This is a genomic window from Deltaproteobacteria bacterium IMCC39524, assembly GCA_029667085.1.
Taxonomy (GTDB): Bacteria; Desulfobacterota; Desulfuromonadia; order Desulfuromonadales; family BM103; genus M0040.
Window position 1 is genome coordinate 1,153,429 of the sequence record JARUHJ010000001.1, and the last position, 57,362, is coordinate 1,210,790.

Below are 57,362 nucleotides of genomic sequence, written 5' to 3' on the forward strand. Positions count from 1 at the left end.
CGACACCGTAAACCAGCTTCGTACGTGACGCACCAAGACCACAGCGTTGGCAATCATCCAGTTCCTTAAAAATTGCATCGAGAGCCTCTGAACCAGGAATCATTGCCTCAGCATTCTGCACATCAGGTCCTGCATGGACAGCAACCTTCTGTTCTACAAAGCCAAGATCTGTTAGATATTCGAACTGGCTCCGGGCCGCGGCCAGGGTTGCACGGATTTCATTTACGAGTTGATCGGGCATATTCGACGAGTAAATCCTTTTAGTGGGTATATTATTCGATCAAAGGACGGTACAATCATCCGATGAAATGGTTCATTCCTGCAATCCTGACATCTGCCGCTCTGCTGCTCTTTCCATCCGCTGCCCTGGCCTGGGGAATCGGCGTCCACCTCCAGACCGGCGCCTGGATTCTCGACAACCTTGCCCAACTACCGGACCCTCTAAGGACGCTTCTGGCAGCTTACCCCAACGACTACCTGTACGGCTGTATCAGTGCCGACATCACTCTCGGTAAAAAGTACACTCACTACCTGCGCCACTGCCACTCCTGGCGGATGGGTCGCAAGATCCTCAAACAAGCAAAAACAGAAAGCCATCAAGCCTGTGCTTACGGCTACCTCAGTCACCTCGCAGCCGACACCGTGGCCCATTCCTACTTCGTCCCCTTCAAGCTGATGCGTACCTACAACACGGTACTCCTCAAACACGCTTATTGGGAAATGCGCTTTGAAGCCCACGTCTCACCGGAGATCTGGCCGCTGGCTCGATCAATCGGGCGCAAAGACTTCTCTGACAATGACAAGCTGATGCGCGGGGTCCTCTCCAACACGATCTTTTCCTTCGGCACCAACAAAAGGCTTTTCAACTCTCTGCTGCTGCTCAACCGGTTGCAGCAATATCAAAAAGTTTTGCGATCACTGGCCAAAACCTCCAAGTGGGCAATCACGGAAGAGGATCAGAAAGAGTATCTGGGACTGACCAGTGAAGCAACGCTCAGCTTCTTGCAGGACATTGACAACAGCCCCTTTTGCAAAGCAGATCCGACCGGTGAGCGCGCCCTGAATACCGCCGGCATGATTCGTAAAAACCTGAACACGCTCTGGCTCGATGGCAAACTAGGTGAGAGCGAGGCAGAAGAGATGCTTGGCGTCATCAAGATCAGGCTCAAGGAAGGGATCTGTCAGCCTGACGACCTGCTGACACTGCTCTCTGAGTCCTGACTCTCATTTCCCCGACAACAGAGCCGAGGCCCTGTCGAGAAGCGTCTCGGCAACCAAAACCTTGGACATTTTAGGCAACTCTTCAACGGCACCATCGGCGCTCAAGAAACGGACGATGTTCGTATCACCATCGAAGCCGGCGCCTTCCTGGGTCACATCGTTGGCAACGATCATATCGAGATTCTTCCTGGTCAACTTCTCACGGGCATTCTTCAGCAACTCTTCTGTTTCTGCGGCAAAACCGATCAGAATACGCGAGCCCTTCTTTTCTCCGAGCTCAGCGAGAATATCCGGATTGCGTTGCAGCTCAACCATCATCGTTTCAGAGCTGCCTTTTTTGACTTTTTGCTCACAGCATGTCGTTGGTCGGAAATCAGCAACAGCAGCCGCCTTGATAATAATATCCGCATGCTCGGCCTCTGCCATAACCGCCTGATGCATTTCCATTGCGCTGACGACCTGAATGGTCTCGACACCATGAGGCTCAGGCAAATTCACAGGGCCGGAGACCAGCACGACCCGCGCCCCACGATGACTGGCCGCCGCGGCAATGGCGTAACCCATTTTCCCGGAAGAATAGTTACTTAAGAAACGAACCGGATCGATCTCTTCGCGCGTAGGCCCGGCTGTCACCAGGAGTGTCTTGCCGGCAAGGTCCTGCTTGCCGAACAACGCCTGTGCAGCAAGCAAGATCTCGTGAGGATCGGGAAGCTTACCCTGCCCTTGCCAACCACAAGCCAGATCGCCATAGGCCGGAGCAATAAAATGATAACCCTGAGCTTCCAGTGTCTCCTGGTTCTTTCTGTAGAGCGGGTTTTCCCACATGTTGCTGTTCATCGCCGGAGCAAAGAGCACTTTGGCCCTGGTGGCCATGAGTGTCGTTGTTAGGAGGTCATCAGCGATGCCATTGGCCACTTTACCGATGAGGTTGGCGGTGGCTGGAGCAACCAGTAGAAGATCAGCACGATCTGCCAGTGAGATATGACCGATTTCCTGCTCCTGGATAATATTGAAGAGTTCCGTGTGAACCGGGTTGCCGGACAAGGTCTGGAATGTCAGCGGGGCAACGAACTCCTGTGCGCTGCTCGTCATGATGACGTGAACCTCTGCTCCCGCCTTAACCAGCAGACGCAAGAGTTCGGCAGCCTTGTAGGCAGCGATTCCACCTGTGACACCGAGAACAACACATTTACCTTGCAGCATTTTCAACTCCAACCTTTATCATCTAAATCAAAATGATCGTCATTTAGCGCAAAGGGAAAACACCTTAGCCAAGGAAAGATTTTCTTTGCGGCATGCTTTTCACCTTTGCGTCTTTGCGTTACGCTTTTAAACTTTCAGATCACGCCCCATCACCAACAAAAGGATTCATCTGCTTCTCGCGACCGATCGTGGTGTCGGACCCATGGCCCGGGTGTACGATGGTTTCTGCGGGCAGCCTGAAGAGCTTTTCTCGCACCCCTTCAACCAGGGCATCAAAATCGCCTCCGGGAAGATCGGTCCGGCCAATAGAACCGGCAAAGAGGACATCACCAACGAAAAGGTGTCCGTCACTTAAAAGGCAGAGACTGCCAGGGGAATGCCCGGGCACATGAAAAACGGAGAAGGACTGCTCACCGACCGAGAAGACATCACCTTCATTCAGAAACTTGTCGGGATCCGGGGACGGGGACACAGTCAGACCGTAAGCCTGGGCATGATTCCTGGCGTTCTGTAATAAGGGGAGATCAGCTTCATGCATCATCAGAACGGCGCCGGTTGCGTCCTTCACCTGTTGATTGGCGCCGATATGATCAAAGTGTCCGTGAGTATTGACAATCTGTTTGACTTGATAGCCATTGCTTTCAGCAAGCTGCAGAATTTGAGGGCACTCTCCGCCCGGGTCAATCACCATGGCCTCACGGGTTTTCTGACACGCGACCACGAAACAGTTGACCTGTAATGGGCCAACACTCAGTTGATGCACAAGAAGTCCTTCAGCCATCTTTATTATCCTGTCCTTCGGCCCCTGTCAGGTCGAGTTTCTTAGCCTTGAGTTGATCGCCCAGGGTATTACTGAATTTTGCTCGGGGTTGACTGTAGCCAGACGTCTCTGTTGAATCAACAGCCTTGGTTGATTTTTCTACGGGCAAAGTTTCTCCGGGCTCAGCTACTGGCGTTGACAATGTTCCCTTGAAGAAGTAACGATCATACAAGCGGTGATACTGAGTCCATGAGGATTCACTGTCCGGCTCTCGGGCAATGTGAGTTTGCACTCCATTAATTTTGGAGTCCAGATCATCGATGAAGTTTAGGATCACAGCTTCCATGGTTTTCGGTCGTTTTGGAGAACCGTATTCATATTGACCGTGATGTGAGAGCAAAAGATGTTTCAGGTGAATTGCCAACTCCTGTGGAAAGTCGTGTAGAGAGCGCAACTTCTCCTCAACCAGCTCGACGCCGATCATGATGTGCCCCAGCAGTTTCCCTGCGTCCGTGTACTCGAAGGAGCGTTGGTAACGCAATTCAACCACCTTGCCAACATCATGCAGGAGAGCACCAACGACCAGCAGGTCACGGTTGATCTCAGGATAACGCTGGCTGATGTCATTCGCCAGGGCAGCAACCGCCAACGAATGTTCGAGCAGACCGCCCAGGTAGACATGATGCATTGCTTTGGCAGCCGGCGCACGCATATAACCAGCCATAAAGGCTTGATCAGCCAGAAACGCCCGCATCAGCCTTTTCAAGTCCGGGTCGGTCAGGGCTTCGACAAGCTCGCTCAACTCATCGACCATCTCGGCAACTGAACGCCGTGAGACAGGCAAAAAATCAGCGAGTTCGATGGAAGACTCTTCAACCCTGTCCAACTCCTGAACAACAAGCTGCATCTTACCCATATATACGCTGGCCTTGCCCGAGACCTGAACAAAATCGTCTTTTTCGAAACGTGCCGAAATTTCATCAACACGATCCCAGATACGGCCCTCGACTTCACCGGAACAATCCATCAGCTTGAGGGTCATATAGGGACGGCCATTCTTGGCCATACCGATGATCTTGTCCCGGACCAGGAAAGGTGACGAAACCAGGTCCCGCTCCTGAATATCTTTGACAAAAACTTTTTTCAAAAAATAACTCCCGCTTTTTTATCCGTAGTGCTTATCTGTTTTGGCTCTATAACCCAAACGAAGGATTAACGCAAAGGCACGAAGGTTAGAGAAAGCCCGCAAAGAAAACCACTTCAAAAAGCGAGAATATCATCCTTAGCGTCTTTCTTGGCTTTTCTTAGCGTCTTTGCGTTAATAAATGGTTTAACTGGTCCTGCTTTGATCTGGCTTAGCTTTGCAGCTCGAACCATTAAAGTATCGATTCAACCACCTGATCGGCAGCACGCAAACCATCCAACGCGGCACTCATGATTCCTCCTGCATAGCCTGCCCCTTCACCGGTAGGGTAAAGACCCGGATGGCTCACAGACTCGCCCCGGTCGTTACGGGGAATCCTGAGCGGTGCAGAGGTTCTGGTTTCCACACCGATCAGCACGGCTTCCGAGGTCATGAAGCCTTTCATCTTGCGATTAAAATGCGGCAACGCCTTACGAAGTCCAGAATACACGAAATCGGGCAGAACTTCACGCAGTTCTGACTCAACAACACCCGGACGACAACTTGAACTCAGGGCTCCCTGCCCCTGACCAACAAAGCTCATCATGTTCTGTGCAGGAGCCAGGAAGCCAGCGCCGCCTACGGTAAAGGCCTTACGCTCCCATTCCTGCTGGAAATGCATCCCCCCGAGCTTTTCTCCACCCCAGTCCTGTGGCCCCACGGTCACCACCAATGCGCTGTTGGAATATTCCCCCTTACGCGCCATCCGACTCATGCCATTCACCACCAGGCCATCGACCTCGGAGGCGGCGTTGATCACCTCACCGCCGGGACACATGCAGAAGGAGTAGACCCCCCGACCGCTTTCGTCGTCATTGTAACGCAGCGCATAATCTGCAGCCGGCAAGCGCTCAGCAAAGGCACCATACTGTATCTGGTTGATCAATTCAGCGGGATGTTCCACACGCACGCCAACGGCAAAGCCTTTGGCCTCAAGTTGAACAGCATTGCGATCCAGCATCAGGTAGGTATCACGCGCGCTATGCCCGGGGGCAAGAACCAGGGAATCACAAGCAAGGGTTTCTCCACCATTAAAAACGGCTCCGACGACCCGACCCTGATGAACGTCAAGATCGATGAGACATTTCTCGAAGAGGACAGTGACACCGAGGGTGATCAGGTGCTCTCGGAAATTGATGACAACCTTGCGCAAGCGATCGGTACCAACATGTGGGCGGGCTTCGATAAGAATATCTTCAGGAGCACCGCAATCGACCAAGGCCTGCAAGACCGACAGCCGTTGAGGATGGTTCAAGCGTGTGGTCAACTTGCCATCGGAAAAGGTCCCTGCCCCACCCTCGCCAAACTGAACATTACTGACGGCATCAAATTGAGCGGAAGCCCAAAAGCTCTCAACGTCTTTAATCCTCTGCTCTACAGGTCTGCCACGATCAATGAGCGTGACGGAAACTCCGCATTCAGCAAGCCTCTTGGCTGCAAACAGCCCCGCAGGTCCCATGCCAACTACCAGCGCATGATGCTTGGCCTTAACCCTGGGTTGGACAGTCTCGGTTCTCTCAGGCAATTGCTCCAGTCGATTGCTGGCGACCCTGTCGACCAGATCAGCTTCATTTGGGCAGGAGAATTCGATCGTATAGACTTTGAGGATGCGGCTCTTTTTACGGGCATCTATGGAGCGCCTGACGATTTTGAGGTGCCTCAGAATCTTGACATCAACCCCCAGGAAATCTGCAGCCACAAGGGGAAGCTTCTGCTCATCATCCGAGACATCAAGAGTCAGATCACGCAACAACAGCGCCATTATGATGTCCCCTTGTTCGTTAGAGAGATCATGCCAGGGGCAACCAGATCTGGAAGCTCGTACCTTGAGAGTTACTTTCAACGTTAATACGGCCGGCATAAGTTTTGACAATGCGCAAGACCACAGAAAGGCCAAAGCCGGTGCCGCGATCCTTGGTCGTAAAGAAAGGGTCGAAGATATTATGCAGGTGTTCTTCGGGGATGCCCCCGCCGGTATCAGAAACAGTGATCAACGCTTCTTTATCGTCACTTTCAAGGCGCACGGAGAGGGTTCCGCCCTCCTTCATTTCGAAGAGAGCATTAGCGAAAAGATTGGAAAATATCTGTCCGAGTTCATCGGCATCCGCGAGAATGGAAGGGGTCTTTTCCCCCAGCTCAGTTTGCAGGGCAACTCCCTGGACATTCATCTGTTCAAGAAATGGTTGCAAGCTTGCTGTGATGACACGATCGATATAAATGGTCCGCAACTGGAAGTGTGAGCGTTTACTGGTCGAAAGGAGTTTAACCAGGATCGCATCGATCCGCTCCACCTCGTTGAAGATCTTCTCCGCGTAGGATTTCATCTCAGGCTCTTCGTCCAGACCGGATGACATCACCTGGGCAAACAGACTGATTGAATTCAGAGGGTTGCGAATCTCGTGGGCCATCCCGGCAGAGAGATGTCCCAGAGCTGCCAGTTTCTCGGTCAGCAACACTTCGTGGTGGGCCATTTCAAGTTCTACCGTCTTCTGTTCGACGCGCTCCTCAAGGGTACGATTCCAACTCTCAATTTCATCCAGAAGCCGCTCCTGCTCCTGAATCAGTGCCTTGTTATGGATTTCAATTGAACGAACTCGCAGAACGTTCTCAATGCGCTCAACCAGTTTGGCGTTACTGAACGGCTTAAGGACATAGTCTGAGGCGCCAGACTTCATCAGCTCGACAGCGACTTCCTCGCTGCCCTTGCCGGTGAACATGATCACATAAGTCTCAGGGAAACGCTCACGAATCACCTTCAGAGCATCGAGACCATTCACTTTTGGCATCATGTAATCGAGCAGAACCAATGCTGGCTGCTCGCGCTCTATCATCTCGTAAGCATCAAGAGCGTTATCAACAACAGAGACATCGAAACCTCGACTGGTCAGAACCATAGACGTCAGTTCAAGGATCATCCGTTCGTCATCAACAACAAGAAGTTTTTCGCTCATACTTTGTGTTTCCCTTATCAGTTCACTTTGGAGCGGCTAGAATACCCGTAGCGGACCTCTTTGACAAGTTCATAGCCATTGCCACAACAAGAAAAGGCAGCGTTTCCGCTGCCTTTTTCAAATCAGTCAGACCTGTAAAGGTCATTCCTTTATACGTATAGTCATGACCGGAACCGGAGATTTCCTGACAACCTTCTCCGCAGTGCTGCCAAACAGGACATGATCGAGACCCGTACGACCGTGCGTTCCCAGCACGATCAGATCGGCACTGAACTCAACGGCCTTCTTGATGATTTCATCGTAAGGAATGCCGGGGAAGACAAAAGATTCGAAATGAGCGAAATCGCCCATATGGGTGCGGCAGAATTTCTCCATCAGCTTTTCAGCGCCCTGCTCAATCTCTTCTTCCAGCTTGTCAAACGAGATATGCGGGACATAAAAGCCACGCAGATCAACAGGTTCATTGATAATATGAACAACAATCAATTTACTGTCGAACTTACGTGCCAAGGATAGAGCCGATTGAAAAGCAAAGTCCGAACCTTCTGAGAAATCGGTGGCAAAAAGAATGGTTTTGAAATGCATGGTAACCTCCTCATGGTTTCAGGACACCCGTGCTATTGACCCACCATTGAAAATCTTTTTCATCACCGATCGCAACTCATCGAGTCGCACCGGCTTATGTAGATATTCGTAAGCGCCTAGGTTCATCGCTTCGAGATACGACTCCACACCTCCGTAAGCCGTGATCATTATAACACTGGTACTCGGGAACTTACGGCTGAGTTCCCGCAGAAACACCAGACCATCCATTTCCGGCATATTGATATCGCTGATAACAAGATTAACCTTCTGTTGCCCCAGATAATCAAGGGCCTCGTTGCCGTCCGCAGCACTGCCTACTTCAAACCCTTCCTGGGCCAACAGCTTGGACAAACCAATCCGGGTATTTTCTTCATCATCAACGATCAGTATACGTTTTATGACTTCGCCCAAAATGTCCTCTACTCTTGAATGATTTGTGAAAAGTCTAACATGAGGCATCACCCTGTCAAGCACAAGACAGCCGAAAAAAATAAAAGAATATTCTTTTATTTCAGTAGGTTACAAAAAAATAAAGGTGTTGTTACTATTTTATCTTGGGTCAGAAACAGTTTGCCAGGCATCGACAAAGTTGCGAATAAGAAGAGGGAAAAGAAACGAGTGTTCGGCACCACAGTCGAGGACGTCCTCATGAGATAAGGCAATGCTGGATAAGCCTGCGGCAAAATTACTGACAAAAGCGACGGCGGCGACCTGAATACCAAGATAGCGAGCCATAATGACTTCGGGGACCGTAGACATTGAGACCACATCAGCGCCCATGGTAGAGAGAAAACGGACCTCGGCAGCTGTTTCATAGGAGGGGCCGGACAGAGCCACTAACACACCACGATGGAGCTTCATCGTGCTGCAGTCACCCTCCAGAAGCTTCACGTAAACGTCTGACTGATAAGCATCGACCATATCGACAAAAGTTTTTCCTGAAATCCCGCGCAGGGGATTATCGCCAAGCAGGTTCAGGTGGTCCTCGACCAGCATGAAGTCACCGGGACGATAGTCCGGATTGATCCCTCCGGTGGCACAAGTCAGGAGAATGCGAGGGCAACCAAGAGACGACGCAAGCCTTACCGGGAAAGAGGCCTCAAAGGCACTCAACCCCTGATAACAATGAAAGCGGCCGGAGAAGAACAGAATGTTCCAGGATGAGTATCGAACAGCGATCAACTGGCCTGCGTGCCCGGCAATTTGTCCGCAGGGGAAGCAAGGCCAGTCTGAATAATCAAAAACACCGAGAGTTTCGCCCAGCGCGGCGGTTTCATTCCAGCCCGAGCCAAGTACGACAGCTAAATCGAAGTTATCGACCTTGGTCAATCGACGCACTTCAGCACCGAGGCGGGCACCCGGATCTCCGGGACTAAAGGGCCAAGAGGTCGCGGACACGTTTTTGCAATTCACGGGGTTTAAAGGATTTACTGATAAAATCTACGGCACCGATGAGTCGGACCTCGGAAGCGGTTTCTTCTCCACGCTCAACACCGCTCATTGCGAGAACTTTAACCGAATCGAGTTGTGCGTCCTTTTGCAACGATTGCAGAATCTCCTTGCCGTTCTTACCGGGGATGTTTAGATCGAGCAACACCAACTGAGGCTTGGAATCGGTGATTTTCTGCCAGGCTTCATGACCATCGGCTGCAACATCAAGTTCCACAGGAAGTTCAGAAAGAATATCCTTTATCATCTCGCGGAAAAAGCGCGCATCATCAACAATCAGGACAACAGGTCGCACCGGAGAGGGGGGCTCGTTTTGCAGGGGTGTTTCTTCAACAAGGGAGACTTCAAAAGTGTGCCCGCAATCAGGACATTTCACCTTGGCAACCTTTGCTTTGGAAGCCGTCGGGTCGATGCGGTAACGTGCCTGGCATGAAGGACAGGTGAGGATCATTGAGGCGTTACTCTCCCGGGGCAGTGCTCAGTGAAAAATCGTCCAGAGCTCCCAGTTTCAGTTCCTGGCGACCGAGCCAGAATTGAGCGGCGCCAGGGTGGGCCAGTTTAACCCGAATTGACTTCTCGACCTCCCAACTCTGCTCCAGGCCGGCGTTCAATTTATATTCACGCGGTTCGTGACCATCCAGGTAGATTATAAGCGAGCTTTCAGTCAAAGCAAGCATTCTGAGAACAGAACCTTCAGGAGGGACTGTCGGCAAGGAGACTGATTCAGGCGTTTCTTCTGTAACAGCCTTTGTAACCAGGACCCCTTCAACCTGTTGTGGCAGAGACGTTTGCTTGGGTTTGACAAGTTCATCAGCAGAGCTTTTGAGAGGGGCTCCGGAGTCAAGTAAGATCGGCATAAAATAGAACAGAGAACCAAGAGCAAGAACAACAACAAAGCCCAGAACAAAGGCACCCCAGCCACGACCAGATGGAGGTTGAGCTTCAGGCGTCTCTGCAGCTTTGTTATCAGGACTGGAATCTGGCAATTGCGCCTGATCGCCTTCCTGAGGAGCATTCAGACGGGCCAAAAGATCATCGCTGTCAAGACCAAGGTGGCGGGCATAAACCCTGACAAAACCTGTGACATAAGCTTGTCCCGGAAGGGCTTCGAACTGGCCCTGCTCCATACTTTCCAGGTAAACTTTTCGAATGCGGGTATGCTCTGCGACATCCTTGAGAGAATAACCAAGCTGTTCGCGTTTAGACTGCAGTTCCTTGCCCAGGTTTTGTGCAGGATTTGTCATCATTCGTCGATTATTTTCAGGTATTTGGTGGCTAATCGGGCGGAATCACTCTGTGGATCCAGGCGAATCACCTCTCGGAAAGAGGTTCTGGCCTTATCGGCATCCTTCAGCTTCATGTGAAGCAGACCCTGCCAGTAATAAGCATCCGTGTATCCTGGAGCCAGTTCCACTGTACGGGTGAACATATCGAGGGCTTCAGCAGGACGATCCTGGTTGTAATAGAGTTCGCCTAAACGATATGACGCCGGATAATAGCGAGAATTGAGCTCGAGCGCTTTGAGATAAGCACGTTGAGCAGCCGCATAATCCTGCTTCTCGTAGTTGGCCATGCCGATTCCGGTCCAAGCCACCTCAGGGCGGTCGAAGAGCAAATTGTCCGCAGCCTTACGAAAGGCTTTAATGGCATCGTCATAGCGCTTCATCGAAAGATAAAGTGAGGCCACGTTGTTATAATACTTGGGATCATTGTCGCTCAGTTCAATGGCTCTCAGAAAGTGCTTTTCCGCGAGTTCATGGGCCTGCTTCTGCCAGTAAGCCCAAGCCAGGCCATCCTGAATCTCAGGATCTTTGTTGTCGTATTTTTCTGCCTCGAGAAATTCTTTAAGGGCGCCGGTCGGATTCTGTTCATTCAGTGAAGAGACGCCGAGCATATAATGGTATTCCGACTTTTTACCGACCTCCTGCCTATCTTCTACCGGGACACAGGCGGCCAGAGAAGCGGCAAAAAAGAGTAACAGAAACCAAATCAGACGGGATTGCATAGCATAGACCTCTCAAATAACACCTCTAGAGTGAGGCAAGGATACGACCCACGGTTTCTCTTAACTTGAGCCGTCGGCGATTCATCTCTTCTGGCGACGGCGGAGTCTTGCGCGCACGCAGACTTGGCCGCTTGGCACGCATCGCCTCGACTGCTGCCAAAAGGTCATCCACATTCTCAGTGGACTCCGGTTCCTGAGCAACGTGCGGAGGAACATTGTCACTTTGGGCAGGAGTCTTCTTAACCTCCAAACCATTGCTGGCTTGGTTGGCCGAGGACGCCTTTTTTTCTGGAGAAGGTGCTGACTTGACCGTCTGGACCGGTTCGACAGGGCGCGGTGCGGCCTGCTTATGAGGAGTTGCCGCCGGAGCGACCTCCTCTTGCTGAGACAAACCGGACTTAAGGGGCAAGGAGGCCCAAAGCATTTCCTGATCAGCCTCATCAAGCAGGTGGAGATCCTGATCTGTCATCAGAAAACCCATCGACTCAACCAGGTTCAGTCCCTGATCCAATAGTTTATCGACATTTTGTTCTGGAACAAATTGCGGATCGCTGACGTAGAAGGCCAGCAAGTGACTTTTGTGTAGATGAAAGACAGCAACAGTACCAACACCGGCCTCAGCCTGATATTGACAGAGGTAGGCACTGGCTTGCTGTGCCGGAACACCCGGCAAAGCCAGCTGCACCTCACGCATGGACCGGAAGAGAGCGACAACTTTACTGGCGGGAAGGTTGATTGCATGAATCGATTTATCCCATGTAAACATCTAAACCTCCTGCCTTCGCCCTGAGTCCTCTAAATGAGCCCGGAGCACAAGAGTGCATTTGAAACGGTTAAGCCTTTAAGGATAGGCCTGTTCAGTTGTTCTAGCGTTACGCCGTCAGGCATGTTCCAATTTTTACAAGCCTTCGAAGGCGGTCAGGGTCTGAAAACGACGAAAACGATCCTCGACCTCTGACCAATTCAGCTTTCGCAATCGATTCAGGCTGAAATCTTCAACGGTAAAAGAAGCCATAACACTGCCAAACACCGTTGCCTTACGAATCGTTTCGTCGGAGAGGTTGTTGGTCGCAGCCAAATAGCCCATAAAACCGCCAGCAAAGGTATCACCTGCTCCGGTTGGGTCAAAGACTTCTTCAAGAGGATACGCCGGCGCAGAAAAAATCGAGTGTTCGGTGAAAACCAGAACACCATACTCACCACGTTTTACAACCAGGGTTTTCGGCCCCATCGCCAAAACCGCACGGGACGCCTTGACCAGGTTGGCTTCATCAGCCAACTGGCGAACCTCTGCTTCATTAATCACAAGGATATCAACGTGGCCGAGAGTGCGGACCAGCGCTTGACGTTTGCCTTCTATCCAGAAGTTCATCGTGTCACAGGCAATCAGCTTGGGCCGCTCAACCTGGTTCAGCACTTCAAGTTGTAATTCAGGATCAATATTGGCGAGAAAGACATATTCCGCCTTGCGATAAGATTCCGGCAACTGCGGGTGGAATGTTTCAAATACGTTAAGGTGGGTCTCCAGTGTTTGCGCCTCATTCAGGTCATAACCGTAACGTCCCTTCCAACGGAACGTCTCGCCCGGACGGGTCTGCAGTCCGGCAAGATCAACACCTCGAGAGCTGAGGAACTCTTTAGGCTCTTCCGGGAAGTCATCGCCAACAACCGCAACCAACTGAACACCGGTAAAGAAACTGGCGGAGGTCGAAAAATAAGTCGCTGAGCCACCGAGGACGTCATCACCACGGCCAAAAGGGGTTTCAACACTATCAAAAGCAACAGAACCGATAACTAGAATATCCATGAGAGCCTTTCATGATCATTTTGTCTGAAATAACAGTAATTTATCATTTAAGCAAATCTAACAACTTTTAGCAATGCTCGTCATCGCCTCTAATCAAGATATTTGCCGAGGAGCAAGTCAAGATTATTGCGGGTTTGTTCCGGGATCGTTGCAGGATCAGTCATAATAGCAAACTGCAGTGAGTCTCCGCAGGAACAGCCGGCATCAGAGGCGAGGGAAGAGACGGCTTCTTTAATGATATTACGCGCCATGGCAACGTTCTGCTTAATAATGGCCAGAACAGCCTCGACAGTCACGTCATCGTGACCTTCGTACCAGCAGTCGTAATCCGTTGCCAGGGCGACGGTGCCGTAGCAAATTTCAGCCTCACGTGCCAGCCGTGCCTCAGGGATATTGGTCATGCCGATGATATCGACACCCCAGGAACGATAAATTTTCGACTCGGCACGCGTAGAGAAGTTGGGCCCTTCGATACAGACGTAAGTCCCCCCCTTATGTACCGTCGCGCCGGCACGCTGCCCGGCTTCCACCAGCACGTCGCATAACTCAGGGCAGACCGGGTCGGCAAACTGAACGTGCCCGGTGACACCCTTGCCGAAAAAGGTTGATGCGCGTTTGCCCTGGGTCCGATCGAAGAATTGATCCGGGATCACGATGTGCCCGGGCACGATCTCTTCTTTCATACTGCCAACGGCGGAGACAGAGATAATCCTCTGCACACCGAGTTTTTTCATGCCATAAATATTTGCGCGATAAGGGACTTCCGAAGGCAGGAACCGATGTCCACGCCCGTGCCGTGGCAAGAAGACCATCTTCACATCACCGAGCATCCCGGTGATAAAGGCATCGCTCGGCTCACCAAAAGGAGTCTCGAGTCGAACCTCTTCGATATTTGTAAGCCCTTCGATTTCGTAAAGACCGCTGCCTCCGATTACGCCAATTGTCATCTGTTGCATGGTTCTATCCTCCAAAGTTAATTCAAGCTGTAAGCTGTAAGCTGTAAGCTGTAAGCTGTAAGCTGTAAGCTGCAAAAGTCTGAGCCTGCAAAGACCACCTTGTCAACAGTCTTGAGTTTTTTCTTACAGCTTAAAGCTTATCGCTTACGGCTGTCCTTCAAGCTTCCCTTTGAGCTGGCCACAGGCGGCCGAGATATCCTGTCCCTTGCCTGCCCTGCGAATGGCGACAATTTGTCGGTCCAGAAGATAGGTTTGGAAGCTGCGAATCGCCTGCTCGTCCGGCGCTTTAAATTCTGAGCCAGCATGCTCATTGAATGGGATCAGGTTCACTTTGCCTTTGATCCCATGAAGCAGCTTGACCAGTCGCCTGGCATCCGCCTGGCTGTCGTTGACTCCACGGATCAGGATATATTCAAAGGTGATCCGTTGATGGGGGGGCAACGGGAATTGACGACAGGCCTTCATCAGTTCCGCTAACGGATAGCGTCGATTGACCGGCATCAACTGATCACGGACTTCGTCCGTCGTCGCATTAAGAGAGACGGCGAGACCAACCTTGATACGACGACCAAGTTCAAGCATTTCCGGAACCAGCCCGCAGGTAGAGAGCGTTATCCTGCGAGTACCGTAATCAAAACCGGTCGGGGCGTAAAGGATTTCCAGTGCCGTGACGACATTGTCAAGGTTATGAAGCGGCTCTCCCATCCCCATCAGGACAATATTGTTGACAGTGAAGTCCTTGCGTACAGCACAAACCTGATTGACAATTTCGCCGGCGCTCAAGTTTCTCTCCAAACCAAAAGTTCCGGTGAGACAGAAAGAGCACTGCATGGCACAGCCAACCTGGGTGGAGATACACAAGGTGTTGCGGTCACCTTCCATAGGGATCAGGACGGTTTCCACGCTCTTGCCGTCATCCAGGCGAAAAAGAAACTTGCGTGTGCCATCCGTGCTGACCTCGACAGCCTCCTCGGAGAAGGTCGAAATAGTCGCACGGCGGGCAAGGTCCTCACGGAAATCTTTGGCCAGATCGGTCATCGCGGAGAAATCTGTAACATTGCGCTGATAGATCCAACGCAAGATCTGCACGGCCCGGAACTTTTCCTTACCCATTCCCGACAAAAATTCGACAAGCGCGTCTGGGCTCAAGTCTTTAAGATCAACACGTTGATCATTTTCTGGCATTTCATTCAAGGAGTAAAACCTGTTCAACATAATTTATAACGAGAAAGGGTTCGGGCAAGTTTCTCAAGAGGCACCTCAATACTTGACTGCAAAAAAACGAAGCCCCTCGGATTGTACCGAAGGGCTCCTGGTGACTCAAGTCTTTCCTCGTTGGCAGAGCTTAAAGAAGCTCCAGGCCCGAGAAGAAATAAGGGATTTCGAACGCTGCGGTTTCAGGGGCATCGGAACCATGAGTTGCATTCTCGCCAATGCTGGTACCGAACTCCTTGCGCATTGTGCCTTCTGCAGCTTCAGCCGGGTTAGTTGCCCCCATCAGATCACGCCATTTGAGGATCGCACCTTCGGCTTCAAGAGTCATGACAACACAGGGGCCACTGCTCATAAAGTCGGTCAATTCGCCGAAGAAAGGACGTTCCTTGTGGACATAGTAAAAACCTTCAGCCTCGACCTTGCTCATATAGAGCTTCTTGATGCCAACGACCTTGAAACCTTCTGCATAAATACGGGCGAGAATTTTGCCAGCGTTACCGGCTGCGAATGCATCGGGCTTGATGATTGCGAATGTGCGTTCCATAATATCCTCCAATAGAGATTAATGAGTTAATTAAGCCTCGCGCTTTTAACATCGAAAACGACAAAAGTCAAGATTCTCCAGGCAAAAGACTTTGATTCTGAAGACCGGTCTTCGAGGAGCTCGAAACTCACAGTCATAGGCGAGAAGTCAATGCGCTGTTATGAGAGATGAGTTTTGATCATTGCGAAGACGGTGTCGACCGGAATACTTAAACCGCACTCTGTATCAAGCTCGCAGGTTTTACGAAGACACGCAGAACAATCCATCGCTGTCGAGACATGGCTGTGGTTGCTGCCTCGCGGTGCATTGCGCTTGGGATCAGTCACTCGGAAGATCGACAGCGTCGAGGTGCCGACCGCAGCCGCAATATGAATCGGCCCGGTATCACTGCCAACGACCAGGTCAGCTCTGGCCAATAATGCAGTCAAGTCTTTCAGGCTACCCCGGGGCCAGACAAGAGCCCTGTTGTTGCAAGCCCGCTGAATGCTCTGCACGGCAGAAAGTTCCTGGTCATTGCCCCAGGTAAGGACAGGCTTGATTCCAAGCTCATCGATCAGCTTGTTAGCCAAAGCTTGCCATGAGATCAATGGCCAGTGTTTGGTCACCCAGGTTGTACCATAATGCAGAACAACCAACGGTGAACCGGAAAAGTTTTCCGCATTCAGCTTTTGAACCACCTGCATGGCCGCAGCATCGCTAACCGGAAGTGGCCCGGCATTGATTATTTCAGTGCCGTCAGGAAAAGCCGTTTTGGCGATTGCGAGTGATCGATCCGTCACGTGATAGTCATTCGCGCTGAGCGGGACCTTACGGTTGGTCGCCAGCAAGTTAAGACTTTCCCTGACGCCCCCCCGGTCAAAGCCAAAGCGCAGCGGCGCTCCCGAGGAGAGTGTGAACATGGCACTCTTGGCATTCCCCTGCAGGTCGAGCACACAATCGTAGCGACTCTTACGAACGTCCCTGATGATCGAGAGCACTCCATGAAGAGAGGCCTTCACTCCAGACTTGCGCCAGGCCCTGGTGTCGATTCGATAAAGGTTGTCTATCAGTGGATGATCATCAAGAAACGGGGAGAAAGATTGCTCAACCAGCCAATCAATCTGCATATCTGGATCTGCACTTTTCAGATAAGCCAGAACAGGCAAAGCATGGACAACATCACCAAGGGCGCTGACTTTAACGATCAGGACTTTCATAAAGCAATACCCGGAGGTTCCCTGGTGAAGACTGGACAGACATAACGTGCAGACAGCACAATCGTTGGCTCGGCAGGTATGTTATTCAGCCCAAGAATTTTGAATAGTTTTAACAGTTTGCCTAAGGTTTGCGCTTTTAGCACCGAGCGTTCGAAAAGTCAAGATGCGCACAAACTACGACGGGGAAGCAACCTTACAACTTAACTGTCGGAGGTTCCTTATCAACGACCTTCTCAACCTCAGAGACCGTTGCTTTTCTTACAGGCATGGAGAGGATAAAATACCCGGCAAGACCGGCCAGAAGAGAACCGGTGAGAATGCCAAGTCGATGCGTCGACAGATAGGCCACCGCATCTCCACCGGTATGTTCAAAAGCCAGTCCGCCGACAAAAAGACTCATGGTAAAACCAATTCCGCATAGGGCCGCGACCCCAAGGATGTGTTGATTTGCAGCCCCTTCCGGAAGCTTGGCAAAACCCATCTTTATGGCTGCCATTGAGAAACCATAGACACCGACCAACTTGCCGACAATCAGCCCCAGCATAATGCCTAATGGAACAGGATGAAAAAGATCAGAGATCTCCATACCGGAGAGAGAAATCCCGGCGTTGGCAAAAGCAAAGACAGGCAGGATCATAAAACTGACCCAAGGTGCCAGACTGTGTTCAAGATCTTCAAGGGGAGACTCCTCAGGCTTGTCTTTTTTATGCAGAGGAATAGCAAAAGCCAGGGCGACCCCGGCAAGGGTTGCATGAACTCCAGATTTGAGCACAAAGATCCAGAGAAAAGCCCCGACCCAGATGTAAGGAGCGAGACTTTCAACTCGCAGACGATTGAACACGAAAAGAACCAGCAGACAGATGTGAGATAGGACGATCATGCTAATGGAGAGATCACCCGAATAGAACAGAGCGATGATGACAATGGCACCCAGGTCATCCATGATTGCAAGGGCGAGCAGGAAGATCTTCAGCGAAGAGGGCACCCGATCTCCGAGCAGAGCCAGGATACCAAGAGCAAAAGCGATATCAGTAGCGGCCGGAATCGCCCAACCGTTAAGCGCAGTTGAGTCGCCAAGGTTGATCAGAACATAGACAAGAGCAGGCACAACCATGCCACCAAGGGCGGCTATTCCAGGGAGGATGATCTGGGCGCGACTGGAGAGTTGGCCAACCAGAACTTCACGTTTAACCTCAAGACCGATCAGGAGGAAGAACACGGCCATCAGGCCGTCATTGATCCAGAGCAGAAGGGGTTTGGCGATATGGATCTGGCGTCCCAGGCGAACTTCCAGGGGGGTCTCGAGAAAGAAGTCGTAGAGGGTGTGTAGAGGCGTATTGGCAAAAATCATCGCCAGCAGAGTGGCACCCATGAGCAGGATACCTACTGCGGAGTCTTTCTTCAAGAATGCTTTTATGTTTTCATTCACAGCACTTCCCCCTTGACGAAAAATACAATGGTTGAATTATAGATGAAAATCATCAGATTGCGAGGGCGACATATCAAAACACAAAAGCGGGAACAGAAAAAATTCTGTTCCCGCTTGCAAAGAAGAAGCAACGACTCCACAGCTTAATCCTGCTAACGGGTATGTCGTCTAAACCTCAGTAACGCGCGTCAGCGTATTCAACCCAGCCGCCGGCCTGAACCAGAGCCTTGTCAAAAAGACTGATTTCAAACGCAAACGACTTTTCCTGGCCATTGCCTTTGGCAACCACCTTCTGCTCCTGAAGTTGCACCTGAATATCAACCGCACCCTTTGCATCTTTCTCAAGAGCCATCAGTGCGTCGATGTCTGCCTTCGGCAGTTCGATTGCCAGCATACCGCAATTGAACATGTTCTGGCGAAAGATCCTTGCATAGCTCTCGGCAATCACCGTGTGGATGTCATTGACCTCAAACACCCAGGGCGCATGCTCACGGGATGAGCCACAGCCGAAGTTCTCACGGGTTACGACCACGCGGGCATTTTTCAAGACCTCGCCATTGGCATCAAACCCTTCCAGCTTAAGGTCCTCCAGGCAATAAGGCTTAAGAGCCTCCTTGGTAACCTCAGTCAGGTACTTGGCCGGGATAATTTCATCTGTATTAATATCAGAACGGTCGAGGACGATCGTCGGACCGCCAAATGTTTTCTTCATCTTAAGACTCCCTTATCGAGAACAATCTCCCTGTCACTTGCAACAGGCTTAATCACGATGAAGCAGAAGATTATTTCAACTTCGTGTTCACCGTGGTGAATAGCGCTTAAAGCGAACGTGCATCCGTTATCACGCCGGTTATTGCCGTCGCTGCGGCCGTTGCCGGGCTCATGAGGTGAACGGTTCCGCCCTTGCCCATACGGCCATTGAAGTTGCGGTTGCTGGTCGAAGCGCAGGCTTCGCCTTCAGCCAGAACACCATTACTCATACCGAGGCAGGCACCACAAGTCGGGTTAGTCACACAGAAACCGGCATCCATGAAGATCTGGATAAGCCCTTCAGACAGTGCTTCCTGGAAGATTTTCGGTGTCGCTGGAGACACGATGCCACGAAGAGAATCTGCGATTTTACGTCCCTTCAAAACCTCCGCGGCCTGACGCAAATCTTCAATACGACCATTGGTGCAGGTGCCGATGTAAACCTGGTCAATTTTAGTCTCTGACATTTCACTGGCCGGCTTAACACAATCGGGTTTGTAACCGAAGGTTACGTGAGGAACCAGACTGGTCACATCGTATTCAAGGATCTTGTCATAATCTGCGTCAGCGTCGGCACACCACTGGCTGTACTCTTCGAGAGCAGCATCCTTGCTGGCGAATTCACCTTCGATAAAAGGCCACAGGTAATCAACCGTAACCATATCTGGCTGACAGATCCCACAGGTTCCGCCGGCTTCAATGGCCATATTGCAAAGCGTCATGCGGGCATCCATACTCATCGCTTCTACTACCGGTCCGTGGAACTCGAGGACCCGGTCAGTCGCTCCATTGACACCCAGCTCGCCGATTACAAAGAGGATCACATCCTTGGCATAAACTCCTGGCTGAAGATTACCGGTCAGATTGATACGGATTGTCTTCGGCTCACGGAAAGCACAAACACCTTTGAGGATGCCGACTTCAAGGTCAGTCGTACCGACACCGGCAGCAAAAGCGCCAAAAGCACCGTGAGTGCAGGTGTGGGAATCACCCATAATGGCCGTGAAGCCCGGGCGGATATAACCTTTTTCAGGAAAGAGCGCGTGACATACTCCATTGCGTCCGACGTCAAAGAAATCCTTGATGTCATGACGACGGGCCCAATCGCGCAGGATCTTGGCCTGTAGAGCCGTCTTGCTGTCCTTGGCAGGTGTCACGTGATCAATGACGGCCTTGATCTTGGTGTTGTCGTACACGCGGTCCTTGCCCCGCCATTCCAGATCGGCAATGGCAACTGGGGTTGTGATCTCGTGACAAAGCACGCGATCCAAGTCAAGCACCTTGGTCCCGGGAAAAGGCTCATCACGAAGATGAGCAGCAAAAATCTTTTCAGCTGTAGTCTGACCCATAATAACTCCTCAAAAAAATCATTAACCGGAGAGTGAAACAAGCCAATGAGTCCTCTGGTTGGGAAGGCTCACGACACACTCTTTGCACAATTATGAAAATTCGCCGGCAGGAAAAACTGCCGGCGAATCTGAAACGATTTAAATTTCCACCTTGGTGCGCTGGGCAACATCCAAAGCTTTATTAAGAGCGTTGATGTATGCCTTGGCACTGGCAACAATGATATCTGAATGCGAGCCCTGTCCCAAGACCTCGTGGCCTTCATGCTCAAGTCTCACGGTGCACTCGCCCAGGGCATCGGTACCACCCGTTATTGAACCGACGGAATAATTCACCAGGTAAGGCTTCATACCAGTCAATTTTTTAATCGCTTTAAATGTCGCATCGACCGGGCCATCGCCCATAACGGCCACTCTCTTCAGCTTGCCTTTAACCTCGAGCTCCACAGTCGCAGTTGGCGCTGCAAAAGAACCGGAAGAGACATTCATCTGCACAAGCTTGACAATCTCCGGAACCCGAATAATTTCATCGGCGACGATGGCATCAAGATCTTCATCAAAGATTTCTTTCTTCTTGTCCGCCAAAGCTTTGAAGCGAACGAAGGCTTTCTCGACATCTTCCTTGGGCAAATCATAACCAAGTTCGTTCAGGCGAGCGACAAAAGCGTGACGGCCTGAATGCTTGCCAAGGACAAGCTTGTTGGCATTGAGCCCGATCGACTCAGGTGTCATGATCTCGTAGGTTTCCTTGTCCATCAAAACACCATGCTGATGAATACCGGCTTCGTGAGCAAAAGCATTGGCGCCGACGATGGCTTTGTTGGGCTGCACGGCTATGCCGGTGACCGTTGAGAGCAAACGGCTGGCCGCATAGATATGCTCCGTGTTGATATTGTTCTCATACGGCATAATGTCTCTGCGGGTCCGTAAGGCCATGACAACTTCTTCAAGAGAACAGTTGCCGGCACGTTCGCCAATCCCGTTGATGGTACACTCCACCTGGCCGGCACCCGCCTGGATCGCGGCCAGAGAATTGGCAACCGCCAAACCGAGATCGTTATGGCAATGGACGGAGATGACAGCCTTGTCAATATTTGGCACATTGTCTTTCAAGTACTTGATGATATTGAAATACTCAAAGGGAATCGAATAACCGACGGTGTCAGGGATATTAACCGTGGTCGCCCCCGCATCGATGACAGCTTCAACCATCTCGGCCAAAAATGGCAAACGGGTCCGTACCGCGTCCTCGCACGAGAACTCGACGTTGGGGGTATAAGATACCGCGTGCTTAACTGCTTTCACTGCCGTCTCGAGAACCTTGGCAGGCGCCATTTGCAGCTTGCGCTCCATGTGAATATCTGAAGTCGCGATAAAGGTGTGAATACGACCGCGATCGCCGGCATACTTCAAAGCATCCCAGGCACGGTCGATATCCTTGATACTGGCGCGGCATAGCCCCGCAATTTCTGGGCCCTTGATCGTCTGGGCGATCTTTTTAACGGCCTCGAAATCACCATCGGAAGCGATCGGAAAACCCGCTTCGATGACATCGACGTTGAGCTTCTCAAGCTGGCTGGCAATGCGCAACTTTTCTTCGATGTTCATACTTGCGCCAGGTGATTGCTCTCCATCACGCAAGGTCGTATCAAAAATCTTAATCGTCTGGTTCTTACTCATAACTGACTCCTCTAAATGTTCGTCTAATCGCTCACAGGGGCGGGTTCTATCAATCCACCAGCAATGATCTTTAAAACTATAACGACCAGGTCAAGCTCACCCAGATCGGATTCCACAGAACCACCCCCTCTCAAGGAATTTAACGTTGCCCTGCACCCTATTAACGTAAAGGCGACAGGTTTGAGGCAAAAAATGAAAAAGCTCCCGCCCCGGTCAGGGGCGAAAGCTAAGCTTCGCGGTACCACCCTGTTTGGTCTCGTCGCAACGAAACCCTTCATTAGCCATTTACGCAGGCTCACGACGGAAATTACTCAAGCTTCTTATTGTGAAGCCCTTTGACGTCCGCAGCTCCGAGGTCAGTTCAAGTCGTTATCTGTACCGGTTCGCAGCACCACCGGCTCTCTGTAACAGCATCAGACCCTACTCGTCCTCTTCAATGCATTTGTTAAACGTTGTGTCAATAAATCAAAAAGCGAACATCTTGTCAAGAAATCAGATGATTTTTATCTTTAAGTATCCCCAGGGCTCTGCTCGTCTTGCTCGGTGTCAGGCTTGACTGTCTGCTCTTTCGGTTTGCGCCGGAAATATTTCAGGAGACTGTTTGCAGGACCCGAGGCCATATACACAGAAGAGATACCAAAAAGCATGATTTCTGGTTGTGCTACGATCACAATAATGAAAATAATCGCCAGAACCAGGAAACTGAAAGGCTGACGCTTAAACAACTCCGGGTCTTTGAACGAGTTATAGCTGTGGTTACTCACCATCAGGTAGGCCAACACATAGATCAGCAGGACAATGGAGGCCTTCTTGATCGTACCCGAACCGCCGAGATGATAGAAAAGCAGAACGCAGGAGGCAACCATACCGGCAGCCGCAGGGATAGGCAGGCCCACAAAACGCCGCGATTCAACGGTGTTGGCCTGCACATTGAAACGGGCCAGGCGCAAGGCGCCACAGACAACATAGAGAAAGGCCGCAAGCCAACCGAACTTACCAAAAGACTGCAGAGCCCAGGAGTACATGAGCAGACCGGGGGCAACACCAAAGGAGACCAGATCCACAAGGGAATCGTATTCAACCCCGAAACGACTGGTGGTTCCGGTTAAACGCGCGACTTTGCCGTCAAGAGCGTCAAAAACAGCTGAAATCAGGATAAGCCAGGCGGCCAGGTCATAGTGGCCGTTCATAGTCGAGACAATGCCGTAGAAGCCCGCAAAGAGGCCACCGGTTGTCACCAGGTTAGGCAGAAGGTAAACGCCGCGTTTCAGACTTTCCCGGCGATCATAGGAACCGCCCACCCGACTCATTTCAAGTGTCCCAACACACTTTCTCCGGCAACGGTTATGTCGCCCAGTTTTGCAGAGACCTCAACACCTTCGGGGAAATACAGGTCAACCCTGGAACCGAAACGGATCAAGCCGTAGCGACGGCCACGTTCCAAAGAGTCGCCATTCTCAGGGTAAGAAACAATCCGTCGCGCAATCAACCCGGCAATCTGCACGCAAAGGACTTTCAGGCCGGAGTCTGTTTCGAGAAGCAGGCCCGATTGTTCGTTCTCAAGGCTGGCCTTGTCCAGAGAGGCGTTGAAAAAACGGCCCTGGTTGTAAAACTGGTCGATCACCTTGCAGTTGATCGGCACACGATTGACATGAACATTGAACACGTTCATGAAAATGCTGACCTTGGTCACCTCTTCACCGCCAAAATATCGGTTTTCAGGGACTTTGCCGACGAAAATAATCTTACCATCCGCCGGCGCAACGAAAACATTGTCTTCCTCATTGGAAAAACGCTCAGGATTACGAAAAAAGTAGAGGGAAAAGAGTGTCAGGCCGAGACCGATGGTGGCCAGACAGTTCCAATCGACGGCTGCGAAAAAGAGTGAGAAGAAGGCAAATAAAGCAATAAATGGATAACCTTCCAAAGCGATTGGCTGATGTTGGTTTTTCATAGGTATTTGCCTGTCTGAAAGGATACGGCGGGAGTATGTCACTCCCGCCGCCAGTTAATGGATTTAGTTTTTGGTCTTGTCGACGATCTTTTTGATCCAGGGCATCATACTACGTAATTTTTCACCGACCTGCTCAATCGGATGGGCTGCATTCAGGCGACGACGCGCCGTCATCTCAGGGTAATTGGAAGCCCCTTCGAGGATAAAGCGCTTGGCGTATTCACCGTTCTGGATATTATCCAGGCATTCTTTCATCGCCTTGCGGCTCTCTTCATTGATCACCCGATGACCGGTTACATATTCACCGTATTCCGCATTGTTGGAAATCGAGTAATTCATGTTGGCGATACCGCCTTCGTACATCAGGTCGACGATCAACTTAAGCTCGTGCAGACACTCGAAGTAAGCCATCTCAGGCTCATAACCCCCTTCAACCAGCGTTTCAAAACCGGCCTTGACCAATTCTACAGCGCCACCACAGAGGACCGCCTGCTCGCCGAACAGGTCGGTTTCAGTTTCGTCCTTGAACGTCGTTTCGATAATTCCGGTGCGACCGCCACCGATAGCGCTGGCATAAGAAAGTGCAACGTTCTTGGCCGTGCCTGAGGCATCCTGGAAGATCGCAATCAGGTCAGGGATACCGCCGCCTCTTTCAAACTCGGTGCGGACCGTGTGACCAGGAGCTTTAGGAGCGATCATGATAACGTCGAGGTCTTCGCGGGGCACAACCTGGTTGTAGTGGATGGCGAAACCGTGAGCGAAGGCCAGAGTGGCGCCTTTCTTAATGTTCGGCTCAATTTCGTCACGATAGAGTTGTGACTGGAACTCATCGGGGGTCAAGATCATAACCACGTCAGCAGCAGCAACCCCGTCAGCAACGTTCGAGACCTTCAAACCCGATTTTTCTGCTTTGATGGCAGATGACGAGCCTTCACGCAGGGCAACGGTTACATCAACACCGGAATCCTTGAGGTTGTTAGCGTGCGCATGACCCTGGGAACCGTAACCAACGATCGTAACCTTCTTCCCTTTGATAAGCGAAAGATCTGCATCCTTGTCATAATAAACTTTCATTCTCTGTTCTCCTCCCGAGAAAAATTTCTGTTCTAAAAGTTCGTCCCGCCATTCAGGCGAGTTTCTTGTTTAAAAAATCGAGTATATAACACAACAGAGCGGGCCATACCAGTGATTTATCCTGATAAGGCCCGCCATAGTTCCGTCACTTTCTGTAACGATCAGTTCCCTTTCCAGCCTTTCGGACCTCGACCGAGGACGACCGGACCAGAGCGAACCAGCTCCTTGATCCCCATGGGTCGCAGAAGATCGATAATTGCATTCACCTTGACAGGTGAACCGGTCACTTCAACGGTATAGCACTTGGGGGTCACGTCAACGACCTTGCCGCGGAAGATATCGCAGATTCGCAAGATCTCTGCGCGCGTGGAATCTTCAGCGTTGACCTTGATCAGAGCCATCTCTCGCTCGATGAAATCTTCATTTGTAAAATCAATGACCTTGATCGTGTCGATCAGTTTATTGAGCTGTTTATTAACCTGCTCAATAATCCGATCATCACCACTGGTGACGATGGTCATTCGCGAAAGCGTCGGATCAAGGGTGGGAGCAACCGAAAGGCTTTCAATATTGAACCCCCGGCCGGAGAAGAGGCCGGCGATACGTGTCAACACGCCGAATTCATTCTCCACCAGTACGGATATGGTATGTCTCATAACTTTTGTCCTCTCCTAAACTATTGGCGACACGTCCTCATTAGGACGCCAGAACCATTTCATTGAGTGCCGCACCAGCAGGAACCATCGGCATAACGTTTTCTTCACGAGAGATCTTGAACTCCATGATCACCGGCCCTGGAGTGGCAAAGGCCTTCTTGATCACCTCTTCAACCTCTTCCGGCTTGGTTGCCTTGAGTCCAGTTGCACCGTAAGCTTCTGCGAGCTTGGTGAAATCGATCGGCAGCTCCATACAGGTCTGGCTGTAGCGCTTGTCAAAAAAGAGCTGCTGCCATTGGCGGACCATACCGAGGAAGTTGTTGTTGAGAATCACAATTTTTACAGGCAGCCGATACTGAACCAGGGTGGCCAACTCCTGGGAGTTCATCTGGAAGGAGCCGTCACCGGAGACATCAATGACCTGTCGTTCGGGGAAAGCGGCCTGAGCTCCGAGCGCAGCGGGCAGGCCGTAACCCATGGTGCCGAGACCTCCCGAGGAAAGAAAAGTGCGGGGCTGGGTAAAGTCAAAGAACTGGGCGGTCCACATCTGGTGCTGACCGACCTCCGTCGTGACAATGGCATCGTCGTTGGAGAGTTCGCGCAACTTCTCAATCACAAACTGCGGCTTGATCTCCGTTTTCGAAGGTTTATAGGACATCGGATGCTCTTTACGCCAGGCGGAGATTTCCTCAAGCCAGGGTTTGTGTGCAGCGTTTGCTTTCGCGACGTCATCCTTCATCTCGCCGAGAGCCTTGTTCATTTTCTTTAAGACGTCTCGCAAATCACCGACAATCGGCAGATCGACGCGGACGTTTTTCTTGATAGACGTTGGGTCAACATCCACATGAATGATCTTGGCGTGTGGCGCAAAGGTGTCTATCTTGCCGGTGACGCGGTCATCGAAACGTGCGCCAAGAGCAATCAGCAGATCAGAGTTAGTGACAGCCATATTGGCGTAATAGGTGCCGTGCATACCGAGCATTCCCAAAGAGAGCGGGTGCCGCGTCGGGAAACTGGCCATACCCATTAAGGTCGTCGTAACCGGGGCCTGCAGAATTTCCGCCAGCTCCATCAATTCAGCGTGAGCATCAGTCAGAGTCGCACCACCACCAACGTAGAGCACGGGCTTCTTGGCAGAGAGCATCATCTTGACAGCTTTTTCGATCATGCGCACGTTGCCGCTGAACGTGGGTTTGTAGCCGCGCAGCTCAACCTTGTCGGGATATTCGAATTTGGCCGTGGCCATCTGGATATCCTTGGGCAAATCGATGACCACAGGACCGGGCCGCCCGGTCCGGGCAATGTAGAAGGCCTGTTTGATGATGCGGGCCAGGTCCTTGATGTCTTTGACCAGGTAGTTATGCTTGGTGATCGGCCGGGTGATGCCGACGAGGTCTGCCTCCTGGAAGGCATCATTGCCAATCAGGCCCGTTGGGACCTGGCCGGTAATGACAACCATTGGAATCGAATCCATATAAGCATTGGCAATCCCGGTAATTGTGTTGGTTGCCCCGGGACCACTGGTTGCAATGGCGACACCGACCCTGCCAGTCGCGCGCGCGTAACCGTCAGCAGCATGTACGGCCGCTTGTTCGTGACGCGTCAGGATGTGCTTTATGGATGATCCCATCAGGTCATCATAAATATTAATGACCGTCCCACCGGGATAGCCAAAAATTGTATCAACGCCTTCCTGAATCAGGCTCTCCAGAAGAATTTTCGAACCAGTCAATTTCACTTTCTTTACTCCTCAAACGAACCACAAGAAGCGGTTCGAATTATAAATCTTGAATTTCAAACTGCAAATTGATGATCAATTCACAATTCAAAACTCAGCACTCAAAATTGCTTTACAACTAGGCCTCGCAGACCGCACCGGTGTTTGCCGAGGTTACGACCTTGGCGTAGCGAGCCAGCCAGCCCGTCTTGATCTTGGCCTCGGGAGCCTTCCAGGCGGCCTTGCGACGAGCCAGCTCATCGTCGTTGACCAGCAGTTCCAGCTTTCGCTTCGGGATATCCAGAAGAATCTTGTCGCCGTCTTCGACCAGGGCAATCGGACCACCCTCGGCAGCTTCGGGAGAGATATGCCCAATACAGGGGCCGCGCGTACCACCGGAAAAACGGCCATCCGTAATCAGCGCGACACTGTCGCCCAGACCGAGACCCATCAAGGTCGCGGTCGGGGCAAGCATCTCCCTCATTCCAGGGCCACCCTTGGGCCCCTCGTAACGAATCACCACCAGGTCACCGGCAACAACCTGACCACCCATAAGGGCCTCCATGGCGTCCTCTTCAGAATCAAAGCAGCGGGCACGGCCTTCAAAATTCATCATCTTTTCAGAAACCCCGGACTGTTTAACAACAGAACCAAGTGGCGCGAGGTTACCGGAGAGGATGGCGAGGCCACCTTCCGCCCGCACCGGGTTACTGACCGGCTGAATCACGTCTTCATCCACAGAAGCAACGCTCGCCACGATCTCTTTGACAGTAGGCCCGGTCAAGGTCGGGTTATCATTGATCCGGTCACGTAACTGGTAAAGGACACCGGGGACACCGCCGGCGGTGTCGAGGTCTTCCATGAAATGTTTGCCACCGGGGTTCATTGATGCGAGCTGCGGAGTTTCGCGACCAAGGCGATCAAACTCTTCCAGTGGCAGTTCAACTCCAGCTTCACGGGCAATCGACAAGAGATGCAGAACGGTATTGCTGGAACCGCCGAGGGCCAGATCCACGCGAATGGCATTTTCAAAAGCCGCCTTGGTCATGATCTGCCGTGGGAGAACTTGCTCGTGAACCAGTTCGACGATGCGCTCACCACTGGCAAAAGCGATGCGACGTTTCAGTGATGAAACCGCCAGTGCCGTGCCACAACCCACCAGACTCATGCCGAGAGTTTCTGTAAGAATTGCCATGGTGTTGGCAGTGAAGAGACCTTGGCAAGAACCGGCTGTCGGACAAGCTTTGTCTTCACAGGCCATCAACTCCTGTTCATCCATAACACCGGCCTTGTACTGTCCCATCGCCTCAAACGTATCGGTAACAAAAGAGAATTTACGCCCCTCGCGGCCAGACCCGGTCATCATTGGCCCGGCGGTTACAACGATACATGGGATATTCAGGCGCGCTGCAGCCATGAGCATGCCTGGGGTGATTTTGTCGCAGTTGGTCAGAAGTACCAGACCATCAAGGCGATGGGCCTCGGCAACCGACTCAACCATATCGGCAATCAGTTCGCGGGTCGGCAGAGAATAGTGCATGCCGCGATGGCCCATGGCGATGCCGTCGCAAACTCCGGGGATGCCGAATATAAAGGAATGACCACCACCTGTGTGTACACCTTTTTCGATGAAGCGCTCGAGATCACGCATCCCGGTGTGACCAGGGATCAGGTCGGTAAAGGAAGAAGCAATCCCGATAAAAGGTTTGTCCATTTGTTGTTGTGGAACACCAGTTCCTTTTAACAAAGCACGGTGTGGTGTACGTTCAAAACCCTGGGTGATGGCACTACTGCGTTTCTCGGTCATTTCCTTCGATTCTCCTGTAAACAAACTCTGTTCGATTCTTCGACAAATGTATCGGTCTTTATACCCGTGCAGGCACAAGAGGTAAAGGCCAAAAAAGCAAAACCGGACCGCTCTTTCACCTGAAGAGGCAAAAGTGGCCCGGTCTCATAAAAGAACAGGGGTCGATATGCGAAGAACAGGGGTCGATATGCATCAGACCCCTGTTTTGTTCAGTTAATTATCTGCTATTGGCGCAAGTCCTGAAGAATGGACTCCATCTCGTCTTTCCCGGCCAATTTTAACTTCTGGATTTTCTTGCGTTCAATATCTGCCTCATCAGAGAGGTAAGTCATTTCTTCATATTCCTGCAATTTTTTCTCAAAGAGAAGATGTTCTTCGTGCAACTTGCGGAAACGGGGATTCTCTTCACTTAGACGCTGGATCAAATCCTGGTCCTTCTCTGGCATGTGCACCTCCTGATTCTATGGATGGAATAAAGGGTTGGTCTGTAAAAAATAACGAACGCATAGCGGGGTTGTCAACTAGAATCCCTCTATTTTTCCTTCGTGGCCAAATTAAGTTCCGCTTCGGAAGGACGAAGATAAGAAGGCATCATCTCATCCGCAGAGAAAGTCCCTCCAGCCTGCCATTCTGAAAGGGCAAGAGCAGCGGCAGCACCCGCCCGTGGCAAGTTCAAGAAGTCTGGGGGGAAATGTGCTCGTGAAGCCATCTGTCGCACAATCAGTGACCGGTAAACGAGGGCACCGTTACCGACAAACAAAGTGTCAGCTGTTATCTCAGCAAGGAGCTTTTCAGGTTTGACTACCTGTTCTTCTGATATAGCACGAGGAAAACCGGATTCCCATCGGTAAAAGCAGCTGTAGACCTCTTGTTTGCGTGCATCCAACATGACACAGACCGGCATTTGCGTGAAAGGCAGCTGCATGGCCAGGCACTGTAACGATGATACGCCCACCAAGGGGCAGCCGAGCGCTAGTGCAAGCCCTTTCGCCGTCGCCAAACCGACGCGTAGCCCGGTAAAGGCTCCCGGACCACGAACGATACCGATAGCGTCGATGGAGTCCTTGGTCAACCCTGTCTTGACCAGGAGGTCCTCGATCGCGGCCAAAAGCCATTCCGTAGGAGTTTTGCGCGAATCCAGGTTGAACTCTGCCAGCAGATGCGTACCGTCACTTAAAGCAACACTTCCCGCAGGAGAGGCCGTCTGAATTGTCAGAAGAATTGGCGGCAAGTCAGTTTCCTATCATACGTACAATATCGTTGTAAAAAGCCAGTACCATCAACAGGAGCAGAAGAATCAGGCCAATCTGTTGAGCCCACTCCCTGGCGCGCAACGAGATGGGCCTGCGGAAGACCAATTCAAAGAAGTAGAAGAAGAGATGACCACCATCGAGGATCGGGATCGGCAAAAGGTTAAGAATTCCCAGTTGAATACTTAGAAAAGCGAGCACGCTTATGATGCTGGAGATATCTGTTTGTGCTGCCTGTCCGGCGATCTGAACAACAGTGATCGGTCCACCAATATTACTGGTCGAAACATGTCCGGCAAACAATTTTTGAATAAAGACCAGTGTCAGTTCAATCAAATCCAGACTACGCTCGGCACCTGCAGTCACAGCGGCCCCAAAAGAAAAACGTTTAAAAAGGGTCTCCTGCTGAGGAGCCACTCCGATCAGAAAGCTATCGCCGCCATCGGTTTTTTCCGGCACCAGCTCAAAAGTGAGCAGCTCACCATCTCTTTCAACGACAACCGCTGTGGGCTCACCATCCGTCTCCTGAATCGAGCCTTTGAGCTGATACCAGGAGACGATGTCTCGCCCACCAACCGAGAGGATCAGGTCGCCCTCTTCGAGGCCCGCGTCAAGGGCTGGCATCGCGGGAGCCAAGCCTCCGATCACGGCTTTTTGTTCAGGCAGAAGGCCGATTGACTGCAGACCTTCAAGGCCACCATTTTCTGGGTCGACGGTCAGTTCGGCTGTAAGGCCATCGCGCTCGAAGGTGAAGACAATCGGCTCACCGGCACTATTCACCAGGGCCGGACCGGTATCTGTCCAACTTTCTACCCCCAGACCACTGATTGCAGTAATGCAGTCACCAATCAGGAAACCAGCCTCTTCAGCGTCTGATTCGGGGAGAACATAGCCAACGCAGGGTTTTTCTTCCAGGTAGGCCGGCAGGTTAATCCCTGTCATATAGGCCAGTGGCAAGATCATAAAGGGCAGAACCAAGTTCATAATCGGACCGGCTGCCACAATCGCCATACGCCTGGATAATGGAATTTTAGAGAACGAGCGATGTTCTTCTTCTGGATCGAGTTCGCCGTCTTCGCCCTGCTCGCCTCCACCCTCACCAAGCATTTGCACATAACCGCCCAAGGGAATGGCGCAGATCATGTATTCTGTCTCACCATATTGATGGGAGAGCAGGCGAGGACCAAAACCGAGTGAAAACTTAAGGACTTTGACGCCACAGAACTTGGCAACACAGAAATGGCCAAGTTCGTGAACAAAGACTAGAATGCCCAGCATGATGATACCGGCGGCTATAGTAATCACGGGTAAGAAGCTCCTTGGATTTCACAGATAACATCATGGGCGGTCTGACGAGCCCAGGCGTCTGCGGAAAGAATCTGTTCCAGACTGGAAGCCGCACTGCTTGAATGTTTCTCGACAACCGAACCTATGATTCGTGGGATATCAAGGAAACCAACTTTTTCATGCAGAAAAGCATCCACGGCCAGTTCATTGGCTGCATTCAGCACAGCGGGTGTCGTGCCACCGCGTCTGATAGCATCGTAAGCCAGCCCCAGGCACGGGAAATATTGGCTGTTTGGAGCAGCAAAATTTAACTGACCGAGACGGCAAAGATCAAGGGCAGGCAACTCAAGAGGTAACCGCTCAGGATAAGTCAGTGCATAGGCAATCGGCGTTTTCATGTCAGGGATACCTAGCTGCGCCAGAAGTGCACCGTCTACATACTCGACCAGGGAATGAACAATACTCTCCGGATGGATATGAACATCAATCTTCTCAACCGGGACATTGAAGAGCCAGTGAGCTTCGATCACCTCCAGCCCTTTGTTCATCATGGTTGCCGAATCAATTGTGATTTTTCGGCCCATAGTCCAATTAGGGTGTGCCAGGGCATCCTGCGGGGTGACTTCTTGCAGATCCTCGAGAGACCAATTACGGAAGGGCCCTCCGGACGCTGTCAGAATCAATCGTCGCACATCAGCTTTTCGATGTCCTTCAAGCGACTGAAAAATCGCCGAGTGCTCACTATCAACAGGAAAAAGGCGGCAACCGGATTCGGCGGCGGCACTCATAACCAGCTCGCCGGCGATCACCAGCGTCTCCTTGTTAGCGAGAGCAACATCCCGGCCAGCGTTAATAGCAGCAAGTGTTGGTTCAAGACCGGCAGCCCCCACTATGGCTGAGACAACCATGTCGGCCGGAGACTCTACGGCACAAGAGATCAGACCGGCGGTTCCATAAAGAACCCGTGGGCCGTCTGCACCGATTCGTTCTCGCAGGCGCTGCGCGTTTTGCTGGTCTGGCACCGCAACAAGTTGGGGACGAAAGCGTGCAATCTGCTCTTCAAGCAAGGCGAGGTTTCGGCCTGCCGTCAGCGCAACAACCTCGAAACAGTCGGGGTGCTCGGTAACGATTTCCAGAGTGCTCACACCGATCGATCCGGTCGAGCCAAGAATGGCCAGTCGTTTCATGCAAAAACCCACACGGCGTAATAATAGGTCACGGGAAAAGCGAAGAGGAGACTATCGAGACGATCGAGGATGCCACCGTGGCCCGGGATCAGCGAGCCTGAGTCCTTTACACCAAAACTTCTTTTCAGCAACGATTCAACCAGATCACCAACCTGGCTGAACGCGCCAACCCCTAATCCCAGAAGAAATATATCGACAGCGCCCAGTTCTGCAAAAAAAACAAGTTTACAAATCAAGGCACCAAGGACGCCGCCGGCAAGCCCGCCAATTGAGCCTTCAATACTCTTTTTAGGACTGACCGCTTCGTAAAGGCGGGTCTTTCCCCAGGTTCTGCCAACGAAGTAAGCCATAGAATCACTGGCCATAACAACAAGTAGCACGAGGAAGATCCACGCCTTGCCCTCCGGCAAAGCTCGCAAGAGAACCGCATGTGACAGCAGCAGCGGGATATACAAAAGTCCAAACAAGCTGATCGCGAGGTCACGACTGACGCTCTGTATGTCCTGAAAGCGGAACAGATAGAGCAGAGCCAAGCCAAGACATGGCAAGACAAGGCTTAACAAGACTGAAGGTGTGCTGGTCGCGTAAGACAAACCAACACAGCAGAGGACCCCCGCCGCCACCGAAAGAGATCTTTCAAGGCGACGATTTTCAGGGAGGCCCATTCGATAGAATTCTTGCAGGGCCAGAGCTGTAATAAGGAAGAGCAGACCTGCGAAGAATCCATGATTTGAGAAAAGGACGCAGAGGATCAACAATGGCAGCGCAATCAACGCTGTAACAATTCTCTCTTTAATGACTCCCCTCCCCATCTATAGAATCTTCGCTTCGCAACTGCGCAGCCGTAAGGCCAAAACGTCTCTGACGGTGGCTGTACTCCTCTATTGCCTTGTACAACAGTTCACCGGAGAAATCCGGCCAGAAGGCCTCAGTGAAGTAAAGCTCGGAATAAGCAAGCTGCCAGAGGAGAAAATTACTGACGCGCATCTCACCACTCGTACGAATCACGAGGTCAGGATCCGGGATAGCTCGTGTATCAAGAGCCTTTCCAATCGCCTCCTCTGTTATATCTTCGGCATGGAGGCTTCCCGCAGCAATTTCGTTGCCAAGGGACTGAAACGCACGGGTCAGTTCATTGCGTGAGCCATAAGAAAGAGCCAGGTTCAAGACCATGCGGTCATTGTCGGCGGTTTTCTGGATGATATTCTGCAGGATTTTATTGATTGATTTGGGTAACCGATCAAGTTCGCCAACAGCCATAAGGCGAATACCCTGCTTCTGGAGTTGCGACAATTCTTTCTTCAAGAAGCTCCCAAGCAAACCCATCAAAGCCTCAACTTCATCCTGAGGTCTTCCCCAGTTCTCGGAACTGAACGCATAAAGCGTCAGATAACGAACCCCGAGTTTCAGACATTCATCAACAACAGACTGAACCGTTTCCACACCTTTACGATGGCCGAGAATCCTCGGTAGATGGCGTTGTTCGGCCCACCGACCGTTACCGTCCATGATGATTGCGAGATGTCTTGGAATCTGCATAACAATTGAGTCCTGACAAGAAATGAGTAAACCTTCGTTAATCTAGCATAGAGAAGGCAAAGCGAGCAACAGAACGATGTCCTGATCTACAGCCCGACCAAACTAACGAACAGCAAGAGGACTATTGCTTCCGGAGCAACCAAATTCAATAAAAAGGGCGCCCAAAAGGCGCCCAATGGCTTCAATCGATGATCGTGTCGTTCAGTCACATCTCTCATAACCGATAAGGCCTTCCGAAACTTTCGTAAAGCCCTCTTTTAAAGCTTTTGAAAAAATCAGATCTCCATAAGATCTTTTTCTTTATCAGCAAGGACCTGATCAATACGACCAACGAAGTCATCGGTCACATCCTGAACCTCTTTTTCGCCACGTTTCAATTCATCCTCAGTAATGTCCTTGTCCTTCTCCATCTGCTTTAGGCTATCATTCGCTTCACGGCGACAATTGCGCACAGCAACCCTGGCATCTTCACCCATACGCTTAACCTGCTTGACCATCTCCTTACGACGTTCCTCTGTCAGAGGGGGGAAAGCCAGACGAATAAGTTGACCATCGGAGGAAGGGTTCAAGCCAAGATCTGATTTGAGGATGGCTTTTTCAATTTCACCAACCAAATTCTTTTCCCACGGTTGGATCGTGATCAAGCGTGATTCAGGGACTGCCAAGGCAGCGACCTGATTCAGAGGGGTCGGTGTGCCGTAATAATCAATCCGGATATCATCCAGCAGGGAAAGGGAGGCTCGCCCGGTGCGAACTTTACTCAACTCACGCTTGAACGCCTCCAGAGCTTTAACCATTCCGGCATTGGCCTGGGATTTCACATCGGCAATCATGGCATTATTCTCCTTTGACAACAGTTCCGATCTGCTCGCCGCAAACAACTCTTTGAATATTGCCACTGGTCGTCAGATCAAAAACAAGAATCGGCAGGTCATTATCCATGCAGAGGGACGTCGCCGTAGAATCCATGACCTCCAATCCCTGCTTGAGCACATCCAGATAAGACAGTTGATCATATTTGACAGCATTTTTATCTTTGGCAGGATCAGCGTTATAGACGCCGTCTACCTTGGTCGCTTTAAGAATAATCTCTGCCCCAATTTCAATAGCACGCAAGCTGGCGGCGGTATCGGTGGTAAAAAATGGATTGCCCGTACCGGCTCCAAAAATAACCACACGCCCTTTTTCGAGATGTCTAACAGCTCTGCGACGGATGTAAGGCTCAGCAATAGCCTGCATCTCTATGGCGGACTGGACCCGGGTAATAACGCCTGCCTTTTCCAGGGCATCCTGTAAGGCAAGGCTATTCATGACCGTTGCCAGCATACCCATGTAATCGGCACTGGCTCGGTCCATACCTGCTGAAGAGGCGGCAAGACCACGGAAGATATTGCCGCCACCGATAACAATAGCAAGTTGAACACCCAGGTCGACAACTTCGCGGATTTCTCTGGCGATACCCAGGATAATGTCCGGATCGATACCATAGCCCTGCTGACCTGCCAGAGCTTCACCACTGAGCTTGAGCATAATACGCTTGTAACTGGGTTTCCGTGACATGGTCTCTCCGTGGTTATTGGGTCATCCCTGAATCCATGATTGCCGACAAGTGAAGATTAAGTTTACTTGGTCATTGATGCAACTTCAGCTGCGAAGTCGTCTTCTTTTTTCTCAATGCCTTCGCCAAGTTGGAAACGCGAATAAGCAGTAAGAGTGACCTGGCTGCCCAAATCCTTAGCCAAAGCCTCTACAACTTTACCAACCTTCTTGTCAGTATCAATGACATAAACCTGCTCAAGCAGGCAAATTTCGCCAAAAAACTTATTGATCTGACCTTCAATGATCTTCTCAACAATATTTTCAGGTTTGCCACTCTCGATCGCTTTGACACGCATAATATCTTTTTCACGCTCAACAACGTCAGCCGGGACATCTGCGCGACAAAGGTATTGAGGATTAGCCGCCGCAACATGCATGGCCAGCATACGCGCAGTTTCTGCAACTTGAGGGTCATCACCTTTTTCAGCATCAAGTTGTACCAGAACACCGATCTTGCCGCCACCGTGAACGTAGGACGCCGTAACACCCGAAGCACTCTCGAGACGTGCGAAACGACGGATGTTCATATTCTCCCCGATGGTTGCAATCTGGTGAGTCAATTCTTCACCAACACTTCGCTCACTGCCAGGAAAGGCAAGACCTTTAAGGGTGTCTACATCAGCAGGGTTTTCGCTCAAGGTGACCTCGGCAACGCCATTGGCAAAAGCCTGGAAGGCATCATTCTTGGCGACAAAGTCCGTCTCAGAGTTAACCTCAACCAGAGCTCCACGCTTGCCATCGCCAGTCGCTGCGATCATGCCTTCAGCTGCCACACGACCGGACTTCTTTGCTGCGGCGGAAAGGCCTTTCTTGCGCAGCAAGTCAATGGCTTGCTCCATATCACCTTCTGCTTCCGTCAGGGCCTTCTTGCAATCCATCATTCCGGCGCCGGTTTTGGCACGCAGGTCACCAACCATCTTTGCTGTAATTGTTGCCACGGTAAAACCTCCTCTGAACTACTATGCTTATTGAGTTATGTAGTTATTTGATAAAAAGGCGGCTGCAATGCAGGCCGCCTTTTTATAGTTAAAGATATCGGACAATTAAACTTCGGTTGGTTTCTCCGCCTCTGCAGGGGCTTCAACAGCCGCCTCTGCAGGGGCTTCAACAGCCGCCTCTGCAGGGGCTTCAACAGCCGCCTCTGCAGGGGCTTCAACAGCCGCCTCAGCAGGAGCCACAGCAGCCTTCTCAATCACAACGGGTTCCGAAGCCGCTTCAACAACTGGTGCCACCTCTTCTTCCTGGTCAGCTCCCTCGGAGCTGTTGCGCAGGTTCTCCTGGCGAGCAGCCGTTCCTTCAAGGCAGGCATCAGCCATCTTCGAAGCAAAGAGGCGCAGGGCGCGGATCGCGTCGTCATTGCCAGGGATGATGTAATCAATGCCTTCCGGATCACAGTTGGTATCAACCACGGCGACGACAGGGATACCGAGCTTACGGGCTTCCTTGACAGCGATTTCTTCCTTGTTGGGGTCAACAATGAAAACGGCTGCTGGCAAACGAGTCATATTCTTGATGCCACCGAGGCTTTTCTCCAGCTTGGCTTTTTCACGCTCCAGTTGAAGAACTTCTTTCTTGATCAGCAGATCGTAAGTCCCATCTTCAGACATGACTTCAATTTTTTTGAGGCGATCGATGCTGCGCTTGATAGTAGAGAAGTTGGTGAGCATACCGCCCAGCCAACGATTGTTGACATAGTACTGGTCCGCACGGACAGCTTCCTCAAGGATTGAATCCTGAGCCTGCTTCTTGGTGCCGACAAAAAGAACTTTCTCGCCTTTTTCGGAGATATCACGAATAAAGCTGTAAGCAGTCCGGAAGTACCGAACCGTCTTCTGCAGGTCGATAATGTAGATCCCGTTACGAGCCCCGAAAATATAAGGCTTCATCTTGGGGTTCCAGCGACGGGTCTGGTGACCGAAATGAACGCCGGCCTCCAACAGTTGTTTCATAGTGATCTGTGACATTTTGAACTCCTTTTACGTTAGGTTTTGCCGCCGCCTTCATCATCCCCTGCAACCGACCTGACCCCATGTCAGGCACCCGGTCCGGGTCAAAAGGCGTGTGTAATAAACAGCTCATCCGTATAACATGAGGCCAGCCTTAAGGCAAGTGCTTTTTCATAACGAAGTCCGTTTACATTCGCTTTAAGACTGTACTAGTATGCGAGACTATGTTTGGAACACAAATTCATCGATATATTATCAGGGAGGTCCTTTCACCCACCCTCCTCTGCATAGCCATATTTACCATGGTTATGGTAATGGGGCAGGCTTACAAGCTGGTCGGCCTGATCATTGAAAAAGGTGTTTCCCCGATAGACATCGGGGTTCTTCTGGTCACCCTGCTGCCAACCTTCTTTTCCATATCACTGCCACTGGCCTTTCTCATGGGCATTATGATCGGCTTGGGCCGGATGTCAGCCGACAGTGAAACCGTGGCACTCAAAGCTGCTGGAGTGGGCCTCGCCAAGATCTCCATGCCCGTTTTTGCACTGGCCCTTGTTTTCTCACTCTTGACTGCAGCGACCAACCTCTGGGTCAAACCCTGGGGACACAGAGCTTTTGAAACCAAAAGTTTCGAAATTGCGCGACAGAAAGCCACCATCGGTCTGCAGCCTCGCATTTTCATGAACCAGTTCAACAACTTGACACTCTACGCCAACGAGGTAAAGAGTCAAGCAAATCGGATGGAGGGTATCTTTATCGTCGACAAGAAGCCGGAATCAACCTCCTGGGTTTTTGCTGACAACGGCAATATCATCAGCGATGAGGCGACCGAGACATTCACAATCCGCCTGCATGATGGTGTCATCCATCGGCAACAAACCGATTCCGCCAAAAACTACCAACTGATTCACTTCCGCAATTACGACATTCAGCCGGAAACGTCGATCATGAGGGACCCCGGTACAAAAACGCGCAAAACAAGAGAAGAGCAGACAGGAAAGCTTTGGAGGGCCATCTCTGGCGAAGAGGATCTTTCAATACGCAGGGCAATGCAGGCGGAACTTCACTTGCGCCTCGCTTCACCGCTCGCACCGATTCTGTTTGTGCTTTTCGGCCTGCCGTTCAGTATGCAATCACACCGATCAGGCCGTAGTGGTGGTTTTGTTGTGGGCCTGATTATCTTTCTGAGCTACTATTTTCTTCTGTCTTCAGGCTTAACCTTGACGAAAGAAGCGTTGACACCACCATGGCTGACGCTCTGGACACCACAACTGATCCTGATTGCCGCTGGAGCTTACTTTTTGCACCAGACTTCGCGCGAAAAGCCTAACCCTCTGGTTACCTGGGTGGACCAGATTCTGCTTTTCCTGCAGAAAAGAGCTCGTAAAAATGCCAATTCTTGATCGCTATATTCTCAACGCTTTTCTGCGCAACCTAACACTGGTCCTTCTGACTCTGGTAGCACTTTACAGTCTGATTGAGTTTTTGGAGAAAGTGGATGACTTTATAGAGCACCGGGCCGCAGTTAAGTACTACCTGACCTACCCCTTGGCCCACCTGCCGGTCATCCTTTCCAATTCCCTGCCGATGGCCGTTCTGCTTGCAACCTTCGCAACCATCGGGGGTTTCTCTCGCTCAAACCAATTGACAGCCATGCTTAGTGGCGGCATCAGCTTCATCCGCATCAGTCGACCGCTCTTTGTCACCAGCTTGATCCTTGCCGTCATTATGCTCTTCGCGAATCTCTGGTTGGTTCCTTGGTCTTCCAGCGAATCAAACTACATCCTGCGCACGGAGATCAAAGGGCGAAGCGCACAGTCGGTCAGCAGCAAAGATCTCTACTTCCGTGATGGCAACCAGATAATCAGCATCAACCAGGCATTTCCGTCGAAAGGCATTCTGCTCGGACTGACCATTGTCGAGTTCAATGACAACTTCATGCCGGTCAAGCGCATTCAAGCAGAACATGCCCAACATCTGGAGAAAGGCCAGTGGCGCCTCAAAAATGCTGTTCTCTGGAACTTCAGCCCCGAGACTAAAGCGGTTTCTTCGTTCGAACAACAAACAGAGCTTTTACTCGACCTCAAACGTCGCCCTTCAGAAGCAGTCAGGCTCTTGAATCGACCGGAAGACCTGTCGATTGGCGAGCTTATCCATTTCACCAAAAAACTGGAGAGCGAAGGCTATGATGCCAAGCTTTACCAGGTAGAAATCCATGTGCGTTTTGCCAAAGCGGTCATTCCCGTGATCATGGTTCTGGTCGGCATCCCATTCGCCTTGCAACGCGGTCGCAACGCCAGTTTTTCCCTGGGCATTGTCATCAGCCTGATCATCTTCTTCACTTACTTTATCCTCTACGCGACATTTAACGTCTTCGGCGCTATCGATGTTCTCCCGCCACTGATTGCTGCTTGGGCCGCTAACATTTTAATGGCTTTGATCGGCGCATGGTTTTTCTTAAGAATCAACAGTTGAGCGAAGTCTCTGCCATATAACAAACAAAGGGGGCCAACGTTTCGTTGGCCCCCTTTCTGTTCACATTTATTCTACATTCTTAGTAGCGATATGAATCCGGCTTGTAGGGCCCTTCCACAGGAATCCCTATATAATCAGACTGCTCCTTAGAAAGCGTCGTCAGTCTTGCACCGAGCTTGCCGAGGTGAAGACGGGCAACCTTTTCATCCAGGCTCTTCGGCAGAACATAAACTTCGTTGTCGTAATTATCACCTCGCATGAAGAGCTCAATCTGGGCCATGACCTGGTTGGTAAAACTGTTTGACATGACAAATGAGGGATGTCCTGTAGCACAACCAAGATTGAGCAGGCGTCCTTCGGCCAGAACGATGACAGCGTGACCGTCAGGGAAAACCCATTGATCAACCTGGTTGCCATGCTCGCGAGGGTTCTTGATATTGACTTTTTTGATGCCGTCGACCTTTGCCATCGCCGCCATCTCGATTTCGTTATCAAAGTGGCCGATATTACCAACAATGGCATTGTGCTTCATCCGGGCCATATGCTCGACGCGGATAACATCCTTGTTTCCTGTTGTGGTCACAAAAATATCCGCGTCGGCTACCACGTCCTCAAGGGTTTTGACTTCATAACCTTCCATCAATGCCTGCAGAGCGCAGATCGGGTCGATCTCGGTGACGATGACCCGGGCGCCCTGGCCGCGTAACGACTGGCAACTGCCTTTGCCCACATCCCCGTAGCCACAGACCACAGCCACCTTTCCAGAAAGCATGACGTCAGTCGCGCGCATAATGCCGTCAATGAGGCTGTGACGACAGCCGTAAACGTTGTCAAACTTGCTCTTGGTGACCGAGTCATTAACGTTCATCGCCGGGAATGGCAGCTTGCCTTCCTTCTGCAATTGATAGAGACGATGGACACCTGTCGTCGTCTCCTCGGTGACGCCTTTGATCGAGTTGCAGATCGCTTGCCAGTCAACTGATTTATTGTCCAGGGTCTTTTTCAGACAGCTGACCAACTCAACCCAATCTTCCGGATCATCCGCATTAATGGTCGGAGCCCCTGACTCTTGCCACTCGGCACCATAAAGAACCATCATGGTGGCATCGCCGCCATCGTCGAGGATCATGTTCGGCAGCTCACCGTTCGGCCAGTTCAAAGCCTTTTCGGTACACCACCAGTATTCTTCCAGAGTCTCCCCTTTCCAGGCATAGACCGGTACACCCTGGGGATTTTCAGGCGTTCCATTCGGGCCAACAGCAACAGCTGCCGCCGCCTGGTCCTGGGTCGAGAAGATATTACAGGACGCCCAACGAACCTGTGCGCCGAGGGCGACCAGTGTTTCGATAAGTACTGCGGTCTGAATCGTCATGTGCAGAGAGCCTGTAATGCGGGCACCCTTGAGTGGGAACTGGTTGCGATACTCATCACGCAAAGCCATCAATCCGGGCATTTCGACTTCCGCTAAATCCATCTCCTTGCGCCCCAAGGTCGCCAGGGAAAGGTCCAATACTTTAAAATCTGTCATCTAACAAATCCTCCGTTATTTTCTGTTTTCCTGAATCAATGATTCAGAGTGATGTTTATGAATGGCTGCTTTAAACAATAACACCGACTGTTGACCTGAGATCGCTTCGACCTCCAGGCATTCCGTCAGCACCATGCCGGTATCAGCCAACCACTTCTCGAGTTCTTCTTGTTTAAATCCAAGCCACTGGTCTGCCAGGCGTTCACGGGCCCAGTCATGACCGTGACGGGTCAGGTCCGCAGCAACCAACGCCCCCCCCGGTTCGAGGACACGAGCGATCTCTCTGAACACCTCGACAGGTTGCTCTGCATGGTGCAAAACCTGGTTCAGGACCACCGTCCGTGCTGAATCGTTAGCACATGGCAGATGATTCATCTCGGCTAGGCGAACGTCCACTTTACCTGCAAGTTGCTGTTGGTCAATTGTTTCTCTTGCAAGCTTGATCATTGAAGGGGAATGATCGAGGCCAAGAGTTCGTTCACCTTTTTTTGCCAGTAGAGGCAAGAGGCTACCGGTCCCGACGCCAACTTCAACCACCAGTCCACCGGACGGGATCATGGCAAGCAGTCGATCCTGATAATCCGGCAGGTTCAGCAATTCGACGTGGATGTTGTCCCAGTCCCGTGCATGTTGGTTGAAAAATTCCTGGTTCCGCTTGCGTCTCTCCGACATGATCTGCAAGATGCCAAGAGCATCTCGTTCCTGCTCTTCAAGCTCTGCGAGGCGAGGTTCAACTGAGGCCCATAGATCACTCAAAAAACCCTCTTCAAAAGATAAGCGATAGTAGTGCCAGGTCCCCTGCTTTTCGACCTGCAGAAGGCCTGCCTCACTCATAAGCTTTAAATGACGTGAGATGCGGGACTGCCCCATACCAAGGATTTGCATAAGATCCTGTACCGTAAAATCACCCTGGCGTAAAATACGCAGGAGTCGCAAACGGGTACCATCAGCCAGGACTTTAAAGAGACTCAACATACATCAATTCCAATAATTTTTATATATCAGCTTTTCTTGATATAATAGTCCGGTTTTTTTGGCAAGGGAAAAAGCGACGTCATACCCCCTAAAGAAGGTTTAACGCAAAGACGCAAAGGCGCGGAGGAAAATTGACAGAAATAAATCATTTACAACAAGACAAGACGTTTTTTCTCTTCGGGCTCTGCGACTCTGCGTTAAGAAATGACTCAAGATGATTTTATTTTTGTTTGGTTTTAAATCCGGAGTGGAAAAGCGTGATCATCACCAAGACATCCATGCCGGTATCGATCGAGAGGACTCCAGGGGGTCAACGAAAGCGCAGCTGCCAAGAGAACCATAGTCGGACCAACAAAGCTGTCAGAACACGACCCACACAGTGGTTCGTTATAGGCTCGAAACAACGATCAAACCATTTCAGCCAAACATTTGTCTGTTGGCTCGGCTCATACCCCCCTTGATACGCCTTACGACAGTCCAGTGCAAAACCAAGCTGCCAGGCCTGGCCCCGCACGTAACCTCCGGTCGCCAACCATATTCTCCACCGCTGACGGATTGGCATCTTACCCAGAAGATCTCTGATCAGCATGAAGAAAGGGAGCAACTGAAGGGGTTGAGTACGATCCTGTTGACGATAAATATCGGGCGCATTGAAAAAAAAATCGAACCAGCCGATGGCCAGAAAATTCATCATCAGAGCATTAAGAGTTTGCCGTGCATTGATTCCCTCAACCTGGAAACGTCTCGCAGAGGTCACAATAACACCGGGCAAAAGCAACCATTGGCCGGAAGCCCTAATGACCTCAGCAATGGAGGTATCCTCCATGACCGGCAGATCTTCGCGGAAAGAACCGGCTTCCTGCAGGCAGGCCTTGGTCATCAACATCCCTTGATCGCCGTGAATACACCCGGGACGACCGAGCCTGGCCTTGGCTTCGTAATAGAAGAGATCATACCGGTTTTCATCAGCTCGCTTATCAAACTCCAAGGAAAAGCGACCAGCTGTCATCAACCCGTTCTGTTGCTGTTGATACTCACAGATAAATTCGAGAGCGTTGCGTAACTGGAGCACATCACAAATTCGACTATCAGCATGCAGAAAAAGTAACCATTCAGCTTTAGCGGCTCCAACACCAAGATTCAGTTGACGTCCTCGACCACCTGGTCCAACCACACAGTTTCCAGAAAGTTTCCCGGAAGCAAAAAAGGCTTCAACAATTGCACGGGTTGAATCAACTGATCCGCCATCGGAAACAACGACCTCGAACGCAAGCTCCTGTTGCTGGACAAGATCAGCAAGTAAGAGTGGCAAGCTCTCGGCTTCGTTGAGTGTGGGGATAATAATGGAGAGTTCTGGATGAGTCATATGTCCAACTTGGAACACAAACGGGCGGACCGTAAAAACGATCCGCCCGTTTAATTCAAAAGAGTCCTCTCAACGCCATCAGATTCCAGCAAGCTTCTGCAGAGACGCGACGCGGTCAGTGCGCTCCCAGGTGAATTCGGGGAGTTCACGACCGAAATGACCATATGCAGCGGTCTTGCGGTAGATCGGGCGCAAAAGGTCAAGAGTTTCGACAATACCGCGAGGCCGCATATCGAATTCTTCACGCACGACGCGGGCAATCTCATTGGAAGGAATCTCACCTGTACCGAAGGTATTGATCATAACCGAAACAGGCTCTGCAACGCCAATAGCGTAAGCAAGCTGAACTTCACATTTGTCAGCCAGACCCGCAGCGACAATATTCTTGGCAACATAGCGAGCCATGTAAGAAGCGCTACGGTCAACCTTGGAGGGGTCCTTGCCGGAGAAAGCACCGCCACCATGTGAGCCCTGACCACCATAGGTGTCGACGATGATTTTACGACCGGTCAAACCGCAATCACCCATAGGGCCGCCGACGACAAATCGACCAGTCGGGTTGATGAAATACTTGGTGTTCTCATCCAGCAAGTCAGCAGGAATTACTTTATTAACAACTTCCTCAATGATTGATTCCTTAAGGTTTTCGTAAGTGACATCAGGATTATGCTGCGAAGAGATGACCACGGTGTCGACCCGGACCGGTTTATCATTGATGTATTGGATCGATACCTGCGATTTGCTGTCTGGACGCAGGAAATTCAGGAGTCCACTTTTACGCACATCAGCAAGACGCTTGGTCAGCTTGTGTGCAAAGGTGATCGGCATCGGCATTAACTCAGGAGTTTCGTTGCAGGCATAACCAAACATCAAACCCTGGTCACCGGCGCCCTGCTCAGTAAACAAGCCTTCACCCTCAGACACACCCTGGGAGATGTCTGGAGACTGCCGATCGATAGAGGTCAAAACCGCACATGTTTCGTAGTCAAAGCCCATGGAAGAGTCGTCATAACCGATCTCTTTAATGGTCTGACGCACGATATCAGGCATGTCGACATAAGCGCTGGTTGTAATTTCACCGGCGATCATTGCCATGCCGGTTGTTACGAGAGTCTCACAGGCAACCCTTGCCTTTGGGTCTTCGGCGATTATTGCATCGAGGATGGCGTCGGAAATCTGGTCGGCGACCTTGTCCGGATGCCCTTCGGAAACTGATTCAGAGGTGAAGAGAAAATCTGTCATTGCCATAAGTCGTACTCCTTGTGAATAAATATTTAGAGGTGGGAACGTTAATCTTTTCGTCAAAACCTGTCAAGTTTTTCAGCCGACAGCTATTATTAACAGTAAAAGTTGGTAGAGTGCCTGCTTTGAAATCTAAATGTGAATTTCTGTGAATACTTCAGGATAACGATCACGCATCTCCTGTTCAAGCGCGGCAACGACCTCTTCGGCGGTCGGCAGAGAAAGGAGCCGCTCCAGAATCTGTTTCACCTCGACAATTTCAACTTGACGCATAATTCGTTTAACACGGGAGATGTTACCGGCATTCATCGACAATTCCTTGAAGCCGAGAGCAATCAGGACCAGGGAGTACATATGCTCACCGGCCATTTCTCCGCACATTCCGATCGCTATCCCTGCATTTTCTGCCGCACGACAAACTCTCAAAAGAGCTTGTAGCACCGCCGGATGCATCGGCTCGTAAAGGTAGGCAACATGCTCGTTGCCGCGATCGATCGCTAGGCAATACTGGATCAAATCGTTGGTGCCAACCGAGAAAAAATCAACTTCTTTTGCCAGCAGATCAGCAATCAGAACAGCAGAAGGGGTCTCAATCATGATGCCGACTTCGACATTTTCGCCGCAGACAATACTTTCGGAGAGCAGGTCATGTCGGACTCTCTCGAGGAATTGCTTACAGGCGCGGACCTCTGCTACACCGGAGATCATCGGGAACATAATGCGAAGCGGCCCGAACGCAGAAGCCCTGAGAATCGCCCGCAACTGAACCCGGAACAGGTTAACCTCTTTGAGAGAGAATCGGATGGCACGCAAGCCCATCGCCGGATTCACTTCATCGGAGAGGTTGAACTCCGGAACAAACTTGTCACCTCCAACATCCAGGGTTCTGATCGTAACCGGGAAAGGAGCCATCTGTTCCACAGCCGTCCGGTAAACACCGAACTGCTCATCTTCTGAAGGAGGGCCGTCACCAGACATGAAGAGAAATTCTGTTCGGAAGAGGCCTATCCCCTGGGCACCCTGCTCTTTTGCCGGCAGAATTTCACTCACAAAATCGATATTGCTGCGCAACGCCAGAGAATGACCATCTTTCGTCTCTGCAGTGAGGGTTCTGAATTTTAGGAGCTCGCTCTCAAGGTAATCGTAGTGCTGCTTCCGCAGCAGGTAATCACGGAAGGTTTCCGGTGAAGGCTTAAGAATAACGCTACCGGTGCTGCCATCAATAATCATCGGCAACCCGGACGGCAGTAAAGACGTAATCGTTTCCAGGCCGACGACGGCAGGGATACCGAGAGAGCGTGCCAGGATCGCCGTATGCGACGTACGCCCGCCGACGTCCGTCACAAAACCGACAACCTTGGAGCGGTCCATCTGCACCGTGTCTGCTGGAGACAGATCATGAGCGACAACGATGACCTGCTCTTCAACGTCAGCTAGAGACTCATGCGTTTCGCCAAGCAGGTTGCGCAATAACCGATCTCCGATTGAGTCGATATCAGAACGTCGCTCGCGCAGATACTCGTCGCTTATTTTATCAAAGACCCGGCGTAATTTACGCAACACCCGGTTCAATGCGCCTTCGGCATTGATCAGATCTTCACGAATCAGGCTGACCGTTTCACCAATCAGCATTTCATCATCAAGAATCATCAGATGAGTATCGATAATATAGAGGTGTTCAGAAAGCTCTTTGCTGTCAGCCTGCTCCTTAACTTCCCGGAGCTGGCATTTGGACTTCTCCACGGCAGCTTTGAAAGCGGCCGTTTCCGGCTTAACTTCAGCCGGAGATATGCGTCGCTCAATAACAACCATCCGGTCACGATTAACCAGGTAACTTCTCGAGATAGCAATCCCGGGTGCTGCAGCGATGCCGACGAGGATAGTATCCTCGGCTATGTCAATCTTCACCGAAGCCGTCATTAATCAAAGTCCCTATGACCTTCATTGCGTCTTCAGCGTCCTCACCGGACACCGTGACGTTTACTTTCGAGCCTTGCGGGGCAGCCAGCATCAAAAGGCCCATGATGCTCTTGCCGTTCACTTCGTTACCATCTTTCTCAATCATCACATCCGACAAGAAACGATTAGCCGTCTGAACCAGCTGTGCGGCGGCACGCGCATGCAGGCCCAGACGATTAACAATTTCGTATTCCATTTTTTCTATCGGCATAGTGTCCCCACAATCAAAACAGTAGCGCCAGCAACAGCAAGCTGGACGTTGTCAATAAAACCAGGAAAAGGCTGGTCACTCCTTTATGTGACAACCAGGCGAAGAGGAGAACGACGGGCAAAAGCACAAAACCCCAGACACCGGAGATATCCTGATGTTCGCAACCCTTGAATGACAGGTAGGCGCAGAGCACGCCTATCAGTATGGTTGTAGACTCCTTGAGTCGTATCGCCAGATCAGGCAATCGACATTTTTGTATCGTTTCTATCGCTCTCAGCTCCTGTACGTAGCCCAGGACCAGTCCGGCTCCGCGAAAAAACAAATGCGGCAGGTTGAAGAGGATCAGAAAAACCACCGGAGCCCAGAGTGAGCCCTGACTCGCAAGCAGTAGGCCAATGAGTGCCGCGAGGGGACGAACGCCACCCCAGAAGAGAGCATCGCCCATCGCAGCAAAAGGAGCCATAACCATTTTTTTGTAGGCATCAGGGTCTACCGCAACGTCTTCCCCGGCATGCAGGCGCTCTTCCATACGCAGAATGGTCCCCGCAATCAGTGGTGCAAAGTAAGGATGGGTATTGAAATAAGTCACCTGACGCTGCTGCACGTGCGTAGAAAGTTCTTCTCCGTAGATACTGCGTAACCCGGGCAAAACCAGGTAAAAGAAACCCAGGTTCTGCAAGTTTTCGAAGTTCCAGCTGGCCTGAAACAGGAAAGATCGAAAATAGACTCTGAGAAACGTCAGCCATGAAAGGCGTGGTGAGTTCATCCTCTCACCTCATCCACAGGACCAGAAGGGTCCCGGAGAAGGCAGCACAAAAAAGAGAGATACTGCGATTGACGTTGATCGTACCGAGCAATGATGCCGCTCCGACTATAATCAGACTGTACTGCAGGCTCAGACCGGTATCCCTGACCGCTCCGATAAGCTGTGGGGCCGTGTAAAACAGAACCACACTGCCGATCAATACGATGACACAGGCCGTAGCCAGACTGGACACGGCGAAACTGATCAACCCCATCAAGTGGCGACGCTCCAGGCCATTGGTATTGCCACTACCGAGTGCTTTCAATCCAGCAACAGCAAGACGGTCATTGACGTTGCGCGCCAGCCGATCAAAGATCTGGCCAAACTTACCGAGAGGAATGGCGACCAGAACGGCCAGAATCACCATCGGCATTCCGACCAGGCCAAGCATTTCTCCCATACTGAATGCCAGCACTGTCGCGCCAACCGCCACCTGGGTGTCATCTGGAGGGATAGCAGCCCCCACGGGCAAACGACCTAGCCAGAGCAGCTCAAGCAACATCCCGACTTCAAGTCCCAACAAAGGGTTGCCGAGGACCAGCCCGGTTAAAGGGGCCGCGACCAGGGGTCGCGATATCATAACCTGCACCAGGGCGACCCGGTCGAGTCCGGTCAACATAGCCACCATCGCAGCCAGCAGGTAATCAGCAATGACCATTTACCGTCCTCCGGAACGTATCAACTTCTGCCAACCCTGCTCACGATCAGCAGGAACACATTGAGAAACGATCTTGACTCCCTGCATCTCGATCTCTTGCAGTTTTTCGATATCCTCATGATCAAGTGCGATGGTGCAGGTGTAACGATCCTTGCCATCACTCGAGTGCATGTTGCCAAGATTAAGCTTTGGGTATTCAACACCGAGAGTACGGACCTTGAGCGCATCATCCGATGTGGCAAACAGTAAGAGGACCCGCTTTCTGAGCAACTCGGCAGAGCTGAGGATACAAGCTGTTTCCTCAAGTGTCCCGATGATCAATTTAATTGAACTCGGGACTGCGGCCTGCATAACCATGCATTGAAACGATGCGGCAGCGACGTCATCATTGGCGACCACAATGCAATCGGCATTGACATGCGGGACCCAGGCTTCCAGAACCTGCCCATGCACCAGACGACTGTCAATACGCGCCAGAACGATACTCATTACAGCTCACTCCTGTCCGATCACCTGTTCAACAGACAGCTACCTTTTCAAATACTCACTGGCCAAAACGATACTCTGCTGACTATATGACTTGAGGATCCCCGCTAACTCATCCAGGCCGAGGTTCTCCTGACTGTTAAAGAATTTCAGTAACATTGGCAGGTTGGCACCGGTCAGGACCTCCACGGACTGAGGCTCAAGAAAGGTCATGCTGACATTGGCAGGCGTGCCGCCAAACATATCCGTAACAATGATAACTCCGGCCTCATCCGAGGTAACCTCTTTAACTGCCTTATCGATGGCATCGCGGATATCTTCCATCGAGTTCTCCTGGTTGATACTCACAGAGCGGGCATTCAGGACCGGACCTATAATCATCTGCGCAGAAGCCAGCAGTTCCGCGCCAAGATTACCGTGAGTCGCAACAACCAAACCGATCATGATTCACCCTTACCGACGTCTCTATGATTTACCTGCACATTACAACCGGTTCCGAGCAGGTAGGGACCAAGGTCTTCTGCGATAGCGACACTTCGGTGACGGCCGCCGGTGCATCCAATAGCAATTGTCAAGCAGGTCTTTCCTTCCTGTCTATAACGAGGCAGAAGGAAAAAAAGCAAATCCTTTAATTTGACGAGAAAAGTCTTGTAGTCTGACTGACTCAAGACATAGTCACTCACATCAGCGTCCAGTCCGGTCTTGGGACGCAGCTCTTCAACAAAATGGGGATTGTCGAGAAAACGTACATCAAAAACAAGATCAGCGCCCAGGGGCAGGCCATTGCGAAAACCAAAGGACTGCACCTGTAGGCTCAACTGACCTTCATGATCTTCACAACCAAGAACCGCCGCCAAAACCCTTTGTCGCAATTGGTGAACCGTCAACCCCGAAGAGTCGAGAATAATCGTCGCCAGGCTGCGAAGCTCTGACATAATTTCACGCTCTCTGTTGATGGCAGAAAGAATCCCTTCCTTCTGAACCAGGGGATGGCGGCGACGGGTCTCGGAAAAACGCTTCACCAGATCATGATCGGTGGCTTCAAAAAAAAGTACCTCAACCTCGTGGCCCTCAGCCTTGATACGGTTCAAGACATCATTGCAGTCACCCAGGAAATCGCAACTTCTGGCATCAACGACGGTGGCAACTTTTTCATAGCCATGATCCGTCAAAGAGAGGAAATCCGGGAGCATGACAAGAGGGAGGTTATCAATGACAAAAAAACCGGCATCTTCGAGAGCCCTTGCGCCGGTACTTTTACCAGAGCCGGACAGGCCGGTGATCACAACCAGTTGACGCTTCATTCGAGGTTATCCCCAATAATTGATTGAGCGTGGATGCGGGCCGTTTCAGCCATACGTTGTTCCAGTCGTTCTTCGAACTCAACGGCGCTGTGATAGCCCATCTCCTTGAGCAACTGGTTGCGGGCAGCGACCTCAACCAGGGTCGTGATATTGCGGCCTTGGCGAACCGGGAGGATTTGCAAAGGCAACTTCACTCCGAGCAGCTCATAAGTGCTTTGTTCCAGGCCGAGACGATCATATTCATGACCATCCTGCCATTCGACAAGCTCGATAACGAGATCAATCTTCTTGCGTTCACGAATTGCGGCAACGCCGAACAGATGCTTGATATTGATGATACCAAGGCCGCGAACTTCCATATGATAATGCAGCAGATCGTTGCCTTCACCAAAGAGGACAGCAGGCAATTTCAAGCGGACCTTCACCACATCATCTGAAACGAGGCGATGACCACGAATCACCAGATCAAGAGCACATTCACTCTTGCCGATACCGCTCTTTCCCAGGAGAAGGACACCGATGCCCAGCACATCGACAAGGACTCCATGCACACTGGTTTGGGCAAGCAAGCGCTCTTCAAGGTACTGGGTCAGCAGGGAGATAAAGGTTGAACTTTGATGATGACTGCGCAGTAGTGGAATATTGTGGCTTTCAACTTCGCGCAGGAGGTTTTCAGGGGGGGCCAAATCTTTTGTGATGATAAAACAGCAGATATTCAGAGCACAGAGCTGTGCGATGTGTTCCTCTGCCTTTTCTGAATCATGTTGTGTCAGTTCTGACAGGTAGCTAAGTTCTGTGGCGCCAAGAACCTGGATACGGTCGGGATGAAGATTTTTGGTATAACCCGCCAGGGCCAGTCCGGGTTTCTGAATTCTGGGGACCTGAACAAAACGGCTCAGGCCACGCTCTCCGGCTAACAACTCCAGATCAAGCCCGGCCTCCGTCTCTGACAGCAATTCTGAGATACTCAGACGGGGCATCAATTCAACCGTTTAGAGTTGTTCTTCCTCTTCAGCAATAATCTTGTGAATCTCAGAGCTGTCAACAGCTGACTGCAGGCGCTCGCGCACTGCAGTGCTCTTCAGCAACTTTGAAATGCGCGCCAGAGTCTTCAGATGAACGCCAACAGACTCTTCTGGAGCAACCAGAAGGAAGAAAAGGTGCGCAGGCTTACCATCCATGGAATCAAAATCGACCCCCTGACGACTCAAGCCAAAGGAGATCAGGAGGCGGTCAATATCCTTCAACTTGCCGTGAGGGATTGCGACACCATCTCCAATCCCCGTTGAGCCGAGACGTTCCCGCTCCATCAGGACTTTCAGAACATCATCACGGACGAGACTTGAGTCAGCCTTCAACAGAGCATCTGTCAACTCTGCCAAAACGTCTTTCTTACCCGTTCCGTTTAAATCTGCGACGATCGCCGCAGGATCAAGCAACTCCGAAATCTTCATTTCACGATTAACCTGATTAGTCAAAGTGTTAGAAAATACAACAGCAGGCGACAGATTGCCGCCTGCTGTAGAGAATGCCCTAGGACTGAGGGACAATCAAGCCATAATTACCATCTTTGCGACGATACACAACATTAATCTCATCTGAAGACGAATCTGTGAAAACCAGAAACTCCTTATCAAGCAGATCCATCTGCATGACTGCTTCGTCAACGGACATCGGCTTCACATGAAAACTGTCCGATTTAATGATACTCGGCTCGTCGTGACCCTCATCGATACTCTCTGCGGTGAAAATTGTCTTCTCCACGCGCCGCTCCCGTCCACTGAGCGGCTTGTGCTTCTTGATCTTATCCTTGTAACGTTTCAACTGACGATCCAGCTTATCCAAAACACCGTCAATCGCTGCATACATGTCCGGCGTTTCTTCGGAGGCCTTGATTGTAATCCCTTTGGCGCCGAGAGAAACTTCCGCTTTGTGTCGGATTTTTTTCTCTACTGAGAGGACAACCTGCGCATCAACAGGTTCATCAATATATTTCTTGACCTTTGCTAGCTTCTCTTCAACATAATTACGTACGGGCTCACTCGTTTCCATATGTCGAAAGGTCACATTTATGCGCATAATTTCGAACCTCCTGGTTAAAGGTTATCAACAAGACCATGTATCAACAATTATACCTGCTGGTTTGCAGAAAACCATCCCAAAGCTTGGATTAAGAGGCCCACTTCGGGAATTAGACAGGGTTAAAAGAGTCTCTTTCTTTGTGTCGACGAACCAACACCCAGCATCTCACGATACTTGGTCACCGTCCGGCGTGCAATATCGATCCCTTGATCGCGCAGGAGATCAACAATCTTCTGGTCTGAATAAGGCTTGCGGGTATTCTCTTCGGCAATGAGTTCCTTGATCTTGCTCTTCACACTTTCCGAAGCAACCGAATCACCTCCGGTCGTATTGATACCGCTGTTAAAAAAGTATTTAAGTTCAAACAGGCCCTGTGGTGTCTGCACGTACTTATTGGTCGTAACACGGCTTACCGTAGACTCGTGCATTTCGATATCTTCAGCAACATCTCTTAAGACCAGTGGTTTAAGGTGATCAACACCGCGCTCAAAAAATTCACGCTGGAATTTGACGATACTCTTGGTGACACGGAAGATCGTCCTTTGTCGCTGATGGATGCTCTTGATCAGCCAGAGCGCGCCGCGCAGTTTCTCTTGAATATATTCACCGGCTTTTGCATCAAGCTGAGCTGAACCGGAGAGCGCGTTACGGTAAAAGGAGTTAATGCGAAGGTTGGGCAGCCCTTCATCATTCAGGACAACAACAAACTCATCACTGATTTTGTAGACGAAGATATCCGGAACGATATAGTGGACATCGTCCTGACCATACTGACTGCCCGGTCGAGGATCGAGACTGCTGATAAACTTGGCGGCACCAAACACATCCTCCAGGGGCACCTGGAGACTCCTGGCGATAACCTGATAGCGCCGATTTTCCAATTCTTCCAGATGATCACTCAGGATAACTCCGACGAGGTCTTCTGACATATCAAGCAGATCAATCTGCTTGAGCAGACATTCCTGCAGATTACGACTGGCCACGCCGGGAGGATCGAAATCCTGGACCGCGGAGAGAGCCCTTTCGACCACTTCTGTTGCGCAGGCTGCATGCTCTGCCAGCTCCTCGACCGAGACATGGAGGTAACCATCATTATCCAGGTTACCGATAATCTCACCGGCAATGGCGCGTTCCAGGTTTTCCAGGCGGGAGAGGTTAAGCTGCCACATAAGGTGATCGGCAAGCGAAGTTTTCTTGGTCAGGAGGTTCTCATAGGAAGGACGATCATCATCGTCTTCATAACTGTCTGCAGTCGTTCCGCCAAGGCTGTAACTTTCCAGATAAGTCTTCCAGTCAATATCCGCCATGCCGTCGCCTTCACCCTCTGCTTCCTGGGTGGTTTCCTGCGACTGTGCCTCAGCAGCGGCTTGTTCTTCCTCACCTGGAGTCTTCTCATCCGGAGTTTCCTGGCCTTCCTCAAGAACAGGGTTCTCTTCAAGCTCTTCGCGCACCACATCCATCAGTTCCATGCGCGACAATTGCAACAGCTTGATCGCCTGTTGCAGCTGTGGTGTCATAACCAGTTGCTGACTGAGCTTAAGTTGTTGTCTTATTTCTAAAGCCATATCACCATCATAATGGAAAACAGCATCCTCAGGTCAAGTCTCTACACAAGCAAAAAGCTTATTATCTCTTTTCCCCGTGTTAAAGCCGAAACGTCTCACCCAGGTAAATCGCCCGGGCTTTAGGACTCTGTGCGATCTGATCAGGCGTGCCGTGCTCCAACACTTTACCATCATTAAGTATATAGGCACGATCACAAACACCAAGTGTCTCGCGAACGTTATGATCGGAGATCAGGACTCCGATCTGGCGTTTCTTCAATTCAGTAATAATTTCCTGGATGTCCAAAACTGCAAGCGGATCAATACCCGCGAAAGGCTCGTCCAACAATATAAATCTCGGGTCCAGCACCAGGGCCCGGGCAATCTCCACGCGACGTCTCTCACCGCCGGAGAGTGCATAACCGTAAGATTTTTCCACATGCGTCAGGCGGAAATCCTCCAGCAACTGGTCTCTGCGCTCGGTCTGTTCCTGTACTGACTTTCCTGTTGTTTCAAGAATCGCCATAAGATTCTGAGCAACGGTCAGCTTGCGAAAAACCGACGCTTCCTGGGGCAGGTAGGAAATCCCCATTCGTGCCCTCTGGTGCATAGGCAGTGAGGTTAAGTTCTCATCATCAAGGAAAACCTCACCCTGTTCAGGGCGAACCAGGCCTACGACCATGTAAAAAGAGGTGGTTTTCCCGGCGCCATTCGGACCCAGCAAACCAACGACTTCCCCGGACTTCAAATCCAGGTCAACAGATGAAACCACCTGCCTGTCTTTATAACTTTTTGACAAGCCGCGTGCAGCCAACAGGTGATTCAAGGTTTTTCCTCCGTTTTGGGAGAAAAAAATGCCTTCACCCGACCGCCGGCACCACCAGTAACAACACTTCGCTTGTCATTCAAATAAACCGTAATCTCCTGGCCCTTGACAAAATTATCACCGTCACGAACCTCTGGAGACCCGGTCAGAACAATGCGCTCTTCAAGGTGATACAGAACGGCTCGCTCGCCAACAGCAACCCGGGTCCCTTGAAGGATACGAACAGACCCCTCGGCAACAACTTGCGCGATCTCACGTTTTTCACCCGTGTACTTTACCGTCAAACGGTTACCGTGAATCGTAACATCATCCTGTGTGGCAACGGCGTTACCAATAAAAACAAGTGTTTGAGCCAAATCGTCAACTTCAAGGCGATCGGATGTTACTTCAACCGGACCTCGATTTTCGGACGAAAACTCTGGGGCGGCCGGAGCGGACAAGGGAAGCATCAGGAAGATAAAGATAAAAACGATTTTGTTCATAGTCATGGTCAATTTATTTTGTCCGGATCGAGAAAGCCTTTAACATCGGCGTGCAACTGTAAACGCTTCTCTTGCAGATAAGCAGTCATCCCTTTACCTTCAAGGTGCATGCCGTCGGCGACCATAAGAACATCTGCATCGGTTGTCATTTTTTGTGTAGCATGATCGTAATCCAGACTTTCTGTCTGAAGCGTATAGCCACCGATGTGCTGCAAGAAAACATCACCTCGCAGCTTAACAGCTTGATAATCACTGCTGAGTTCACCCTGAACCGCACGAAGGGAGCCTGCAGGCTCTCCCTGTTCATCAAAAAATTTCAATTCTGGCTCAGCAAGCCCCAGGATGCCTGAATCCGCCTTTCGTTCCACCTGGCTAGACACCAGCCTCCAGCGCGGCTTGCCATCCTCAATATGAGTGTAGTCAATATCCTCCAGAGCCACGTCGATGCCCTTGGGTAAAGAATTTACAACTGCTTCCAACTGGCTTTCAGGACTGTAGCGCATGGAGATCAGGACCAGCAGCGCCAGGGCCATAATCAGGGCCAGAACGAGCAGAAAATTACGGGGCTTTAGATAGCTCATGGGCGACTACGAGTATACACTTGAGGATATTGACTGTAAAGCGCAATATGACGATTTGGCATGAGAATTGTATAGGAGATTAATCTTCGAAATAACGATTGGCTACAGCTGCCCAGCGGCCTGATTTCTTGAGAAGGAAATCACAGACTTCCCGGACCGCCCCCCGCCCCCCGTCACGAGTCGTGACAAGGTCAGCAAAAGGCTTCACGTCTTCAACAGCATCGGCAACAGTGACTGCAAAACCGACCCGCCTCATAACCGGCAGGTCAACGACATCATCGCCGACATAAGCAACTTCTTCAGGTGAAATTCTAAGCTTTTCGAGAATTTCATGGAAAGGAACGAGCTTGTCTTTCACACCTTGATAAACCAGTTCAATGCCAAGTTCTGCCGCCCTGCGGGCTACGACCGCCGACTGGCGGCCGGTAATGATGCCAATCTCGATACCCGCTCTTTGCAAGAGTTTAAGACCGTGGCCATCCTTGACATCAAAAGACTTCAATTCACCACCGTTATTATCATAGGTGATACGTCCGTCGGTC

Annotated in this window: 60 protein-coding genes and 1 other annotated feature (2 of these 61 only partly in view); of the genes, 3 read left to right on the plus strand and 57 right to left on the minus strand. The window is 51.1% G+C overall.

Annotation, left to right across the window (positions count from 1 at the left end):
* Window positions 1-241: the 5' portion of a uracil-DNA glycosylase gene (locus tag P9J64_05320; protein MDG5467742.1), read on the minus strand. It extends 473 nt beyond the left edge of the window; 241 of the gene's 714 nt are visible here — the first part of the coding sequence; the start codon lies at window positions 239-241; its stop codon lies off the left edge, out of view.
* A gap of 62 nt (window positions 242-303) precedes the next feature.
* Here P9J64_05320 and P9J64_05325 point away from each other — a divergent pair, with 62 nt between their 5' ends.
* Window positions 304-1,221: a zinc dependent phospholipase C family protein gene (locus tag P9J64_05325; protein ID MDG5467743.1), complete on the plus strand. Its 918-nt coding sequence runs from the start codon at window positions 304-306 to the stop codon at window positions 1,219-1,221.
* A 3-nt stretch (window positions 1,222-1,224) separates the two neighbouring features.
* On the opposite strand, the gene coaBC is transcribed toward P9J64_05325, so the two are convergent.
* The 37 genes from coaBC to rpsB form a co-directional block, all read right to left on the minus strand.
* On the minus strand, window positions 1,225-2,424 hold the full coding sequence (gene coaBC / locus P9J64_05330) for a bifunctional phosphopantothenoylcysteine decarboxylase/phosphopantothenate--cysteine ligase CoaBC (protein MDG5467744.1): 1,200 nt from the start codon (window positions 2,422-2,424) through the stop codon (window positions 1,225-1,227).
* Window positions 2,425-2,563: 139 nt separating this feature from the next.
* The gene (locus P9J64_05335; GenBank protein MDG5467745.1) at window positions 2,564-3,205 is read right to left on the minus strand and encodes an MBL fold metallo-hydrolase; all 642 of its coding nucleotides are present in this window, start codon (window positions 3,203-3,205) and stop codon (window positions 2,564-2,566) included.
* A complete protein-coding gene (locus P9J64_05340; protein ID MDG5467746.1) occupies window positions 3,198-4,331 on the minus strand; it encodes an HD domain-containing protein in 1,134 nt (377 codons plus the stop codon). The genes P9J64_05335 and P9J64_05340 overlap by 8 nt, the downstream gene beginning before the upstream one ends.
* Before the next feature lie 229 nt (window positions 4,332-4,560).
* Window positions 4,561-6,129 carry an FAD-dependent oxidoreductase gene (locus tag P9J64_05345; protein MDG5467747.1) on the minus strand — a complete coding sequence of 523 codons (1,569 nt, stop codon included), beginning with the start codon at window positions 6,127-6,129 and terminating at the stop codon, window positions 4,561-4,563.
* 28 nt (window positions 6,130-6,157) lie between these two features.
* The gene (locus P9J64_05350; protein MDG5467748.1) at window positions 6,158-7,318 is read right to left on the minus strand and encodes a response regulator; all 1,161 of its coding nucleotides are present in this window, start codon (window positions 7,316-7,318) and stop codon (window positions 6,158-6,160) included.
* Between the two features lie 141 nt (window positions 7,319-7,459).
* Window positions 7,460-7,903, minus strand: coding sequence for a universal stress protein (locus tag P9J64_05355; protein MDG5467749.1), 444 nt, complete (start codon window positions 7,901-7,903; stop codon window positions 7,460-7,462).
* An 18-nt stretch (window positions 7,904-7,921) separates the two neighbouring features.
* Window positions 7,922-8,314, minus strand: coding sequence for a response regulator (locus tag P9J64_05360; protein ID MDG5467750.1), 393 nt, complete (start codon window positions 8,312-8,314; stop codon window positions 7,922-7,924).
* A gap of 138 nt (window positions 8,315-8,452) precedes the next feature.
* Window positions 8,453-9,301: a purine-nucleoside phosphorylase gene (locus P9J64_05365; GenBank protein ID MDG5467751.1), complete on the minus strand. Its 849-nt coding sequence runs from the start codon at window positions 9,299-9,301 to the stop codon at window positions 8,453-8,455.
* The gene (locus P9J64_05370) at window positions 9,276-9,803 is read right to left on the minus strand and encodes a response regulator (protein MDG5467752.1); all 528 of its coding nucleotides are present in this window, start codon (window positions 9,801-9,803) and stop codon (window positions 9,276-9,278) included. Before P9J64_05370 ends, P9J64_05365 begins: the two co-directional genes overlap by 26 nt.
* A 7-nt stretch (window positions 9,804-9,810) precedes the next feature.
* Window positions 9,811-10,599, minus strand: a complete 789-nt coding sequence (locus tag P9J64_05375; protein ID MDG5467753.1) for a helix-turn-helix domain-containing protein — start codon at window positions 10,597-10,599, stop codon at window positions 9,811-9,813.
* Window positions 10,596-11,357: a tetratricopeptide repeat protein gene (locus P9J64_05380; protein ID MDG5467754.1), complete on the minus strand. Its 762-nt coding sequence runs from the start codon at window positions 11,355-11,357 to the stop codon at window positions 10,596-10,598. The genes P9J64_05375 and P9J64_05380 overlap by 4 nt, the downstream gene beginning before the upstream one ends.
* Before the next feature lie 25 nt (window positions 11,358-11,382).
* Window positions 11,383-12,123, minus strand: a complete 741-nt coding sequence (locus P9J64_05385) for a hypothetical protein (GenBank protein MDG5467755.1) — start codon at window positions 12,121-12,123, stop codon at window positions 11,383-11,385.
* Window positions 12,124-12,255: 132 nt separating this feature from the next.
* Window positions 12,256-13,164 (minus strand): PfkB family carbohydrate kinase, encoded by a 909-nt coding sequence (locus tag P9J64_05390; GenBank protein MDG5467756.1) that lies wholly within the window; start codon window positions 13,162-13,164, stop codon window positions 12,256-12,258.
* 89 nt (window positions 13,165-13,253) lie between these two features.
* The gene (gene mtnP / locus P9J64_05395; protein ID MDG5467757.1) at window positions 13,254-14,120 is read right to left on the minus strand and encodes an S-methyl-5'-thioadenosine phosphorylase; all 867 of its coding nucleotides are present in this window, start codon (window positions 14,118-14,120) and stop codon (window positions 13,254-13,256) included.
* 144 nt (window positions 14,121-14,264) lie between these two features.
* Window positions 14,265-15,305, minus strand: coding sequence for a 23S rRNA (adenine(2503)-C(2))-methyltransferase RlmN (gene rlmN / locus P9J64_05400; protein ID MDG5467758.1), 1,041 nt, complete (start codon window positions 15,303-15,305; stop codon window positions 14,265-14,267).
* A gap of 160 nt (window positions 15,306-15,465) precedes the next feature.
* Entirely contained in the window at window positions 15,466-15,879 is a 414-nt protein-coding gene (gene ndk, locus P9J64_05405; protein MDG5467759.1) for a nucleoside-diphosphate kinase, read from the minus strand.
* A 158-nt stretch (window positions 15,880-16,037) separates the two neighbouring features.
* Complete coding sequence (waaC, locus tag P9J64_05410) at window positions 16,038-17,075, minus strand: lipopolysaccharide heptosyltransferase I (protein ID MDG5467760.1); 1,038 nt, start codon at window positions 17,073-17,075, stop codon at window positions 16,038-16,040.
* A 193-nt stretch (window positions 17,076-17,268) separates the two neighbouring features.
* A complete protein-coding gene (nhaA, locus tag P9J64_05415) occupies window positions 17,269-18,504 on the minus strand; it encodes a Na+/H+ antiporter NhaA (GenBank protein MDG5467761.1) in 1,236 nt (411 codons plus the stop codon).
* Between the two features lie 175 nt (window positions 18,505-18,679).
* Complete coding sequence (locus P9J64_05420) at window positions 18,680-19,216, minus strand: 3-isopropylmalate dehydratase small subunit (GenBank protein MDG5467762.1); 537 nt, start codon at window positions 19,214-19,216, stop codon at window positions 18,680-18,682.
* Between the two features lie 106 nt (window positions 19,217-19,322).
* Entirely contained in the window at window positions 19,323-20,603 is a 1,281-nt protein-coding gene (locus tag P9J64_05425; GenBank protein MDG5467763.1) for a 3-isopropylmalate dehydratase large subunit, read from the minus strand.
* A 138-nt stretch (window positions 20,604-20,741) separates the two neighbouring features.
* Window positions 20,742-22,280, minus strand: a complete 1,539-nt coding sequence (locus P9J64_05430) for a 2-isopropylmalate synthase (GenBank protein ID MDG5467764.1) — start codon at window positions 22,278-22,280, stop codon at window positions 20,742-20,744.
* 212 nt (window positions 22,281-22,492) lie between these two features.
* Window positions 22,493-22,726, minus strand: a binding site (T-box leader).
* Window positions 22,727-22,789: 63 nt separating this feature from the next.
* Window positions 22,790-23,590 carry a CDP-diacylglycerol--serine O-phosphatidyltransferase gene (gene pssA, locus P9J64_05435; protein ID MDG5467765.1) on the minus strand — a complete coding sequence of 267 codons (801 nt, stop codon included), beginning with the start codon at window positions 23,588-23,590 and terminating at the stop codon, window positions 22,790-22,792.
* Complete coding sequence (locus P9J64_05440; protein MDG5467766.1) at window positions 23,587-24,234, minus strand: phosphatidylserine decarboxylase family protein; 648 nt, start codon at window positions 24,232-24,234, stop codon at window positions 23,587-23,589. Before P9J64_05440 ends, pssA begins: the two co-directional genes overlap by 4 nt.
* 63 nt (window positions 24,235-24,297) lie before the next feature.
* Entirely contained in the window at window positions 24,298-25,308 is a 1,011-nt protein-coding gene (ilvC, locus tag P9J64_05445) for a ketol-acid reductoisomerase (protein ID MDG5467767.1), read from the minus strand.
* Between the two features lie 161 nt (window positions 25,309-25,469).
* Window positions 25,470-25,964 carry an acetolactate synthase small subunit gene (ilvN, locus tag P9J64_05450; protein ID MDG5467768.1) on the minus strand — a complete coding sequence of 165 codons (495 nt, stop codon included), beginning with the start codon at window positions 25,962-25,964 and terminating at the stop codon, window positions 25,470-25,472.
* 40 nt (window positions 25,965-26,004) lie between these two features.
* Complete coding sequence (gene ilvB / locus P9J64_05455; GenBank protein MDG5467769.1) at window positions 26,005-27,702, minus strand: biosynthetic-type acetolactate synthase large subunit; 1,698 nt, start codon at window positions 27,700-27,702, stop codon at window positions 26,005-26,007.
* Window positions 27,703-27,820: 118 nt separating this feature from the next.
* The gene (gene ilvD / locus P9J64_05460; protein ID MDG5467770.1) at window positions 27,821-29,488 is read right to left on the minus strand and encodes a dihydroxy-acid dehydratase; all 1,668 of its coding nucleotides are present in this window, start codon (window positions 29,486-29,488) and stop codon (window positions 27,821-27,823) included.
* Between the two features lie 224 nt (window positions 29,489-29,712).
* Entirely contained in the window at window positions 29,713-29,934 is a 222-nt protein-coding gene (locus P9J64_05465) for a DUF465 domain-containing protein (protein ID MDG5467771.1), read from the minus strand.
* An 86-nt stretch (window positions 29,935-30,020) separates the two neighbouring features.
* A complete protein-coding gene (gene tsaB / locus P9J64_05470) occupies window positions 30,021-30,719 on the minus strand; it encodes a tRNA (adenosine(37)-N6)-threonylcarbamoyltransferase complex dimerization subunit type 1 TsaB (GenBank protein ID MDG5467772.1) in 699 nt (232 codons plus the stop codon).
* 1 nt (window position 30,720) lies between these two features.
* Window positions 30,721-32,043 (minus strand): RIP metalloprotease RseP, encoded by a 1,323-nt coding sequence (gene rseP, locus P9J64_05475; GenBank protein ID MDG5467773.1) that lies wholly within the window; start codon window positions 32,041-32,043, stop codon window positions 30,721-30,723.
* Window positions 32,040-33,212: a 1-deoxy-D-xylulose-5-phosphate reductoisomerase gene (locus P9J64_05480; GenBank protein MDG5467774.1), complete on the minus strand. Its 1,173-nt coding sequence runs from the start codon at window positions 33,210-33,212 to the stop codon at window positions 32,040-32,042. Before P9J64_05480 ends, rseP begins: the two co-directional genes overlap by 4 nt.
* A complete protein-coding gene (locus P9J64_05485; protein MDG5467775.1) occupies window positions 33,209-34,024 on the minus strand; it encodes a phosphatidate cytidylyltransferase in 816 nt (271 codons plus the stop codon). The genes P9J64_05480 and P9J64_05485 overlap by 4 nt, the downstream gene beginning before the upstream one ends.
* Entirely contained in the window at window positions 34,005-34,751 is a 747-nt protein-coding gene (locus P9J64_05490; GenBank protein ID MDG5467776.1) for an isoprenyl transferase, read from the minus strand. Before P9J64_05490 ends, P9J64_05485 begins: the two co-directional genes overlap by 20 nt.
* 275 nt (window positions 34,752-35,026) lie before the next feature.
* Window positions 35,027-35,584, minus strand: a complete 558-nt coding sequence (frr, locus tag P9J64_05495) for a ribosome recycling factor (protein MDG5467777.1) — start codon at window positions 35,582-35,584, stop codon at window positions 35,027-35,029.
* A 4-nt stretch (window positions 35,585-35,588) separates the two neighbouring features.
* Window positions 35,589-36,311: a UMP kinase gene (gene pyrH, locus P9J64_05500; protein MDG5467778.1), complete on the minus strand. Its 723-nt coding sequence runs from the start codon at window positions 36,309-36,311 to the stop codon at window positions 35,589-35,591.
* 62 nt (window positions 36,312-36,373) lie between these two features.
* On the minus strand, window positions 36,374-37,288 hold the full coding sequence (gene tsf, locus P9J64_05505) for a translation elongation factor Ts (protein MDG5467779.1): 915 nt from the start codon (window positions 37,286-37,288) through the stop codon (window positions 36,374-36,376).
* 105 nt (window positions 37,289-37,393) lie between these two features.
* Entirely contained in the window at window positions 37,394-38,314 is a 921-nt protein-coding gene (gene rpsB, locus P9J64_05510) for a 30S ribosomal protein S2 (protein MDG5467780.1), read from the minus strand.
* A 206-nt stretch (window positions 38,315-38,520) separates the two neighbouring features.
* On the opposite strand from rpsB, the gene lptF reads away from it, so the two are divergent.
* Window positions 38,521-39,699, plus strand: coding sequence for an LPS export ABC transporter permease LptF (lptF, locus tag P9J64_05515; GenBank protein MDG5467781.1), 1,179 nt, complete (start codon window positions 38,521-38,523; stop codon window positions 39,697-39,699).
* Window positions 39,686-40,771: an LPS export ABC transporter permease LptG gene (lptG, locus tag P9J64_05520; protein ID MDG5467782.1), complete on the plus strand. Its 1,086-nt coding sequence runs from the start codon at window positions 39,686-39,688 to the stop codon at window positions 40,769-40,771. Before lptF ends, lptG begins: the two co-directional genes overlap by 14 nt.
* 79 nt (window positions 40,772-40,850) lie before the next feature.
* On the opposite strand, the gene ahcY is transcribed toward lptG, so the two are convergent.
* The 19 genes from ahcY to kdsC all read right to left on the minus strand — a co-directional run.
* On the minus strand, window positions 40,851-42,299 hold the full coding sequence (gene ahcY, locus P9J64_05525; protein ID MDG5467783.1) for an adenosylhomocysteinase: 1,449 nt from the start codon (window positions 42,297-42,299) through the stop codon (window positions 40,851-40,853).
* 15 nt (window positions 42,300-42,314) lie between these two features.
* The gene (locus P9J64_05530) at window positions 42,315-43,274 is read right to left on the minus strand and encodes a metalloregulator ArsR/SmtB family transcription factor (protein ID MDG5467784.1); all 960 of its coding nucleotides are present in this window, start codon (window positions 43,272-43,274) and stop codon (window positions 42,315-42,317) included.
* A gap of 310 nt (window positions 43,275-43,584) precedes the next feature.
* Window positions 43,585-44,640, minus strand: a complete 1,056-nt coding sequence (locus P9J64_05535; protein ID MDG5467785.1) for a glycosyltransferase — start codon at window positions 44,638-44,640, stop codon at window positions 43,585-43,587.
* 78 nt (window positions 44,641-44,718) lie between these two features.
* Entirely contained in the window at window positions 44,719-45,888 is a 1,170-nt protein-coding gene (gene metK, locus P9J64_05540) for a methionine adenosyltransferase (protein MDG5467786.1), read from the minus strand.
* A gap of 126 nt (window positions 45,889-46,014) precedes the next feature.
* Window positions 46,015-47,802 (minus strand): phosphoenolpyruvate--protein phosphotransferase, encoded by a 1,788-nt coding sequence (gene ptsP / locus P9J64_05545; GenBank protein ID MDG5467787.1) that lies wholly within the window; start codon window positions 47,800-47,802, stop codon window positions 46,015-46,017.
* Window positions 47,780-48,052, minus strand: a complete 273-nt coding sequence (locus tag P9J64_05550) for an HPr family phosphocarrier protein (protein MDG5467788.1) — start codon at window positions 48,050-48,052, stop codon at window positions 47,780-47,782. The genes ptsP and P9J64_05550 overlap by 23 nt, the downstream gene beginning before the upstream one ends.
* A 13-nt stretch (window positions 48,053-48,065) precedes the next feature.
* Complete coding sequence (locus tag P9J64_05555; protein ID MDG5467789.1) at window positions 48,066-48,818, minus strand: PTS system mannose/fructose/sorbose family transporter subunit IID; 753 nt, start codon at window positions 48,816-48,818, stop codon at window positions 48,066-48,068.
* Between the two features lie 4 nt (window positions 48,819-48,822).
* Window positions 48,823-49,515, minus strand: a complete 693-nt coding sequence (locus tag P9J64_05560; protein ID MDG5467790.1) for a PTS sugar transporter subunit IIC — start codon at window positions 49,513-49,515, stop codon at window positions 48,823-48,825.
* Window positions 49,516-50,004, minus strand: coding sequence for a PTS sugar transporter subunit IIB (locus tag P9J64_05565; protein ID MDG5467791.1), 489 nt, complete (start codon window positions 50,002-50,004; stop codon window positions 49,516-49,518).
* 39 nt (window positions 50,005-50,043) lie between these two features.
* A complete protein-coding gene (locus P9J64_05570) occupies window positions 50,044-50,445 on the minus strand; it encodes a PTS sugar transporter (GenBank protein ID MDG5467792.1) in 402 nt (133 codons plus the stop codon).
* The gene (gene rapZ / locus P9J64_05575; protein ID MDG5467793.1) at window positions 50,442-51,305 is read right to left on the minus strand and encodes an RNase adapter RapZ; all 864 of its coding nucleotides are present in this window, start codon (window positions 51,303-51,305) and stop codon (window positions 50,442-50,444) included. The genes P9J64_05570 and rapZ overlap by 4 nt, the downstream gene beginning before the upstream one ends.
* Entirely contained in the window at window positions 51,302-52,285 is a 984-nt protein-coding gene (gene hprK / locus P9J64_05580) for an HPr(Ser) kinase/phosphatase (GenBank protein ID MDG5467794.1), read from the minus strand. Before hprK ends, rapZ begins: the two co-directional genes overlap by 4 nt.
* Window positions 52,286-52,297: 12 nt before the next feature.
* Window positions 52,298-52,759: a PTS sugar transporter subunit IIA gene (locus tag P9J64_05585; protein ID MDG5467795.1), complete on the minus strand. Its 462-nt coding sequence runs from the start codon at window positions 52,757-52,759 to the stop codon at window positions 52,298-52,300.
* A 79-nt stretch (window positions 52,760-52,838) separates the two neighbouring features.
* Window positions 52,839-53,384, minus strand: coding sequence for a ribosome-associated translation inhibitor RaiA (gene raiA, locus P9J64_05590; protein MDG5467796.1), 546 nt, complete (start codon window positions 53,382-53,384; stop codon window positions 52,839-52,841).
* Window positions 53,385-53,506: 122 nt separating this feature from the next.
* Window positions 53,507-54,952: an RNA polymerase factor sigma-54 gene (gene rpoN, locus P9J64_05595; protein MDG5467797.1), complete on the minus strand. Its 1,446-nt coding sequence runs from the start codon at window positions 54,950-54,952 to the stop codon at window positions 53,507-53,509.
* A gap of 79 nt (window positions 54,953-55,031) precedes the next feature.
* Window positions 55,032-55,757, minus strand: coding sequence for an LPS export ABC transporter ATP-binding protein (lptB, locus tag P9J64_05600; protein MDG5467798.1), 726 nt, complete (start codon window positions 55,755-55,757; stop codon window positions 55,032-55,034).
* Window positions 55,754-56,245: a lipopolysaccharide transport periplasmic protein LptA gene (gene lptA / locus P9J64_05605; GenBank protein MDG5467799.1), complete on the minus strand. Its 492-nt coding sequence runs from the start codon at window positions 56,243-56,245 to the stop codon at window positions 55,754-55,756. Before lptA ends, lptB begins: the two co-directional genes overlap by 4 nt.
* 2 nt (window positions 56,246-56,247) lie before the next feature.
* Window positions 56,248-56,820 (minus strand): LPS export ABC transporter periplasmic protein LptC, encoded by a 573-nt coding sequence (gene lptC / locus P9J64_05610; GenBank protein ID MDG5467800.1) that lies wholly within the window; start codon window positions 56,818-56,820, stop codon window positions 56,248-56,250.
* Window positions 56,821-56,899: 79 nt separating this feature from the next.
* A protein-coding gene (gene kdsC, locus P9J64_05615) for a 3-deoxy-manno-octulosonate-8-phosphatase KdsC (GenBank protein ID MDG5467801.1) crosses the window boundary here: on the minus strand, window positions 56,900-57,362 show its 3' portion. It continues 56 nt past the right edge of the window; the window shows 463 of its 519 coding nt (coding positions 57-519); its start codon lies off the right edge, out of view; it ends in the stop codon at window positions 56,900-56,902.

Bases quoted from the DNA above. Each gene is read 5' to 3' on its own strand.
- P9J64_05325 (MDG5467743.1), top strand. From the start codon at position 304: ATGAAATGGTTCATTCCTGCAATCCTGACATCTGCCGCTCTGCTGCTC.
- coaBC (MDG5467744.1), bottom strand. From the start codon at position 2,424: ATGCTGCAAGGTAAATGTGTTGTTCTCGGTGTCACAGGTGGAATCGCT.
- P9J64_05335 (MDG5467745.1), bottom strand. From the start codon at position 3,205: ATGGCTGAAGGACTTCTTGTGCATCAACTGAGTGTTGGCCCATTACAG.
- P9J64_05345 (MDG5467747.1), bottom strand. From the start codon at position 6,129: ATGGCGCTGTTGTTGCGTGATCTGACTCTTGATGTCTCGGATGATGAG.
- P9J64_05350 (MDG5467748.1), bottom strand. From the start codon at position 7,318: ATGAGCGAAAAACTTCTTGTTGTTGATGACGAACGGATGATCCTTGAA.
- P9J64_05355 (MDG5467749.1), bottom strand. From the start codon at position 7,903: ATGCATTTCAAAACCATTCTTTTTGCCACCGATTTCTCAGAAGGTTCG.
- P9J64_05370 (MDG5467752.1), bottom strand. From the start codon at position 9,803: ATGATCCTCACCTGTCCTTCATGCCAGGCACGTTACCGCATCGACCCG.
- P9J64_05375 (MDG5467753.1), bottom strand. From the start codon at position 10,599: ATGATGACAAATCCTGCACAAAACCTGGGCAAGGAACTGCAGTCTAAA.
- P9J64_05380 (MDG5467754.1), bottom strand. From the start codon at position 11,357: ATGCAATCCCGTCTGATTTGGTTTCTGTTACTCTTTTTTGCCGCTTCT.
- P9J64_05385 (MDG5467755.1), bottom strand. From the start codon at position 12,123: ATGTTTACATGGGATAAATCGATTCATGCAATCAACCTTCCCGCCAGT.
- P9J64_05390 (MDG5467756.1), bottom strand. From the start codon at position 13,164: ATGGATATTCTAGTTATCGGTTCTGTTGCTTTTGATAGTGTTGAAACC.
- mtnP (MDG5467757.1), bottom strand. From the start codon at position 14,120: ATGCAACAGATGACAATTGGCGTAATCGGAGGCAGCGGTCTTTACGAA.
- rlmN (MDG5467758.1), bottom strand. From the start codon at position 15,305: ATGCCAGAAAATGATCAACGTGTTGATCTTAAAGACTTGAGCCCAGAC.
- ndk (MDG5467759.1), bottom strand. From the start codon at position 15,879: ATGGAACGCACATTCGCAATCATCAAGCCCGATGCATTCGCAGCCGGT.
- waaC (MDG5467760.1), bottom strand. From the start codon at position 17,075: ATGAAAGTCCTGATCGTTAAAGTCAGCGCCCTTGGTGATGTTGTCCAT.
- P9J64_05420 (MDG5467762.1), bottom strand. From the start codon at position 19,216: ATGAAGAAAACATTTGGCGGTCCGACGATCGTCCTCGACCGTTCTGAT.
- P9J64_05425 (MDG5467763.1), bottom strand. From the start codon at position 20,603: ATGGGTCAGACTACAGCTGAAAAGATTTTTGCTGCTCATCTTCGTGAT.
- P9J64_05430 (MDG5467764.1), bottom strand. From the start codon at position 22,280: ATGAGTAAGAACCAGACGATTAAGATTTTTGATACGACCTTGCGTGAT.
- pssA (MDG5467765.1), bottom strand. From the start codon at position 23,590: ATGAGTCGGGTGGGCGGTTCCTATGATCGCCGGGAAAGTCTGAAACGC.
- P9J64_05440 (MDG5467766.1), bottom strand. From the start codon at position 24,234: ATGAAAAACCAACATCAGCCAATCGCTTTGGAAGGTTATCCATTTATT.
- ilvC (MDG5467767.1), bottom strand. From the start codon at position 25,308: ATGAAAGTTTATTATGACAAGGATGCAGATCTTTCGCTTATCAAAGGG.
- ilvN (MDG5467768.1), bottom strand. From the start codon at position 25,964: ATGAGACATACCATATCCGTACTGGTGGAGAATGAATTCGGCGTGTTG.
- ilvD (MDG5467770.1), bottom strand. From the start codon at position 29,488: ATGACCGAGAAACGCAGTAGTGCCATCACCCAGGGTTTTGAACGTACA.
- P9J64_05465 (MDG5467771.1), bottom strand. From the start codon at position 29,934: ATGCCAGAGAAGGACCAGGATTTGATCCAGCGTCTAAGTGAAGAGAAT.
- P9J64_05480 (MDG5467774.1), bottom strand. From the start codon at position 33,212: ATGAAACGACTGGCCATTCTTGGCTCGACCGGATCGATCGGTGTGAGC.
- P9J64_05485 (MDG5467775.1), bottom strand. From the start codon at position 34,024: ATGGGGAGGGGAGTCATTAAAGAGAGAATTGTTACAGCGTTGATTGCG.
- P9J64_05490 (MDG5467776.1), bottom strand. From the start codon at position 34,751: ATGCAGATTCCAAGACATCTCGCAATCATCATGGACGGTAACGGTCGG.
- frr (MDG5467777.1), bottom strand. From the start codon at position 35,584: ATGATTGCCGATGTGAAATCCCAGGCCAATGCCGGAATGGTTAAAGCT.
- pyrH (MDG5467778.1), bottom strand. From the start codon at position 36,311: ATGTCACGGAAACCCAGTTACAAGCGTATTATGCTCAAGCTCAGTGGT.
- rpsB (MDG5467780.1), bottom strand. From the start codon at position 38,314: ATGTCACAGATCACTATGAAACAACTGTTGGAGGCCGGCGTTCATTTC.
- lptF (MDG5467781.1), top strand. From the start codon at position 38,521: ATGTTTGGAACACAAATTCATCGATATATTATCAGGGAGGTCCTTTCA.
- lptG (MDG5467782.1), top strand. From the start codon at position 39,686: ATGCCAATTCTTGATCGCTATATTCTCAACGCTTTTCTGCGCAACCTA.
- ahcY (MDG5467783.1), bottom strand. From the start codon at position 42,299: ATGACAGATTTTAAAGTATTGGACCTTTCCCTGGCGACCTTGGGGCGC.
- P9J64_05530 (MDG5467784.1), bottom strand. From the start codon at position 43,274: ATGTTGAGTCTCTTTAAAGTCCTGGCTGATGGTACCCGTTTGCGACTC.
- P9J64_05535 (MDG5467785.1), bottom strand. From the start codon at position 44,640: ATGACTCATCCAGAACTCTCCATTATTATCCCCACACTCAACGAAGCC.
- metK (MDG5467786.1), bottom strand. From the start codon at position 45,888: ATGGCAATGACAGATTTTCTCTTCACCTCTGAATCAGTTTCCGAAGGG.
- ptsP (MDG5467787.1), bottom strand. From the start codon at position 47,802: ATGACGGCTTCGGTGAAGATTGACATAGCCGAGGATACTATCCTCGTC.
- P9J64_05550 (MDG5467788.1), bottom strand. From the start codon at position 48,052: ATGCCGATAGAAAAAATGGAATACGAAATTGTTAATCGTCTGGGCCTG.
- P9J64_05555 (MDG5467789.1), bottom strand. From the start codon at position 48,818: ATGAACTCACCACGCCTTTCATGGCTGACGTTTCTCAGAGTCTATTTT.
- P9J64_05560 (MDG5467790.1), bottom strand. From the start codon at position 49,515: ATGGTCATTGCTGATTACCTGCTGGCTGCGATGGTGGCTATGTTGACC.
- P9J64_05565 (MDG5467791.1), bottom strand. From the start codon at position 50,004: ATGAGTATCGTTCTGGCGCGTATTGACAGTCGTCTGGTGCATGGGCAG.
- P9J64_05570 (MDG5467792.1), bottom strand. From the start codon at position 50,445: ATGATCGGTTTGGTTGTTGCGACTCACGGTAATCTTGGCGCGGAACTG.
- rapZ (MDG5467793.1), bottom strand. From the start codon at position 51,305: ATGAAGCGTCAACTGGTTGTGATCACCGGCCTGTCCGGCTCTGGTAAA.
- hprK (MDG5467794.1), bottom strand. From the start codon at position 52,285: ATGCCCCGTCTGAGTATCTCAGAATTGCTGTCAGAGACGGAGGCCGGG.
- P9J64_05585 (MDG5467795.1), bottom strand. From the start codon at position 52,759: ATGAAGATTTCGGAGTTGCTTGATCCTGCGGCGATCGTCGCAGATTTA.
- raiA (MDG5467796.1), bottom strand. From the start codon at position 53,384: ATGCGCATAAATGTGACCTTTCGACATATGGAAACGAGTGAGCCCGTA.
- rpoN (MDG5467797.1), bottom strand. From the start codon at position 54,952: ATGGCTTTAGAAATAAGACAACAACTTAAGCTCAGTCAGCAACTGGTT.
- lptA (MDG5467799.1), bottom strand. From the start codon at position 56,245: ATGACTATGAACAAAATCGTTTTTATCTTTATCTTCCTGATGCTTCCC.
- lptC (MDG5467800.1), bottom strand. From the start codon at position 56,820: ATGAGCTATCTAAAGCCCCGTAATTTTCTGCTCGTTCTGGCCCTGATT.